Origin of the sequence: Mesorhizobium sp. M0800 (genome assembly GCF_040320095.1) — a bacterium.
Taxonomy (GTDB): domain Bacteria; phylum Pseudomonadota; class Alphaproteobacteria; order Rhizobiales; family Rhizobiaceae; genus Mesorhizobium.
The window spans coordinates 339,696-397,366 of the sequence record NZ_JAMYOZ010000001.1; the positions used below are offsets into that span (position 1 = coordinate 339,696).

The 57,671-nt window shown below is 62.9% G+C and carries 49 protein-coding genes and 1 pseudogene (2 of these 50 cut by a window edge); 27 read left to right on the top strand and 23 right to left on the bottom strand.

From position 1 onward, the window contains the following. Positions 1-2,320, bottom strand: partial view of a GcvT family protein gene (locus NKI18_RS01635; RefSeq protein ID WP_352614454.1) — the 5' portion only. Its footprint begins 134 nt before the window's first position; the window shows 2,320 of its 2,454 coding nt (coding positions 1-2,320); it begins with the start codon at positions 2,318-2,320; its stop codon lies beyond the left edge, outside the window. Continuing rightward, positions 2,317-3,201 (bottom strand): phosphotransferase, encoded by an 885-nt coding sequence (locus tag NKI18_RS01640; protein ID WP_352614760.1) that lies wholly within the window; start codon positions 3,199-3,201, stop codon positions 2,317-2,319. Before NKI18_RS01640 ends, NKI18_RS01635 begins: the two co-directional genes overlap by 4 nt. Positions 3,202-3,636: 435 nt before the next feature. Here NKI18_RS01640 and NKI18_RS01645 point away from each other — a divergent pair, with 435 nt between their 5' ends. The 7 genes from NKI18_RS01645 to NKI18_RS01675 all read left to right on the top strand — a co-directional run bounded on the left by NKI18_RS01645 (position 3,637) and on the right by NKI18_RS01675 (position 11,285). Then, the gene (locus NKI18_RS01645) at positions 3,637-4,413 is read left to right on the top strand and encodes a DeoR/GlpR family DNA-binding transcription regulator (RefSeq protein ID WP_352448483.1); all 777 of its coding nucleotides are present in this window, start codon (positions 3,637-3,639) and stop codon (positions 4,411-4,413) included. 78 nt (positions 4,414-4,491) lie between these two features. Then, entirely contained in the window at positions 4,492-5,418 is a 927-nt protein-coding gene (locus NKI18_RS01650; RefSeq protein WP_352614453.1) for a LysR family transcriptional regulator, read from the top strand. A 304-nt stretch (positions 5,419-5,722) separates the two neighbouring features. After that, positions 5,723-6,877, top strand: coding sequence for an ABC transporter substrate-binding protein (locus NKI18_RS01655; protein WP_352614451.1), 1,155 nt, complete (start codon positions 5,723-5,725; stop codon positions 6,875-6,877). Positions 6,878-7,066: 189 nt separating this feature from the next. Then, positions 7,067-8,062 carry an ABC transporter ATP-binding protein gene (locus tag NKI18_RS01660; RefSeq protein ID WP_352614450.1) on the top strand — a complete coding sequence of 332 codons (996 nt, stop codon included), beginning with the start codon at positions 7,067-7,069 and terminating at the stop codon, positions 8,060-8,062. Positions 8,063-8,076: 14 nt separating this feature from the next. Beyond that, positions 8,077-9,027, top strand: a complete 951-nt coding sequence (locus NKI18_RS01665; RefSeq protein WP_352454675.1) for an ABC transporter permease — start codon at positions 8,077-8,079, stop codon at positions 9,025-9,027. Next, complete coding sequence (locus NKI18_RS01670; protein ID WP_352479858.1) at positions 9,017-9,832, top strand: ABC transporter permease; 816 nt, start codon at positions 9,017-9,019, stop codon at positions 9,830-9,832. The genes NKI18_RS01665 and NKI18_RS01670 overlap by 11 nt, the downstream gene beginning before the upstream one ends. A 25-nt stretch (positions 9,833-9,857) precedes the next feature. Then, positions 9,858-11,285 (top strand): gamma-aminobutyraldehyde dehydrogenase, encoded by a 1,428-nt coding sequence (locus tag NKI18_RS01675; protein WP_352614448.1) that lies wholly within the window; start codon positions 9,858-9,860, stop codon positions 11,283-11,285. Between the two features lie 17 nt (positions 11,286-11,302). Here the strand turns inward: NKI18_RS01675 and nhaA are convergent, their stop codons facing one another. The 5 genes from nhaA to NKI18_RS01700 form a co-directional block, all read right to left on the bottom strand. Continuing rightward, complete coding sequence (gene nhaA, locus NKI18_RS01680; RefSeq protein WP_352614447.1) at positions 11,303-12,496, bottom strand: Na+/H+ antiporter NhaA; 1,194 nt, start codon at positions 12,494-12,496, stop codon at positions 11,303-11,305. A 91-nt stretch (positions 12,497-12,587) separates the two neighbouring features. After that, entirely contained in the window at positions 12,588-13,151 is a 564-nt protein-coding gene (locus NKI18_RS01685) for an ActR/PrrA/RegA family redox response regulator transcription factor (RefSeq protein WP_023676342.1), read from the bottom strand. 63 nt (positions 13,152-13,214) lie between these two features. Then, on the bottom strand, positions 13,215-14,540 hold the full coding sequence (locus tag NKI18_RS01690) for an ActS/PrrB/RegB family redox-sensitive histidine kinase (protein ID WP_352448476.1): 1,326 nt from the start codon (positions 14,538-14,540) through the stop codon (positions 13,215-13,217). A gap of 89 nt (positions 14,541-14,629) precedes the next feature. Next, positions 14,630-17,248, bottom strand: a complete 2,619-nt coding sequence (gene hrpB, locus NKI18_RS01695; protein ID WP_352614445.1) for an ATP-dependent helicase HrpB — start codon at positions 17,246-17,248, stop codon at positions 14,630-14,632. Positions 17,249-17,323: 75 nt separating this feature from the next. Continuing rightward, entirely contained in the window at positions 17,324-18,214 is an 891-nt protein-coding gene (locus NKI18_RS01700) for a DMT family transporter (RefSeq protein ID WP_352591135.1), read from the bottom strand. Between the two features lie 27 nt (positions 18,215-18,241). Here NKI18_RS01700 and NKI18_RS01705 point away from each other — a divergent pair, with 27 nt between their 5' ends. The 14 genes from NKI18_RS01705 to dhaK all read left to right on the top strand — a co-directional run bounded on the left by NKI18_RS01705 (position 18,242) and on the right by dhaK (position 30,949). After that, positions 18,242-18,931 carry a PIG-L deacetylase family protein gene (locus tag NKI18_RS01705; RefSeq protein ID WP_352591132.1) on the top strand — a complete coding sequence of 230 codons (690 nt, stop codon included), beginning with the start codon at positions 18,242-18,244 and terminating at the stop codon, positions 18,929-18,931. Between the two features lie 212 nt (positions 18,932-19,143). After that, positions 19,144-20,475 (top strand): ABC transporter substrate-binding protein, encoded by a 1,332-nt coding sequence (locus NKI18_RS01710; protein WP_352454682.1) that lies wholly within the window; start codon positions 19,144-19,146, stop codon positions 20,473-20,475. A gap of 110 nt (positions 20,476-20,585) precedes the next feature. Further along, positions 20,586-21,533, top strand: coding sequence for a carbohydrate ABC transporter permease (locus tag NKI18_RS01715; protein WP_031211681.1), 948 nt, complete (start codon positions 20,586-20,588; stop codon positions 21,531-21,533). Next, positions 21,530-22,480 carry a carbohydrate ABC transporter permease gene (locus NKI18_RS01720; RefSeq protein ID WP_023676335.1) on the top strand — a complete coding sequence of 317 codons (951 nt, stop codon included), beginning with the start codon at positions 21,530-21,532 and terminating at the stop codon, positions 22,478-22,480. The genes NKI18_RS01715 and NKI18_RS01720 overlap by 4 nt, the downstream gene beginning before the upstream one ends. After that, positions 22,477-22,677, top strand: coding sequence for a hypothetical protein (locus tag NKI18_RS01725; protein WP_352614443.1), 201 nt, complete (start codon positions 22,477-22,479; stop codon positions 22,675-22,677). The genes NKI18_RS01720 and NKI18_RS01725 overlap by 4 nt, the downstream gene beginning before the upstream one ends. A 3-nt stretch (positions 22,678-22,680) precedes the next feature. After that, positions 22,681-23,793: an ABC transporter ATP-binding protein gene (locus NKI18_RS01730; RefSeq protein ID WP_023676333.1), complete on the top strand. Its 1,113-nt coding sequence runs from the start codon at positions 22,681-22,683 to the stop codon at positions 23,791-23,793. Further along, positions 23,786-24,799 carry an ABC transporter ATP-binding protein gene (locus NKI18_RS01735; protein WP_023676332.1) on the top strand — a complete coding sequence of 338 codons (1,014 nt, stop codon included), beginning with the start codon at positions 23,786-23,788 and terminating at the stop codon, positions 24,797-24,799. The genes NKI18_RS01730 and NKI18_RS01735 overlap by 8 nt, the downstream gene beginning before the upstream one ends. A 67-nt stretch (positions 24,800-24,866) precedes the next feature. Continuing rightward, on the top strand, positions 24,867-26,510 hold the full coding sequence (locus NKI18_RS01740; RefSeq protein ID WP_353018689.1) for a dihydroxyacetone kinase subunit DhaK: 1,644 nt from the start codon (positions 24,867-24,869) through the stop codon (positions 26,508-26,510). A gap of 81 nt (positions 26,511-26,591) precedes the next feature. Next, a complete protein-coding gene (gene dhaL, locus NKI18_RS01745; RefSeq protein WP_352577804.1) occupies positions 26,592-27,194 on the top strand; it encodes a dihydroxyacetone kinase subunit DhaL in 603 nt (200 codons plus the stop codon). Next, positions 27,191-27,580: a dihydroxyacetone kinase phosphoryl donor subunit DhaM gene (gene dhaM, locus NKI18_RS01750; protein WP_352448466.1), complete on the top strand. Its 390-nt coding sequence runs from the start codon at positions 27,191-27,193 to the stop codon at positions 27,578-27,580. The genes dhaL and dhaM overlap by 4 nt, the downstream gene beginning before the upstream one ends. Positions 27,581-27,602: 22 nt before the next feature. Continuing rightward, on the top strand, positions 27,603-27,905 hold the full coding sequence (locus NKI18_RS01755; RefSeq protein ID WP_023676329.1) for an HPr family phosphocarrier protein: 303 nt from the start codon (positions 27,603-27,605) through the stop codon (positions 27,903-27,905). Continuing rightward, a complete protein-coding gene (gene ptsP / locus NKI18_RS01760) occupies positions 27,889-29,505 on the top strand; it encodes a phosphoenolpyruvate--protein phosphotransferase (protein ID WP_352614441.1) in 1,617 nt (538 codons plus the stop codon). The genes NKI18_RS01755 and ptsP overlap by 17 nt, the downstream gene beginning before the upstream one ends. A gap of 8 nt (positions 29,506-29,513) precedes the next feature. Beyond that, positions 29,514-29,936 carry a hypothetical protein gene (locus NKI18_RS01765; RefSeq protein ID WP_023676327.1) on the top strand — a complete coding sequence of 141 codons (423 nt, stop codon included), beginning with the start codon at positions 29,514-29,516 and terminating at the stop codon, positions 29,934-29,936. A gap of 26 nt (positions 29,937-29,962) precedes the next feature. Then, on the top strand, positions 29,963-30,949 hold the full coding sequence (gene dhaK / locus NKI18_RS01770) for a dihydroxyacetone kinase subunit DhaK (protein WP_352454687.1): 987 nt from the start codon (positions 29,963-29,965) through the stop codon (positions 30,947-30,949). A gap of 284 nt (positions 30,950-31,233) precedes the next feature. On the opposite strand, the gene NKI18_RS01775 is transcribed toward dhaK, so the two are convergent. Next, positions 31,234-32,025, bottom strand: coding sequence for a DUF2259 domain-containing protein (locus tag NKI18_RS01775; protein WP_352614439.1), 792 nt, complete (start codon positions 32,023-32,025; stop codon positions 31,234-31,236). 170 nt (positions 32,026-32,195) lie between these two features. Here NKI18_RS01775 and NKI18_RS01780 point away from each other — a divergent pair, with 170 nt between their 5' ends. Continuing rightward, a complete protein-coding gene (locus tag NKI18_RS01780; protein WP_352614438.1) occupies positions 32,196-34,103 on the top strand; it encodes a propionyl-CoA synthetase in 1,908 nt (635 codons plus the stop codon). Positions 34,104-34,280: 177 nt separating this feature from the next. Further along, positions 34,281-34,982, top strand: coding sequence for a metallophosphoesterase family protein (locus NKI18_RS01785; protein ID WP_352614436.1), 702 nt, complete (start codon positions 34,281-34,283; stop codon positions 34,980-34,982). Between the two features lie 15 nt (positions 34,983-34,997). Here the strand turns inward: NKI18_RS01785 and NKI18_RS01790 are convergent, their stop codons facing one another. The 6 genes from NKI18_RS01790 to NKI18_RS01815 form a co-directional block, all read right to left on the bottom strand. Continuing rightward, complete coding sequence (locus NKI18_RS01790) at positions 34,998-37,418, bottom strand: polysaccharide biosynthesis tyrosine autokinase (RefSeq protein ID WP_352614435.1); 2,421 nt, start codon at positions 37,416-37,418, stop codon at positions 34,998-35,000. A 149-nt stretch (positions 37,419-37,567) separates the two neighbouring features. Continuing rightward, the gene (locus NKI18_RS01795; RefSeq protein WP_023676320.1) at positions 37,568-38,464 is read right to left on the bottom strand and encodes a UTP--glucose-1-phosphate uridylyltransferase; all 897 of its coding nucleotides are present in this window, start codon (positions 38,462-38,464) and stop codon (positions 37,568-37,570) included. 75 nt (positions 38,465-38,539) lie between these two features. Beyond that, positions 38,540-39,490, bottom strand: coding sequence for a glycosyltransferase family 2 protein (locus NKI18_RS01800; protein WP_352614434.1), 951 nt, complete (start codon positions 39,488-39,490; stop codon positions 38,540-38,542). After that, positions 39,480-40,430: a glycosyltransferase family 2 protein gene (locus NKI18_RS01805; RefSeq protein WP_352577813.1), complete on the bottom strand. Its 951-nt coding sequence runs from the start codon at positions 40,428-40,430 to the stop codon at positions 39,480-39,482. Before NKI18_RS01805 ends, NKI18_RS01800 begins: the two co-directional genes overlap by 11 nt. Further along, the gene (locus tag NKI18_RS01810) at positions 40,430-41,422 is read right to left on the bottom strand and encodes a glycosyltransferase family 2 protein (RefSeq protein ID WP_352614433.1); all 993 of its coding nucleotides are present in this window, start codon (positions 41,420-41,422) and stop codon (positions 40,430-40,432) included. The genes NKI18_RS01805 and NKI18_RS01810 overlap by 1 nt, the downstream gene beginning before the upstream one ends. Before the next feature lie 11 nt (positions 41,423-41,433). Then, positions 41,434-42,606: a glycosyltransferase family protein gene (locus tag NKI18_RS01815; protein WP_352614431.1), complete on the bottom strand. Its 1,173-nt coding sequence runs from the start codon at positions 42,604-42,606 to the stop codon at positions 41,434-41,436. A 301-nt stretch (positions 42,607-42,907) separates the two neighbouring features. Here NKI18_RS01815 and NKI18_RS01820 point away from each other — a divergent pair. Continuing rightward, a pseudogene (locus NKI18_RS01820) lies at positions 42,908-43,960 on the top strand (polysaccharide pyruvyl transferase family protein); the annotation flags it as partial. A gap of 222 nt (positions 43,961-44,182) precedes the next feature. On the opposite strand, the gene NKI18_RS01825 reads toward NKI18_RS01820, so the two are convergent. The 8 genes from NKI18_RS01825 to NKI18_RS01860 all read right to left on the bottom strand — a co-directional run bounded on the left by NKI18_RS01825 (position 44,183) and on the right by NKI18_RS01860 (position 52,993). Beyond that, positions 44,183-45,646, bottom strand: coding sequence for a lipopolysaccharide biosynthesis protein (locus tag NKI18_RS01825; protein ID WP_352614430.1), 1,464 nt, complete (start codon positions 45,644-45,646; stop codon positions 44,183-44,185). Continuing rightward, positions 45,643-46,812 carry a glycosyltransferase gene (locus NKI18_RS01830; RefSeq protein WP_352614429.1) on the bottom strand — a complete coding sequence of 390 codons (1,170 nt, stop codon included), beginning with the start codon at positions 46,810-46,812 and terminating at the stop codon, positions 45,643-45,645. The genes NKI18_RS01825 and NKI18_RS01830 overlap by 4 nt, the downstream gene beginning before the upstream one ends. Before the next feature lie 187 nt (positions 46,813-46,999). Further along, positions 47,000-48,079, bottom strand: a complete 1,080-nt coding sequence (locus tag NKI18_RS01835) for a glycosyltransferase (protein WP_352614428.1) — start codon at positions 48,077-48,079, stop codon at positions 47,000-47,002. Between the two features lie 31 nt (positions 48,080-48,110). Continuing rightward, the gene (locus NKI18_RS01840) at positions 48,111-49,442 is read right to left on the bottom strand and encodes a UDP-glucose dehydrogenase family protein (protein WP_023676312.1); all 1,332 of its coding nucleotides are present in this window, start codon (positions 49,440-49,442) and stop codon (positions 48,111-48,113) included. 85 nt (positions 49,443-49,527) lie between these two features. After that, complete coding sequence (exoK, locus tag NKI18_RS01845) at positions 49,528-50,394, bottom strand: endo-1,3-1,4-beta-glycanase ExoK (RefSeq protein WP_502900640.1); 867 nt, start codon at positions 50,392-50,394, stop codon at positions 49,528-49,530. 128 nt (positions 50,395-50,522) lie between these two features. Then, the gene (locus tag NKI18_RS01850; RefSeq protein ID WP_352614427.1) at positions 50,523-50,924 is read right to left on the bottom strand and encodes a hypothetical protein; all 402 of its coding nucleotides are present in this window, start codon (positions 50,922-50,924) and stop codon (positions 50,523-50,525) included. 270 nt (positions 50,925-51,194) lie between these two features. Next, positions 51,195-52,217: a glycosyltransferase family 2 protein gene (locus tag NKI18_RS01855; protein ID WP_352614426.1), complete on the bottom strand. Its 1,023-nt coding sequence runs from the start codon at positions 52,215-52,217 to the stop codon at positions 51,195-51,197. Positions 52,218-52,672: 455 nt separating this feature from the next. After that, complete coding sequence (locus NKI18_RS01860) at positions 52,673-52,993, bottom strand: exopolysaccharide production repressor protein (RefSeq protein ID WP_352454700.1); 321 nt, start codon at positions 52,991-52,993, stop codon at positions 52,673-52,675. A 558-nt stretch (positions 52,994-53,551) separates the two neighbouring features. Here NKI18_RS01860 and NKI18_RS01865 point away from each other — a divergent pair. Both NKI18_RS01865 and NKI18_RS01870 read left to right on the top strand, forming a co-directional pair. Continuing rightward, positions 53,552-54,229, top strand: a complete 678-nt coding sequence (locus NKI18_RS01865) for a sugar transferase (protein WP_023676307.1) — start codon at positions 53,552-53,554, stop codon at positions 54,227-54,229. A 171-nt stretch (positions 54,230-54,400) separates the two neighbouring features. Then, positions 54,401-55,648 (top strand): polysaccharide biosynthesis/export family protein, encoded by a 1,248-nt coding sequence (locus NKI18_RS01870; protein ID WP_502900646.1) that lies wholly within the window; start codon positions 54,401-54,403, stop codon positions 55,646-55,648. A 125-nt stretch (positions 55,649-55,773) separates the two neighbouring features. Here the strand turns inward: NKI18_RS01870 and NKI18_RS01875 are convergent, their stop codons facing one another. Then, the gene (locus NKI18_RS01875) at positions 55,774-57,045 is read right to left on the bottom strand and encodes an O-antigen ligase family protein (RefSeq protein ID WP_352614425.1); all 1,272 of its coding nucleotides are present in this window, start codon (positions 57,043-57,045) and stop codon (positions 55,774-55,776) included. Positions 57,046-57,373: 328 nt separating this feature from the next. On the opposite strand from NKI18_RS01875, the gene NKI18_RS01880 reads away from it, so the two are divergent. Then, a protein-coding gene (locus NKI18_RS01880; protein WP_352614424.1) for an SDR family NAD(P)-dependent oxidoreductase crosses the window boundary here: on the top strand, positions 57,374-57,671 show its start. The gene runs 455 nt beyond the window's last position; only the first 298 of its 753 coding nucleotides appear in the window; its start codon is at positions 57,374-57,376; its stop codon lies off the right edge, out of view.

A 57,671-nucleotide genomic window follows, 5' to 3' on the forward strand; every position in this document is an offset into this window, starting at 1 on the left:
GCACATAGCCGTAGCCGATGTTCTTGCCGATGGTGTAGCCATAGCCGCCGCTGGTGAGATAACCGACCGCCTCGCCGTTGCGCAGGATGGTCTCGCGCCCGAGCAGCACGACGTCCGGATCATCGACAGTGAAGCCGGCAAAGCGTTTCCCGAGCGTCGAGCCGTCGAGCTTTTCAAGCGCCCGCCGGCCGAGGAAATCGGTGTTCTTCCTGAGCTTCACCGCCCAGCCGAGGCCGGCCTCCTGCGGCGTGTCGTTGGGCGTGATGTCGACGCCCCAGGCGCGGTAGCCCTTTTCCAGCCGCAGCGATTCCAGCGCCCGATAGCCGACCGGCCGAATGTCGAATATTTCGCCCGCCGCCATCAGCGCATCGAAGACCTCGCCGGTCGCCGCGATCGGCACATGCAGTTCCCAGCCGAGTTCGCCGACATAGGTGACGCGCAGTGCCCGGATGGCGTGGCCGGCAATGGCGATCTCGCGAACATGGCCGAATGGAAAGGCGGCATTCGAGACGTCGGCATCGGTCACCGCTGACAGCACGTCACGGGCGCGCGGCCCCATCAGCGACAATGTGCCGAAATCCTCCGTGACGTCGGTCAGCATCACGTCGAACTCCCTGCCGATATGATCGGCAATCCAGGAGAAATCATGCGTGCGGAAACCGGTGCCGGTGACCACGTAGAATTTTTCCTCACCGAGCCTCGCCACGGTCAAATCGGCCTCGATGCCGCCGCGCGTATTGAGGAGCTGCGTGTAGGTCAGCCGGCCGACCGGCTTGGCGACGTCGTTGGCGCAGATCCAGTCCAGCGCCTTCAGCGCGTCGGCTCCGGTCATTTCGTATTTGGCGAAAGACGACTGGTCGAAAATACCGATCTTTTCGCGCACGTGGCGGTGCTCGTCGCCAACCGCGGGGAACCAGTTCTGCCGGCCCATCGAATAGACGTCCTTCGGCTCGATGCCTTCCGGCGCGAACCAGTTCGGCCGCTCCCAGCCAAGTTTCGAGCCGAACACGGCGCGATGTTTTTGCAGCCGCTCGTACAAAGGCGAGACGATGCGCGGCCGGCCGCTGACATATTCCTCATGCGGGAAGCCGATCGTGTAGTGCTTGCCATAGGCTTCCAGCGTGCGGTCGCGGACCCATTGCCGGTCGCGGTGGAGATCGGAGAAGCGGCGGATGTCGACCACCCACAGATCGAGCGGCGCCTCGCCGTCGACGACCCATTGCGCCAGCACCCAGCCGGCGCCGCCGCCGGACGCGATGCCAAAGGCATTGAAGCCGGCGCCGACGAACATATTGGCGCATTCCGGCGCCACACCGAGGATGAAATTGCCATCCGGCGTAAAGCTCTCCGGCCCGTTGATCATCTGCCTGACGCCGGCATTGGCGAGCGCCGGGACACGCTCGATCGCCTGGCTCATATGCTGCTCGAAATGATCGTAATCATCGTCGAACAGCCGGAACTCCCAATCGTCCGGCACATCGCCGCCCTGCAGACCGGTCGTCCACGCCTGCGGATTCGGCTCGTAGCCGCCCATCACCAACCCGCCGACCTCCTCCTTGAAATAGGTGCGGCGATCGGGGTCGCGAATTGTCGGCGCGTCGGTCGCCAAGCCGACGATCCTCTCGGTGATGATGTACTGGTGCTTCACCGGCTGCAGCGGCACGTTGATGCCGGCCAGCGCACCCACCTGCCGCGCCCATTGCCCGGCGCAGTTCACCACCTTGTCGCAGGCGATATCGCCCCTGTTCGTCCTAACCTTGACGATCCGGCCGTTGGTCATTTCAAAGCCGGTGACCCGCACCTCCTCGAACAATTTTGCGCCATGCATGCGCGCGCCCTTGGCCAGCGACTGGGTGATGTCGGAAGGGCTTGCCTGACCGTCGGTCGGCAGCCAGGACGCGCCGACGAGGTCGCCGGTTTCCAGCAGCGGCCACATTTCCTTGACCTCGGCCGGCGACAGCAGATGCATGTCCATGCCGAAGCTCTTGGCCGTGGTTGCCAGCCGCTTATACTCGGTCCAGCGGTCGGCATTGGTGGCGAGGCGCAGGCAGCCAGTCATCTTCCAGCCGGTGGCGAGGCCGGTTTCGGCTTCCAGCCCCTTGTAGAGATCGACCGAATATTTGAGCACGCGCGTGATCGACGCCGACGAGCGCAGCTGGCCGACCAGCCCGGCAGCATGCCAGGTCGAACCCGAGGTCAGTTTGCCCTGTTCGAGCAGCACGATTTCGGCCTTGTGGTCGCGCGCCAGATGATAGGCCGTCGAACAGCCGATGATGCCACCGCCGATGACGACGATCCCGGCCTGGGCGGGCAAGGTCATGTCCGCGTCCCGTATTTTGTCCTGTAGTTTTCCAGGGCGGCTTCGAGCCGCGCCAGGTTTTCGTCGGCGTAGGCGGCGTAGTCGACACCGGGTGCGTCGAGGTAAAGCTCGGAAACCATGCCCCACATCGCCTCACGCAGCAGCGACGCGCATTGCATGGCGGCGTGCGAGCGCCGTATCGCCGGGTCCGGCTCCTTCATGAAATAGGCGGTCAGGAAGGCGAAGGACTCCTCGTCGCTCATGCCTGCATTCGACGCCGCGCCGGCAAGGTCGAACATCGCGGTGTTGAAGCCTGCATATTCGAAATCGATGAGCCACAGCCTGTGACCGTCGTCGATTATGTTAGCCGGCAAGAGGTCATTATGGCCGAAGACGATCGGCAGCAGCTTTTGCGCGCGCTCGAGCTCGTCCGCCAGCGTCAGCAGGCGCGGCAGTTCGCCCAGCTTGCGGCTGCGGCCTTCCTCCAGCGTGCGCGCATAGTCGCGAATGACATGGAATACCCAGAACATGAAGCCGGCGCCGGAGACATGACCGGGCATCTCCCGGTGGAAACCGCGCAGCAACGCGGCAACGCGGCCGAGATCGGCGCGCACGTCCTGCGCGACATAGGCCTTGGCGCCGAGATACTCCGTCACCATGACGCCGGGTCCAGTGTAGTGGACGGCCGGAGCGAAGCCTGCCGCGTGCGCTGCCCGCGCCGTCATCATCTCGCGCTCGCGAAAGACATGGTGGAACGGATAGTCCTGGCCGAGCCGCACGACGTGCCGCTCGGCCGCGTCCTTGACCAGATAATTGGCATTGCTCAGCCCGCCCGGCAGCGGCGCGATGTCGATGCTGCCGGTCCAGCAAGGCAGCGCACGGATGCGGTCTTCGACAGTCACGATCTCGTCCAACATTGGGTCAATTTTCCACGCATGTCACGGCTGGCCAGCGATGACAATCGGACGGAGGAATGGAGGCAACGCGAAGATCTCGTCGGTGCAGATCTCGGGATCGGTATCCCGCACCGCACCGACGAGCCCCTTTGTGCCGGGTTCTTCGACGCCGGCATCCGCCCCCGCGGATCCTGAATTTCGGTACCCTTGCACCCGACGATCTCCCGGGCGTTCGGGCAAGCGATTTTTCGTGCGGCTCAGCCGTCGTCCTCCGTTCCGAGCCTGTCACAGCGATAATGTCGCGCCACGCTGGAGGCGTTGTCAACGCGAAATTGTGGTATTTTCTGGTTTTTTGCCCGAATTTTGCTAAATTCCTTGGAATTAGTGGCATTTATGCCGTAGAAGCGGTCAGCGGTGCAACAATCCGACCGGATGGAACCGATGGTCCACTCGAAGCGGCATGGCGAAATCCTGCGCCTCCTCAAGGAGGAAGGCACCGTGACCATTGCGAGCCTGGCCGACCGGCTGGGCGTCTCGCTGGAGACAGTACGCCGCGACGTCAAGCCACTAACCAGCGACGGTTCCATCCTCAAGATGCACGGCGCCGTCGGCCTGCCGTCGATTGCCGGCGAAGCGCCGTTCGAGCGGCGCATGCGCGAGAACGCCGATGCCAAGCGGGCAATAGCGCGCATGGTCGCCGCCACCATCCGCGACGGCGAATCGATCATGCTCGACACCGGCACCACCACCTCTTTCCTGGCCCGGGAACTGCTCGGCCACCGGCGCCTGACGGTCGTCACCAACTCCTCCGACATCGCCCGCACACTGGCCACCGTCAACGGCAATAAGGTCTACATGGCCGGCGGCGAGCTGCGCAGCGATTCCGGTGCTGCCTTCGGCGTCTCGGCCATCGAATTCGTCAGCCGCTTTTCCGTCAGCCATGCAGTGATATCGACCGGTGCGGTCGATGCCGTCACCGGCGTCATGGACTATGATCTGGAAGAGGCCGAATTCGCCCGCATGGTGCTGTCGCGCGGCCAGCGTTCGCTTGTCGTCACCGACCATAGCAAATTCGGCCGCCAGGGCCTTGTTCAGGTCTGCGGCTTCGGCGGCTTTTCCGAACTCGCGACCGACCGTCCGCCGCCGCACGACATCGCCGCCGCCCTTGCCCAGGCCGGCGCACGGCTCAGCATTGCCGATGGCGGAAGCGAGGGCTGAGCTCTATCGTGAGCTCTATCGGGAGATCTGCGCCAGCACCCACTTCCCAGCGCCGCCTCTGCCGTGTTTAGTCCGGCCATGGCTTTCACGATCCGCCAATTGCAGTTCTTCATCGCCGTCGCCGAGCAGGGCACAGTGTCGGGCGCCGCCCAGAACCTGTCGATCTCGCAATCCTCGGTCACCGAGGCGATCAAGGAGCTGGAGCACGATCTCGGCGTCGAGCTGTTCGAGCGCCATCCGCGCGGCTTGAACATCACCCACAAAGGCCACCAGTTCCTGCGCCATGCGAGAAAGATCCTGGCCGACGTTTCCGATGCGCGCCGCGCCTTCTTCGGCGAACAGGCCGCGGCAAGCGGGCGGCTGCAACTTGGCGTCACCTCGCTGGTCGCCGGCTATGTGCTTTCCGATCTTCTTGCCCGCTACCGCCGCGCCTATCCGGGTGTCGAGGTCTCGGCGATCGAGGACAATGGCGACTATCTCGAGCACCTGTTAATTGGCGGCAAGCTCGACATTGCCGTCATGGTCACCTCGAACCTGCGCGACCGCACGGCACTGCAGTCCGAAATCCTCGAAGTCTCGGCCTACCGGCTGTGGCTGCCGCTCGGCCATCCCTTGGCCGGTGCCGACATCATCGGCATCGGCGACATCGCCTCGGAATCGCTGATCATGCTGACCGTCGACGAGATCGAGGAGAATACCGGAAAGCTGCTGACCGCAATCGGCGCCAAGCCGCATGTCGCCTTCCGCACCCGCTCGGTCGAAGCGGTGCGCAGCCTCGTCGCTACCGGCGCCGGCGTGGCGCTGCTGCCCGACCTCGTCTACCGGCCATGGTCGCTGGAAGGCGACCGCATCGAATCGCGCGATATTTCGGGGTCGTTACCAGTCGTCCAGGTCGGCATGGTCTGGCGGCGCGGCTCCGGCCTGCCGCAGGCGGCTCGCGACTTCATCGGACTTGCCCAGTCGCAGCGCATGGTGCGCCAACGGCCCGAGAAGATCGGCCGCTGATGTATCGGAAAAACCGATATCGGCTTTCTGATAAATGAATTTGCGAAACCGGAAATTTCGCAGCACTTTTCGGTCAGGGAACAAAGCTGCCGTTAGAGCGACGTGCGTCCAATTGGACGCACATAGTACGCTCTAAGACTTTTAGTTTTCGCATCGGGCTTTCCGAAAATCGATTCCGATTTTCGGGCCAATGCGAGGGGCACGGCCCTTCAGAGCCGCGCATCCAACGTTTTTGAACGGGCGCGTGATCTTCTTCCGAAACCCGAAACTGGTTTCAAGGTCATGCAAAAATGGGAGATCGACGATGAATTCATTGCTGAAATCATGCACTGCCTTGACGGTCGCGCTGAGCTTCTCCGGCCAGGCCATCGCCCAGGTCAAGGACCTCGGCAAAGGCGAAGGAGAGGTCAATATCGTCGCCTGGCCGGGCTATATCGAGCGCGGCGAAACCGACAAGGGCTATGATTGGGTCACGTCCTTCGAGAAGGAAACCGGCTGCAAGGTCAACGTCAAGACCGCTAACACCTCCGACGAGATGGTCTCGCTGATGAACGAGGGCGGTTTCGACCTGGTCACCGCCTCGGGCGATGCCTCGCTGCGTCTCGTCGCCGGCAAGCGCGTCCAGCCGATCAACACCGACCTCATCCCGAGCTGGAAGACGGTCGACGACCGGCTGAAGGATGCGCCCTGGTTCAGCGTCGGCGGAGTCCATTACGGCGTTCCCTATCAGTGGGGGCCGAACGTGCTGATGTACAACACCGAAGTGTTCAAGAAGGCGCCGAAGAGCTGGAACGTGGTCTTCGAGGAAATGAAGCTTCCCGACGGCAAGTCGAACAAGGGCCGCGTCCAGGCCTATGACGGGCCGATCCACATCGCCGACGCCGCCAATTACCTGATGGCTCACAAGCCGGAGCTCGGCATCAAGGATCCGTACGAACTGACCGAGGATCAGTACAAGGCGGCGCTCGACCTGCTGCGGGTCCAGCGTACGCTGGTCGGACGCTATTGGCACGACGCCGCCATCCAGGTCGACGATTTCCAGAACGAAGGCGTCGTCGCCTCCGGTTCTTGGCCCTACCAGGTCAACACGCTGATCGCGGCCAAGAAGCCGGTCGCCTCAACTATCCCCGAGGAGGGCGTCACCGGCTGGGCCGATACCACGATGATGGAGGCCGATGCTGCCCACCCGAACTGCGCCTACATGTGGATGGAGCATTCGCTGTCGCCAAAAGTGCAGGGCGACGTCTCCGCCTGGTTCGGCTCGCTGCCGGTGGTGCCCGCCGCCTGCAAGGGCAACGAACTGCTCGGCGAAGAAGGCTGCAAGACCAACGGGTACGACAATTTCGACAAGATCAAGTTCTGGAAGACGCCGGTCTCGAAATGCGCCACCCAGAACGACCAGTGCGTGCCCTATTACCGCTGGGTGTCGGACTATATCGGCGTCATCGGCGGGCGGTGAGTTCGCCTGACCTACGAAGCTCGGCGCTGCCCCTCACCCTTACCCTCTCCCCGTGAAGAACGGGGGGTCGCCAGCGTTGGAGCGCCTCCCTTCTCCCCGTCCACTATACGAGGAGAAGGTGCCGGCAGGCGGATGAGAGGCAGCGCTACCGCCTGAAATTTGATGAGCCTGACAGATCAGGACAGCCCCATGACCTCCGCCGTTTCCTTCCAAAACGTGTCTCGCCATTTCGGCAGCGTGCGTGCCGTCGACGCGGTCGATCTCGACATCGTGCCGGGCGAGTTCTTCGCCATGCTCGGGCCTTCCGGCTCGGGCAAGACGACGTGCCTGCGCCTTATCGCCGGTTTCGAGCAGCCGACGGCGGGCTCGATCTCGATCTTCGGCGAACGCGCCGAGGGCGTGCCGCCCTATCGCCGCAACGTCAACACCGTGTTCCAGGATTATGCGCTGTTCCCGCATCTCAACGTGCTCGACAACGTCGCCTATGGGCTGATGGTCAAGGGCGTCGGCAGACCGGAGCGGCAAAAGGCGGCGGAAGAAGCGCTGGCGCTGGTGCGGCTTCCCGGCTACGGCGCCCGTCGCCCTGGCCAGCTTTCCGGCGGCCAGCGCCAGCGCGTCGCGCTCGCCCGTGCGCTGGTCAACCAGCCCAAGGTGCTGTTGCTCGACGAGCCGCTCGGCGCCCTCGACCTCAAGCTTCGCGAAAACATGCAGGAGGAGTTGAAATCGCTGCAGAAGGCGCTCGGCATCACCTTCGTGTTCGTCACCCACGACCAGGGCGAAGCGCTGTCGATGGCCGACCGCGTGGCCGTCTTCAATGACGGCAAGATCATGCAGATCGGCACGCCGGAAGACATCTACCAGCGCCCCAAGACCCGCTTCGTCGCCGATTTCGTCGGCTCGTCCAACGTGCTGCCGCCGGATTTCGTCCAGCGCTATGCCGGCCATTATCGCTGGGGCAGCCTGCGGCCCGAATCCATCCGTATTGGCCGGGCCAACGGCGAAGGGGTTGCCGCCCGCCTGGTCTCGACCAACTATCTCGGCGCCACGACAAGACTGGCGCTCGATGCAGAGGGCTTGCGGCTGCATGCCATCGTGCCGGCGGGTGCTGCCTTGCCCCGCGAAGGCGAGGCGGTGGTGCTCACCTTCAACCGCGAGCATTTGCATCTGATGGACGAGCTAGGATGAGCCTGGACGCTGCCATGCCGCGGGCCACGGCCCCCGCCATCCTGCCGGGTAGTGGCGGCGTACGCGGCGGGCTCTCCGATCTCTTCTGGCGCCGGCCGCAATTCTTGCTGCTCCTGATGCTGCTACCCCCGGTTCTTTGGCTCGGCATCGTCTATATCGGCTCGCTGTTTGCGCTGCTTTTGCAGAGCTTCTTTTCGATCGATGAGTTCTCCGGCCTCATCAACCGCGAGTTCACGCTGAAGACTTATGGCGACCTGCTGCAGGCCGCCAATCTCGACATCATCCTGCGCACGGTAACGATGGCGGCGCTGGTGACGCTGGCTGCGGCGGTCATCGCCTTTCCCATCGCCTATTACGCGGCGCGCTATGCGCGCGGCCGTTGGAAGGCGCTGTTTTATCTCGGCGTCATGCTGCCGCTGTGGTCGAGCTACCTGGTCAAGATCTATGCCTGGAAGCTGATCCTGGCCAAGGAAGGCATCCTGACATGGCTGCTGGCCAAATTGCATCTTCTCTGGCTGCTTGATGCCTGGCTATCGCTGCCGATCGTCGGCGGCAACTCATTGTCGGTCTCCTCAACCGGCACCTTCATCGTCTTCGTCTATGTCTGGCTGCCATTCATGATCCTGCCGGTGCAGGCCGCACTCGAGCGCGTGCCGGGCAATTTGGTCGAGGCTTCGTCCGATCTCGGCGCCTCGCCCGGCCAGACCTTCGGCAACGTGCTGTTCCCGCTGGCGCTGCCCGGCATCGTTGCCGGCTCGATCTTCACCTTCTCGCTGACGCTCGGCGACTACATCATTCCTCAGATCATCGGCACCTCGCGGCTGTTCATCGGCCAGGCCGTCTATTCGCAGCAAGGCACCGCCGGCAACATCCCGCTCGCCGCCGCCTTTACCGTGGTGCCCATCGTCATCATGGGCTTCTACCTCTGGGGCGCCAAGCGCATGGGGGCTTTCGATGCGCTCTGACCGTGGCCCATCCGCGCCGATCGGCCTGAAGCTCGCTGCCACCGGCGGCCTGCTCTTTCTGCACCTGCCGATCCTGCTGATCTTCGTCTATGCCTTCACCACCGAGGAGAAGAGCTTCGTCTGGCCGCCGCCGGGCCTGACCACGCAATGGTTCGCCGTCACCTGGAACCGCCCCGACGTCTGGCAGGCGCTGTCATTGTCTGTGCGGGTCGCGGCGATCTCGACTGCCATCGCGCTGGTCCTCGGCACGCTGTGCGCCGCCGCCGTGTCCCGCACAAAATTCTTCGGCCGCGAAACCATCTCGCTGCTGGTCATCCTGCCGATCGCGCTGCCCGGCATCATCACCGGCATCGCGCTGCGCTCGGCCTTCGCGCTGGCCGAAATCCCGTTCTCGTTCTGGACGATCGTGCTCGGCCACGCCACTTTCTGCGTGGTCGTCGTCTACAACAATGCGGTCGCCCGTTTCCGCCGCACGTCCGGCTCGATGATCGAGGCGTCGATGGATCTCGGCGCCGATGGTTTCCAGACCTTTCGGCATGTCGTGCTGCCCAACATCGCAACCGCGCTGCTGGCCGGCGGCATGCTTGCCTTTGCGCTGTCCTTCGACGAGGTCATCGTCACCACTTTCACCGCCGGTCAGCAGCAGACGGTGCCGATCTGGATGCTCGAAGAATTGATCCGTCCGCGCCAGCGTCCGGTCACCAATGTCGTGGCGATGGTGGTAGTGCTGGTGACGCTGCTTCCCATCCTCGCTGCCTATTACCTGACCCGCGACGGCGACCAGATCGCCGGTTCGGGCAAATGATCTCGTTCATAAGGGAGAGACTTCCATGGACACGCAGATGCTGATCGGCTCGAAATTCGAAAAAGGCACCGAGACCGAGGAGCCGATCCTCAACCCGAAGACCGGGGCGACCATCCTCAATCTGCCTGAGGCCAGCCCAGCGCAGATCGAGGCGGCCGTACTTGCCGCCGAAAAAGCCTTCGTCACCTGGTCCCGCACAACACCGGCGCAGCGCGCCGGCTATCTCCTGAAGATCGCCGATCGCATCGAGGCTGCTGCACAGAATTTCGCGGCGCTCGAGGCGCTGAACTGTGGCAAGCCGATCAATGCCGTGCTCAATGACGAGATCCCGGCGATCGTCGACTGCTACCGCTTCTTTGCCGGCGCGGTCCGCTCGATGCCCGGCCAGGTCGCCGGCGAATACATTCCCGGCCACACCTCGATGGTCCGCCGCGACGCCATCGGCGTTGTCGCGTCGATCGCGCCGTGGAACTATCCGCTGATGATGATGGCCTGGAAGCTGGCGCCGGCGATTGCCGGCGGCAACACCGTCGTCTTCAAGCCGTCGGAACAGACGCCGCTGACCGCGCTGAAGCTGGCGAAAATCCTTGCCGAGATCCTGCCGGAAGGCGTCGTCAACGTCGTGCTCGGTCGCGGCGACAGCGTCGGCAACACGCTGATCAACCACCCGAAGGTCAACATGATCTCGATCACCGGCGACGTCGCCACCGGCAAGAAGGTGCTGCAGGCTGCCGCCAAATCGGTCAAGCGCACGCATCTCGAGCTCGGCGGCAAGGCGCCGGTCATCGTCTTCGACGACGCCGATCTCGGCGCGGTGGTCAACGGCCTGCGCGCCTTCGGCTATTACAATGCCGGCCAGGACTGCACCGCCGCCTGCCGCATCTACGCCGGCAAGAAGATCTACGACAAGCTCGTCGCCGACCTCTCCGCTGCCGTCTCGACCATCAAGTATGATCGTCCTGACGATACCGAAAACGAGATCGGCCCGCTGATCTCGCGTCGCCAGCGCGACCGCGTCTCGAGCTTCGTCGAGCGCGCCTCTGAGCTCAAGCACATCGAGATCACCACGGGCGGCAAGCCGGGCGAGGGCTCCGGCTTCTTCTACCAGCCGACCGTCGTCGCCGGCGCGCTGCAGGAGGACGAGATCGTGCGCCGCGAAGTGTTCGGTCCGGTGGTCTCGGTCACCCGCTTTTCCGAAGTCGACGAAGCGGTGGACTGGGCCAATGACTCTGACTATGGCCTGGCGTCGTCGGTGTGGACCAAGGATGTTTCGCGCGCCATGGCGACGGCGGCCCGGCTGCAATATGGCTGCACCTGGATCAATACCCATTTCATGCTGACCAACGAGATGCCGCATGGCGGGTTGAAACAATCCGGCTACGGCAAGGACATGTCGCTCTACGCGCTGGAGGACTATACCGCCGTCCGCCACGTCATGGTCGCTCACGGGTAGCGCCCGCGAGGAGACGCCTATTCTTCCGCCTCCTCCGCCTCGCCTGCGGCCGGCGCCACCAGCAGCACAGCGGCGCCGAGGAGCGCGGCAATGAAGGAGCCGGCGAGGATGCCGACCTTGACCGCGTCCTGCAGGGCGGCGTCGCTGGCGAAGGCGAGCAGGCCGATGAACAGGCTCATGGTGAAGCCGATGCCGCAGAGCAGCGAAATGCCGACCATGTGCAGCCAGCCGGCATTGACCGGCAGATCGGCGAAGCCAAGCCGGATGGCAAGCGCGGAAGACCCGAACACGCCGACCAGCTTGCCGGCGACGAGCCCGGCGGCGACGCCGAGCGTCAGCGGCTCGGCCAGGGCGGCAGCGCTGAGACCGGCGAGCGAGACGCCGGCGTTGGCAAAGCCGAAAATCGGGATGACGAAAAAGGCGACGACTTTGTGCAGGCCGTGTTCGAGCCGGTGCAGCGGCGAATGGTCGAGATCATGGCCGCTGCCCGGCGATATCTTCAGCGGTATGGTGAGGGCCAGCGCGACGCCGGCGAGCGTCGCATGGACGCCCGATTTGAGCACCAAAACCCACAGAACGATGCCGAGCAAGATGTACGGCAGCAGCGTCAGCACCCGCATGCGGTTGAGCACCACCAGCAGCGCGATCACGGCGAAGGCGGCGCCGAGATAGGCGAGCGAGAGGCCGCTGGTATAGAACACCGCGATGATGAGCACCGCGCCGAGATCGTCGATGATGGCGAGCGCGGTGAGGAATATCTTCAGCGAGCCCGGGACGCGCCTGCCGAGCAGCGACAGCACGCCGAGCGCAAAGGCGATATCGGTGGCGGTTGGGATCGCCCAGCCGGACAGAGCGGCTGGATTGTTGTGGTTGATGGCGACGTAGACCAGTGCCGGCGCTGCCATGCCGCCGGCGGCGGCGATGCCGGGCAGCACGCGGCGCGGCCAGGTCGACAGCTGGCCGTCAAGCATTTCGCGCTTGATCTCGAGGCCGACCAGCAGGAAGAACACCGCCATCAGGCCGTCATTGATCCAGTGCGAGACGCTGAGCGGTCCGAGATAGGCATGGAGGGCGGAGAAATAAGCCTCGCCCAGCGGCGAATTGGCGACGATCAGGGCCAAGGCCGCCGCAGCCATCAGGATGAGGCCGCCGGCCGCCTCGCTGTCGAGGAATTCGCGCAGCATGGAGACCAGCCGCTTTTCGTCCTGCATCTCGCCTCCGTCGTATCAGCGGCAAGGTCCGACACCGCCAAGCGATGATGCGCAAACAGCGCTGGCCGGGCAAGCCTGTAATGAGAGCCCTTTAGCGCGGCGCGCGCTTGGCGAGGATGCGTTGCAGCGTGCGGCGATGCATGTTCAGGCGGCGTGCGGTTTCCGAGACGTTGCGGTCGCACATTTCGTAGACGCGCTGGATGTGTTCCCAGCGCACGCGATCGGCCGACATTGGATTTTCTGGCGGCGCTGCGCGTTCGCCCGCGGTGCGGGTCAGGGCGGCAAAAATATCGTCGGCATCGGCCGGCTTCGACAGATAGTCGATGGCGCCGAGTTTTACCGCCGTCACCGCAGTGGCGATGTTGCCGTAGCCGGTGAGGATGATGGCGCGGGCATCGTCGCGCTTCTCGCGAATCGCGGCGACGACGTCGAGGCCGTTGCCGTCGGCCAGCCGCATGTCGACCACCGCATAGGCCGGCGGATTGGCGCGCGCTTTGGCAACCGCCTCCTCGACGCTCTCCGCCGTCTCGACCACGAAACCCCTGGTTTCCATGGCGCGGGCAAGCCGCGTCAGGAACGGCTTGTCGTCGTCTACGATCAGCAGCGAGGTATCCTCGCCTTCGACCATTGCGCCAATCGTTTCGTCAGTACTCATCGTGCTGAAAATCCTGCTGCCTGATTTTTACGCAAATATAGTTTCGCAACGCTATTGTCCAATTTAGGCCGTGTCGAACATGGTGGCCGAAGCCTGCTCGGGATTGAGGAAGACGCTGCGCGGCCACGATATCTGCACGATAGCGCCCTCGCCGGGCTCGCTTGAATTGCGGAAATCGAGCGTCGCGCCGGAGCGTTCGAGCAAGGTCTTGGCGATGAATAGGCCGAGGCCGAGGCCGCCGCCGGCTTCGGTGCCTTGTCGTGTCGACATATAGGGTTCGCCGATACGGTCGATGATCTCCGGTGGAAAGCCCGGCCCGTCGTCGATGATCGAGAAGCTGACGGCGGCTTCATTCCAGTTCCAGCGCACTGTCACGCTGTTGCGGGCGAAGTCGACCGCGTTCTCGACCAGATTGCCGAGGCCGTAAATGACGCCGGGATTGCGCCGGCCCACCGGTTCCGGGCCGATGCGCTCGCCCGGCCGAAGCTTGATCGAAATGCCGAAATCGCGGTGCGGCGCCGTCACCTCCTCAACCAGCGAGGTCAGCGGCAGGCGCGAGAGGTGCACCTCGCTCTCGGAGGACAAGCTGGTCAGGCGCTTCAGGATTTCGCGGCAGCGCTCGCTCTGCGAACGCAGCAGCTTCACGTCCTCGCCGTATTTCGGATCTTCGCCAAGCGCCTTCTCCATTTCCTTGGCGACAAGTGTGATGGTGGCGAGCGGTGTGCCGAGCTCGTGCGCGGCGGCCGCGGCGAGGCCGTCGAGGGCAGAGAGATGCTGCTCTCGCTGCAACACCAATTCCGTGGCGGCAAGCGCGTTGGCAAGCAGCCGCGCCTCCTCGGCCACCCGGAAGGCATAGATCGCGGTAAAGGCGATGGAGCAGAACACCGCCATCCACATGCCTGCGACATAGATGAACGGCATCGCCAATGGCGCGCCCTCATGCCATGGCAGCGGCAGGTGGTAAAAGACCAGCAGCGTCGCCGCCACGATCACCAGCGCGCCGAGCATGGCGGTCAGCCGCAGCGGCAGCGACGTCGCCGAGACGACGACGGGCACGGTCATCAGCAGCGAAAACGGATTGGTGAGTCCGCCGGTCATGTAGAGCAGGCCGGCAAGCTGCAGGCTGTCGAAGGTCAGGATGGCGAAGGCCGAGAACGGGGTAAGCCGATGCGCCGCCGGATAGCGGAAGGTCAGCAAAAGGTTCATCCAGGCCGAACAGGCGATCAGCGCAAAACACATGCTGACCGGCAGCGGAAATTTCAGCCCGTAAGCGACGACAAGCACGGTCAGGCTCTGGCCGACGATGGCAAGCCAGCGCAACCTGATCAGCGTGTTGAGGCGCAGCCGCTGGCTTTGCTGGAAGTCGGGTGCGTGCAGGATGTTTATCATGGCCAGTGATTATAGAGGGGAAACAGCCGGAGGTCTTTTCCGAAAACCGCCGAAGCCGGCCCTCGGTTCGGGATGACAGTCTGGAAGCATCAGGTACCGCGCGGCTTGGCGCGGCTGGTGGCGGCGGCGAGAAGCGGGTTCTCCGGCCAGACATGCCTGGGATATCGGCCGCGCATCTCTGCCCGCACATCGGCCCAGGAGCCGCGCCAGAAGCCGGGCAGGTCGCGCGTCGTCTGGATCGGCCGGTGAGCCGGCGACAGCAATTCGAGCGTCAGCGGCACAGTGCCGTTGGCGATCGCCGGATGCCGGTCGAAGCCGAACAGTTCCTGCACGCGGATCGCCAGCACCGGCCATTCGCCGTCATAGCGGATCGGCAGCCGGCTGCCCGACGGCGCGTCGAAATGGGTCGGCGCCAATGTGTCGATCTTGCGCTGCAATTCGTGCGGCACCAGCGTCATCAGGCCTTGCCAAAGCACGCTGGGATCGATTGCCGCAAAGGATGCCGCGCCGGAAAGGAACGGGAGCAGCCAGTCGTCGAGGCGCTCGACGAGCGCGGCATCGGAGACATCGGGCCATGGCGCGCCGAGGCCGCGATGCAGCCAGCCGAGCCGCTGCCGCAACGTCTCCGCCTCCCTGTTCCACGGCAACAGGGACAGGCCGTGTTCGCGCAAGGCGTCGAGGATGGCGCGATCCGCGTCGGCACCGGTCGGCGCCGGCAGCATGCGTTCGGACAGCGTGATGGCGCCGAGGCGAACCGTTTCGCGCACCCGCACCGCGCGCCTGTCGCGGTCGAAGCTCACCTCGCGGCGGGTCTCGATCTTTTCCGCCAGCGCAGTGCGGATGTCGGCCTCATCGATGGCTGCCGCTGCGGTGATGCGGGCGTTCTGCGCCTTGCCCTGCAGGTCGGCGACGACGAGCCAGGTCTCGCCGGCCAGCGGATCGGAGGCGTCGAGCATGGCGCCCGAGCCGTTGGCAAGCACGAAGCGGCCACGCTCGCCGCGCGCTTTGGCGACCCGATCCGGCCAGGCATGGATGAGGAGAGCGCCGGCTGTGCTGCCCTCCCCCTTGAGGGGGTCGGAAGGACGGGCGAGACCCGTGGCTCGCCCCGGCGCGTCGATCCGCGTAGCGGATCGGGGTGGGGTCGGTTCGGGCACGCCATCGACGACCCCGCCCCGTCTCCCTCGTCTCGCTGCGCTCGGCTCGCTCGCCGACCCTCCCCTCGAGGGGGAGGGTGAAGCCTGCTTTGCCAGCCTCTCAGCCAGGTGCCGGGCGGCGGTGGCGCGCGGCGATCTTTCGGCGCGAAAGCGCAGCAGCCGCCGTTCGAGATCGGCACCATCGCCGCCAAGGCCACGCTCGGTCAACAATACGGCGAGCATCGCCGCCTCGAGCGCCTCTCCGGTTCTTGCCGCCTCGGCGACCATGTGGGCGAGCCGCACCGGTAGCGCCAGCCTGCGCATCGCGGCACCGGCATCCGTCAGGCGTCCTGCCGCATCGACAGCATCGAGCGCACGTAGCAGTACCCTCGCCTCGGTGAGCGCCGGAGCCGGCGGGGGGTCGAGGAAGGACAGGCTGGTCGGATCGGCGACGCCGAACGCCGCGCTATCGAGCAACAGGCCGGAAAGATCGGCCTCGAGGATTTCCGGCGGCGTGAAGGCCGGCAGGGCCGCTGTCTGCTCGGCCCGCCACAACCGGATGGCGACGCCCGGCTGCGTGCGCCCGGCACGGCCGGCGCGCTGGTCGGCAGAAGCGCGGGAAGCACGTACCGTCTCCAGCCGCGTCAGGCCGCTCGCCGGCTCATAGCGCGGCAGCCGCGACAGGCCGGAATCGATGACGACGCGCACGCCGTCGATGGTGATGGAGGTTTCGGCGATCGACGTCGCCAGCACGACCTTGCGGCGGCCGAGCGGCGCCGGCTTGATCGCCGCGTCCTGCGCCCTGTTGTCGAGCATACCATAGAGCGGCACGATGTCGGTATCGGCGCCGACCTTGCCCGCCAGCCGCTCGGCGGTGCGCTCGATCTCGCGCTGGCCGGGCAGGAAAGCGAGCACGCTGCCCTCCTCCCCGGCAAGCGCCGAGCGAATCGCCTTGGCCATGGCGTCCTCGATGGTGACGCCGGCCGGCCGCTCGTCATAGCGGATGTCGACCGGGAAGGCGCGGCCTGCGCTCTCGATCACCGGCGCGCCGGACAGCAATTTTGCGACACGCGCGCCGTCGAGCGTTGCCGACATCACCAGCAATCTGAGTTCGGGCCTCAGCGCACCCTGCACGTCGAGCGCCAGCGCCAACCCGAAATCGCCGTCGAGCGAGCGTTCGTGGAACTCGTCGAATAGCACCGCCGCGACACCAGGCAGTTCCGGGTCGTCGAGGATCATGCGGGACAGCACGCCTTCGGTGACGACGAGAACCCTGGTCTTTGCGGAACTGCGGTTTTCCATGCGCATGGCATAGCCGACGGTTTCCCCGGGCTCTTGGCCGAGCAATTCGGCCATGCGGCGGGCGGCAGCGCGGGCGGCGAGGCGGCGCGGCTCGAGCAGGATGATCTTTCCGGCGCCGAGCCATTCAGCGTCGAGCAGCGCCAGTGGAACCAGCGTCGTCTTGCCGGCACCGGGCGGCGCCACCAGCACGGCGCTGTTACCATGGCTCAGCGTTTCATTGAGCGCCGGCAAGACAACGGAGACCGGCAGGTCCGGCAAGGGTTTTGTCGTCATTGTGCTATGCTGTGCAGCCAGTTGGCAGCGACCGCATATCAGCGGTGGCGGTCGCGGCGCAACCTCGGCGCCGACTCAAAGCCTGGTCCGCAAAAACGGGTTCCAGCGCACCGTGCCGAGCCGCACCTCCTCGCGCACCATCGTTAGCAGGCCGGAACCGCCGACCACGGCCAAGCCGACCAGCGACAGAAAATCCGGATATTCCCTGAAGAACAGCGCACCTAGAACCACCGCCCAGACGATCTGCGAGTAATGCGTCGGCGCGATGCGGTTGGCCGGCGCGTATTTGACCGCCAGCAGATGCAGCAGCTGGCCGCCGGCGGTAAAGGCGCCGGCCAGCACCAGCCAGGCCCATTGCCTGCCATCCGGCAGCGAGAACGAGGTAGCCGCCGCACCGACGCCGTTGAAGAGCAGGCCGTAGCCGATCAGCACGCCGAGCATCGTTGTGCGCTTTTCCTGCGCGGCGAGCGAACGCATCAGGATGACATTGGTGGCGGCCAGGAAGGCGATGATGAACGCCGCCAGATGGCCAAGCTGCAACTCGCGAAAACCAGGCCTGACGACCAGCATGACTCCGGCAAAGCCGGCGACGACCGCCAGCCACCGCCATGGGCCGACCTTTTCCTTGAGGACCAGCGTGGCCAGGATAGTGACGAACAGCGGCGCCAGAAAGATGAGCGCATAGACTTCCGCCAGCGGGATGGTGGTGAAGGCATAGACGCTGAGCACGCCCGAGGCGATGCCGGCCCAGGCCCGGGCCTGTACCGCCCAGGGCCGGTTGGTGCGCCAGAAATCGAGCCAGCGCTCGCCTGCCGGCCTGGTAAAGAGCAGAAAGCAGCCGGCAAACAACGTCGAGAAGAAGCCGATCTCGAAGACGTTGAACTGCCCGCCCAGGCTTTTGACAACAGCGTCGCTGCACGAATAGCTTGCATAGGCGATGAGCGCGAGCAGAATTCCGTTGGGCACGTTTTTCCATTTCCGGGAGAGATGAGAGTGAAGATATTGGCGCTTGGCGCGCATTCGGACGACATCGAGATCTTCATGTTCGGTACGATGGCGGCCTATGCCGCGCAAGGCGCAGAACTCTTTTTTGCCATAGCCACGGATGGCACCAGGGGCGGCTATGGCGATCCGGCCGCACTTGCCCGCACGCGCCGCAAGGAGGCGACGGCGGCGGCCGGCCTGCTTGGCGTGACGCCGCGCTTCCTCGACTTTCCCGATGGCGGGCTGGTCGCGGATGCCGCGCTGATCGGGGCGCTCAAAGCACTGATCGGCGAGATAGGGCCGGATCTGGTGATAACGCATGCGCCGAACGACTATCATGGCGACCACCGCGCGCTGTCGGATGGCGTGCGCATCGCAGCGTCATTCTCGGTGCCGGTGCTACATGCCGACACGTTCGGCGGCACCGGGTTTTCGCCAACGCACTACGTCGATACCTCCAGGCATTTCGATCTCAAGGCGGAGGCGATCCGGGCGCACCAGTCGCAGGATCCCGAGCGTTTCGTCGACGCGGCGCGCACGCAGAACGCCTTTCGCGCCGGCCAGTGCAACGGCCCAGCCGGATCGTTCGCCGAGGCCTTCCGCTTCGAGCCAGTCTTCCCCTTCGCCGATATCCGCGCGCTGCTGCCGCCGGCCCCAGTGATCCGTCCGGTGGCCGTCAGCAACAAGACGGTGACCTAGCCAGGTCGCCGCAACTTCTCACGTTGCTTTCCTATCCAGCATGCTGCGATGCAGCAACGAATTCGCTTGCCTTGTTTAGTAAAAATTGCATCACTAAACAAATTACTAAACATCCGGTGCGCCGCCGCGTCGTTGTGTTTGGGCCCCCGAGGAGGGGTTTAGCGGGCTCTTGAAACCGTCATCCGGACGCGTTTCGCAAATGGGAGGAAGGCATGAAATCGACCTTGAAATTGGCGTTGGGACTGGCATCGACACTCTTTGCGTCGACAGCCGTTTCGAATGTCGCGCAGGCAGAAGATCTGACGCTTTGCTGGGCAGCCTGGGACCCGGCCAACGCGCTTGTGGAATTGTCCAAGGACTTCACCAAGGAAACCGGCATCGGCATGAAATTCGAATTCGTGCCGTGGACCAACTATGCCGATCGCTTTCTCAACGAGCTGAATTCGCACGGCAAGCTGTGCGACCTCATCATCGGCGACAGCCAGTGGATCGGCGGTGCCGCCGAGAACGGCCATTACGTCAAGCTGAACGACTTCTTCGACAAGGAGAAGATCAGCATGGACGATTTCGTGCCGGCGACCGTCGTCGGCTATTCGGAATGGCCGAAGAACTCGCCGAATTACTGGGCGCTGCCGGCCATGGGTGACGTCGTCGGTTGGACTTACCGCAAGGACTGGTTCTCCAAGCCGGAGCTGCAGAAGGAATTCAAGGAAAAGTACGGCTGGGATCTCGGCCCGCCGACGACCTTCGACCAATTGAAGCAGATCGCCGAATTCTTCCAGAAGCGCGACATCGACGGCAAGACCGTCTATGGCGCGTCGATCTACACCGAGCGCGGCTCGGAAGGCATCACCATGGGCGCCATGGACGTGCTCTACAGCTTCGGCTTCCAGTACGAAAACCCGAAAAAGCCCTACGAGATGGAAGGCTTCGTCAACTCCGATAAATCGGTGAAGGGCCTGGAGTTCTACAAAGCCCTCTACGATTGCTGCACCCCTCCCGGCGCCTCGAACAGCTACATGGGCGAAGGCGTCGATGCGTTCAAATCCGGCCAGGTGGCGATGCACATGAACTTCGCCTTCACCTGGCCAGGCCTGCAGAAGGACGAGAATGTCGGCGGCGACAAGATCGGCTATTTCGTCAATCCCAAAGGTCCGGACGGGGACCAGTTCGCCCAGCTCGGCGGCCAGGGCATCTCGGTGGTCTCCTATTCCGACAAGCAGGAAGCCGCGCTCAAATACATCAAATGGTTCGCCAACAAGGACGTGCAGTCCAAATGGTGGTCGCTCGGCGGCTATTCCTGCCTCAACGCGGTCGTCAAGGACCCGGCCTTCCCGGCCAGCCAGCCCTACGCGCAGACCTTCCTCGACTCGATGGCCATCGTGAAGGACTTCTGGGCCGAGCCGAGCTATGCCCCGCTGTTGCAGGCATCGCAGAAGCGCTTCCACGACTATGTCGTTGCCGGGCAAGGCTCGGCCAAGGATGCGCTCGACGGCCTCGTCAAGGACTGGACCGAGGTCTTCCAGGACGATGGCAAGATGTAAACGGCTCCTCCCGAGCCCATGACCGAACCGTCCCGTGCCACTTGGCACGGGACACAGTTCAGATAAATTCCATTGTCGAGACGAGCCAAGTGACCGAAGCAGGACTGACCATGCTCAATCGGACGGCGGACAGCGTTGCCCGGGCTACGCCCGAGCCGTTGGCCCGCAAGGTCCGGGGCATCAGCGACAAGGGCCTCGCCTGGCTGTTCATCTCGCCGACGATCCTGTTGCTTTTAGCTATCAACATCTTTCCGCTGTTCTGGGCAATCTATCTGTCCTTCACCAATTTTCGCGCCAATCGGCCCAACGAGGTTGTGAAGAACCTTGGGCTGGCAAACTACAAGCGCATCCTCGCCGACCAGGACATCTGGATCGCCATGCAGACGACGGCGCATTTCGTGTTCTGGACCATCCTGCTGCAGACGCTGATCGGCTTCACGCTGGCTTGGCTGATCGACCGCAAGTTTCGCGGCCACGCCTTCTGGACGACAATCATCCTGGTGCCGATGATGCTGTCGCCGGCGGTGGTCGGTAATTTCTGGCGCTTCCTCTACGAGCCGCAGATCGGGCTGTTCGCCTACGCCGTTTCGTTCGTCACCGGCATTCCGGCAACCGAAATCAGCATGCTCTCCAACGTGTCACTGGCGCCATGGTCGATCATCATCGTCGACACCTGGATGTGGACGCCTTACGTGATGCTGATCTGCCTCGCCGGCCTGCGCTCGATCCCCGAATACATCTACGAAGCGGCCGAGGTCGACCGCGCCTCCAACTGGCGGCAGTTCTGGTCGATCACGCTGCCGATGGCGCTGCCCTTCATCATGCTGGCGGTGCTGTTTCGCGGCATCGAGAACTTCAAGATGTTCGACATGGTCAATTTGCTCACCGGCGGCGGGCCGGGATCGACCACCGAAGTGGCCTCGATCACGCTGAAGCGGCAGGCCTTCGAAAGCTGGCGGACGGGCTATTCCTCGGCCTTCGCCATCATCCTGTTCGTCGCAGTGTTTGGCCTCGCAAACATCTACGTCAAGGCGCTCAACAAGGTGAAGCAGAGATGAGCCTGACGTCAGCCCATTCCGTTGTCGCGCCGTCGGCCACGTCGAAGCGCGTCGCCGGCACGATCATCGTCGCCTACGCGCTGATCTCGATCGTGCCGCTGCTGTGGATCTTCGCCACAAGCTTCAAGACGCCGCCGGATTCGATCGCCTATCCGCCGAAGATCCTGTTCCAGCCCAGCCTCGAGGGCTACTGCAACCTGTTCTCGACCCGGACTCGGCAAACACCGGAATACATCAACTCGCTGGGACCGGCGACGGGCCTGTGCGACGAGACGGTGCGCAAGCGCAACATGGTGATCGCCGGCCCGTCCAACTTCATGCCGCGCTTCGTCAATTCGCTGATCATCGCGTTCGGCTCGACGTTTTGCGCGGTGTTCCTCGGCACGCTGTCGGCCTATGGTTTTTCGCGCTTCAAGGTGCCGCTCGCCGACGACCTTCTGTTCTTCATCCTGTCGACGCGGATGATGCCGCCGATCGCCGTCGCCATCCCGATCTACCTGATGTACCGGGAGCTTGGCCTGTCGGACACGGCTCTCGGCATGATCCTGCTTTATACGGCGGTCAACGTGTCCTTGGCGGTGTGGCTGCTGAAAGGCTTCATCGACGAGATCCCGCGCGAATATGAAGAAGCGGCGATGATCGACGGCTACACCAGGCTGCAGGCGTTCTGGCGCACGGTACTGCCGCAGGCGACCACCGGTATTGCCGCAACCGCCATCTTCTGCCTGATCTTTGCCTGGAACGAATATGCCTTCGCTGCGCTACTGACCTCGGGCACGGCGCAGACCGCGCCGCCCTTCATCCCGACCATCATCGGCGAAGGCGGTCAGGACTGGCCGGCAGTCGCGGCCGGCACGACGATCTTCCTGGTGCCGATCCTGGTCTTCACCATCCTGCTTCGCAAGCAATTGCTGCGCGGCATCACCTTTGGCGCGGTGCGTAAATGAGCATGACCGCAAAACGCAAATCGCGCTGGCCCGCCTGGGCCAGGCGCGGGCTGATGGAAAACGTCGCCACCGCGATCATCGCCATCGGCTTCCTGATGCTGTTCCAGCCCTTCGCACTGGTGCTCTACACCTATTCCTTCATCACCATGCTTGCGGGCACGGCGATGTTCATCATCGTCTCGAAATTTCCGGAGTAGACGATGGCCGAGATCAGGGTCGAACATCTGAGGAAGGCATTCGGCGATTTCGTCGCCGTGCAGGATTCCAACTTCGTCGTCGAGGACGGCGAATTCTTCGTCATGCTGGGGCCGTCCGGCTGTGGCAAGACGACGACGTTGCGCATGATCGCCGGGCTCGAACTGCCGACCGGCGGCAAGATCCTGCTTGGCGGCGAGGACGTCACCATGCGGCGTGCCCGCGAGCGCGACATCGCCTTCGTCTTCCAGCTGTTCGCGCTCTATCCGCACATGAATGTGCGGAAGAACATCGGCTTTCCACTGCTGGCGCAAGGCATGCCAGGCGCTGAAATCCGGAGCCGAGTGGAGGAGACGGCGAAGCTTTTGCGGATCGACCATCTGCTCAACAAATCGGTCTCCGGGCTTGCCGGCGGCGATCGCCAGCGCGTGGCGCTCGGCCGCGCCATCGTACGGCGGCCAAAATGTTTCCTGATGGATGAGCCGCTCGGCACGCTCGACACCGAATTCCGCGACCTGATGGTCCATGAATTGCGAGAACTGCACAACCGCATCCACGCCACCACCGTCTATGTCACGCATGACCAGATGGAAGCGATGTCGATGGCCGACAAGATCGCGGTGATGAACCACGGCGTCATCGAGCAGTTCGGCACGCCGCGCGAGATCTACGACCGGCCGGCGACGATGTTCGTCGCCGACTTCATCGGCTCGCCGCCGATGAATTTCCTCGGCTTCGGCGGCGGGCTTTCAAAGGGCGCCAGGGAAATTGTTGTGCAAGGCGCGAAGGTGGCCGTGCCGGAGATCCGCGAGGACGTCGCGCCGGCCGAGATGGCGCTTGGCATCCGACCGGAGCACATCCGCTTCGACGACGCTTCGAAGCTGCGCGGTGCTATTTACGGCACGGAATATCTCGGCACCACTCAGATCGTGGCGGTGGAGACAGCAGACGGCATCATCAAGGCCAGGGTGCCGGCCGAAATCCGGCTCAATCCGGGCGATCATGTGGGCCTGGCGCTGAGCAGCGCGCGGCTGTCGCTGTTCGCAAAAGGATCCGGCCGTGCGGTGCGCACCGAAATCCATGACTCGGCCTCCCAGGGGAGAGCACATCATGGCTGACGTTCACATCAAAAGCGTGACCAAGGCTTTTGGCGAGCATGTCGCCGTCGACAATCTCGACCTGCATATCGCCGACGGGGAATTCGTCGTGCTGCTCGGGCCGACCGGCGCCGGCAAGACGACGACGCTCAGGCTGATCGCCGGGCTGGAGCGTCCGGAAGCGGGCTCGATCCATATTGCCGGCCACGACACGACGACGCTGTCGCCGGCCGAGCGCGACACCGCTTTCGTGTTCCAGCAATATTCGCTCTATCCGCATCTGTCGGTTTACGACAACCTCGCCTTTCCGCTGCGCTCGCCAGCACGGAAAATGCCGGAGGATCAGATCCGCCGCCGCGTCGAGGACGTGGCCAAGATGGTGCGCATCCACCACAAGCTGAATAATCGCTCGACCAAACTCTCTGGCGGCGAGATGCAGCGCGTCGCCATCGGCCGCGCTTTGGTGCGCAAGCCGTCGATCTACCTGATGGACGAGCCGCTGTCGTCGCTCGACGCCAAGCTGCGCGCCGATCTCAGGCTCGAGCTGAAGCGCATCCAGGCGGAACTCGGCGCCACAATGCTCTACGTCACGCACGACCAGATCGAAGCGATGACCATGGCCGACCGCATCGGCATTCTCGCCGACGGCGTGCTGGTGCAGATCGGTTCCCCGCGCACGATCTATTCTGAGCCGGCAAACCTTCACGTCGCCGCAAGGCTCGGCCAACCGGCAATCAATTTGTTGCCGGTCGGACTGCTGCCGGATGGCGGCGCGCCGGCGGGAACAAAGACGATCGGTGCTCGTACCGAACATCTTTCGATCGAGAAGGCGGCGAACGGCCATGCCGACGGCGTCGTCGATTGGGTCGAGCATCTCGGCGACCAGAACCATCTGCATGTGACGGTGGGGACCAGGAAGCTGGTAACGCTAACCGACCCCGACACCGACCTGGCGCAGGGCGACAAGATCATGATCCGCTATCGCTCGCCGCTGTATTTCGGCCCCGATGGGCGACGGCTGATGTGAGCGCTGCGCGAGTGTTTTCCTGGCACCTTTCAACCGGCAATTTCGGGCACCGGACTGGACCAATTCGATGAAGCATTTTTTCAATCGCAGGGATAATATCGTAACTGAGGCCCTGGACGGCTTCCTCGGTACGACCGGCGCCGGCGATCTCGCTCGCCTCGACGGCTATCCCGAGATCAAGGTCATTCTCCGCGCGGACTGGGATAAGACCAAGGTCGCGGTCATTTCCGGCGGCGGGGCCGGGCACGAACCTGCCCATGCCGGCTTTGTCGGCATTGGCATGCTGACGGCGGCGGTTTCGGGCGAGATCTTTGCTTCGCCGAGCGTGGAAGCGGTATTGGCCGCCATCCGCGCGGTGACCGGTCCCGCCGGGTGCCTGCTGATCGTCAAGAACTATACCGGCGATCGCCTCAACTTCGGCTTGGCCGCCGAGAAGGCGCGCGCCGAAGGCTTCCCCGTCGAGATGGTGACCGTCGCGGACGACATTGCCCTGCCTGATATTGCCCAGCCGCGTGGCGTTGCCGGCACCTTGTTCGTGCACAAGATCGCCGGCCACCTGTCGGAAGCCGGCAACGATCTGGCGACGGTTGCCGCTGCGGCGCGGGCCGCGGTGGCGGATATCGTTTCACTCGGCATATCGCTGTCATCGTGCTCGATCCCCGGCCAGAGCCATGACGAAAGATTTGGCGCCAACGACGCTGAACTCGGCCTCGGCATCCATGGCGAACCGGGCGTTGAGCGGATTGCGGTGCAAAGTGCCGAAAGGCTGGTTGCGATCATGTCGGAGCGCCTTGCCGCGCGGCTCGATCCGGTCAGCGACTACGCCTTGCTGATCAATAATCTCGGTTCGGTGCCACCGCTGGAAATGTTGCTTGTCGCCAATGCGGTATTGGCTTCACCGCTGGCACAAAAGGTGACGCTGACAATCGGGCCCGGGCAGCTTATGACCGCGCTCAACATGAACGGCTTTTCCCTGTCGTTGATCCGGCTCAATGCGTCGCGCGAAGCGGCGTTGCGGGCGCCGGTAGGCCCTCACGTCTGGCTGCCGGCAAGAGCCGTTCGCCAAGCCAGCGTCGTGCCGATGGCCAAAGCCGCCGGCCCGAACAACGCGTCGAAAGCCAGCAAGGACGCACGCACCGACCGGTTGGTTATCGCGGTCTGCGAACGGCTGATCTCGCTTGAAGGCGCGTTGAACGGACTGGATGCCAAGGCGGGAGACGGTGACACCGGATCGACTGTGGCGGCCGGTGCGCGCAGCGTGCTTGGCCGCATTGCGACACTGCCGCTCGCTGACCCTGCCGCAACGCTCGCCGCCGTCGGCGACATCCTGAGCGCCAGCATGGGCGGCTCTAGCGGCGTGCTGTTGTCGATCTTCTTCACCGCCGCCGCGCAGGCGCTGGAGTCTGGCGAAACGCTTCCCAAGGCGCTTCTCGCCGGCCTCGATCGGATGTCCTTCTATGGTGGAGCGAGGGTCGGCGATCGCACGATGATCGATGCCCTGGAACCCGCCTTGAGGGCGCTGGATAGGGGGAGTCTGGAAGATGCGGCGGTCGCGGCGCAACGCGGAGCCGAGGCCACCGCTGCCATGCGCAAGGCCAAGGCCGGACGGTCCGCCTATATTGGCAGCCAGCTCGACGGCGTGGTCGACCCCGGCGCCTTTGCCGTCGCCGAGGTCTTCACTGCCCTCGCTGCGTTGCTCGAACCCGCTTGACTGGGGAAAAGAATGCTTCAATTGCCGGATATGCAATTTTCTCGTACTGCCGGCAGCACAGGGGCCAGGAGCATGGGTGATATGGCGGCAGCGGATATTTCCAGGCTGATCGAGGCGGCGGCAAACGCGATCGCCGCACATGCCGAAGAGCTGACCAGTCTCGACCAGGCCATCGGCGACGGCGACCATGGGCTCAACATGAAACGCGGCTTCGAGGCAGTGCGGGCCGAGGCCGGCGCGTTTGCGGCAAAGCCGTTGCCCGAGGCGCTGAAGGCGATCGGCACCAAACTGGTGATGACCGTCGGCGGAGCCTCCGGTCCCTTGTTCGGCACGCTGTTCATGGCGCTCGGCAAGGAGATTTCCGCCGCGCCGGGTCGCGCCGACCTGGCGGCGGCCTTCGGCAAGGCGATCGAAGCGGTTGCAGCCAGAGGCAAGTCGCAGGCCGGGCAAAAAACCATGCTAGACGTGCTGCAGCCGGTGCATGAGGCCCTGCTGCAGGGAAAGACGGCAGCGGACATCGTCGAGATCGCCGACAACGCGGCCGACGCGACCGTGCCGATGAAGGCGCTGCGTGGGCGCGCCTCATTCCTTGGCGAGCGTTCGATCGGTCATATGGATGCCGGCGCACGCTCGACTGCGCTTCTGGTGCGGGCCGTAGCCGAGGCAATCGAGAGGCGCGCATGAGCAATGTCGGCATCGTCATCGTATCGCATTCGCCGCTGGTCGCCGAAGGCACCGCCGACATGGTGCGGCAGATGGTCGGCAACGAAGTGCCGCTTGCATGGTGCGGCGGAAACGGCCATGGCGGGCTGGGAACCAATGTCGAGGCGATCATGGGCGCCATCGACAAGGCCTGGTCGGAGGCGGGGGTCGCGATCCTCGTCGATCTCGGCGGTGCCGAGACCAATAGCGAGATGGCGGTCGAGATGATCGGCGAACCACGCGCCCAGAAGATCATCGTCTGCAATGCGCCGATCGTCGAAGGCGCGGTGATGGCGGCGACCGAGGCTTCCGGCGGCGCCTCGCTCAGGGAAGTGGTGGCGACGGCGCACGAATTGTCGCCGTCGTGAACGAACGGGAATTTTGACAAGCATGTCCGCAGCAGCCGAAGCCAGCGTCCTGATCACCCATGAGGTGGGACTGCATGCGCGTCCTTCGGTGAAGTTCACCAAGCTTGCCAAGACGTTTTCGGCCGACGTCGAGATTGCGCTCGCCGCCAACGGGCCATGGTTCGACGCCAAGAGCATCGTCAAGGTGATGGCGGCGAAAGCGCCGAAAGGCACTGTCCTGCATATCAGAGCCAAAGGGGACGGCGCCGGCGAGGCGGTCGGCGCACTGGTCGAGCTGGTGCGGCGCGATTTCGACGAAGGCAAGGACCATGCCCGAACCGCTTAGGCTGCAGGGCATTTCGGCATCGGCCGGCTATGCCGAGGGGCCGCTGTTCGATCTGGACCAGGCTGCTGTGCGTTATGTCCGCAAGGCGACTGCCGCGGACGAGAAGGCGGCGCTTGAGGTCGCCATCTCCATTGCCGCAGGCCGGCTCGCGACATTGATCGAAACCAGCGACAGCGAGGCGGCCGGGATCCTCGAATTCCAGCTCGCCATGCTGGAGGACGACGCGCTGACCGGCCCGGCCTTTGCGCGAATTGCCGAGGGCATGGCTGCTGATGTGGCTTGGCGAAAAGCGCTCGACGCCGAGATAGCCGGCTATGAAACATCCGAGCAGGACTATTTCCGGGCGCGCGCGGCCGACATGCGCGACATACGCGACCAGGTGCAACGCGCGCTTGCCGGGGGCGGCGACATTGCCGCGCCGGCAGGTGCGATCTTCTACGGCGAGGATATCGCACCGACGCGCTTCCTCGAAACCGACTGGAGTGCCGGCGGCGGCATAGCACTTACGGCCGGAAGTGCCGCAAGTCATGTCGCAATGCTGGCACGCTCACGCGGCGTGCCAATGGTGGTGGGGTTGGGGCTCGTAGCGCGTGGGGTAGCCGGGCCCGGTGCTTCGCCGGCTCACCTTGCCGGAATCGCACTGCTCGATGCCGAACATGGCGGCATCGTGTTGGCGCCTTCGAAAGCGGAGATCGACGCATTCCGGCGATCGTCATCGTCTTTCGCGGCGCATCGCGACAAAGCGGCAGCCTATTTGACAAGGCCGGCAGCAACGAAGACCGGCATAGCGGTCCACGTGCAGGTGAATATTGCCGATCCGTCCGATGTCGACCGCATCGATGCTGCGGCGTGCGACGGTGTCGGGCTGATGCGGACCGAATTCCTGTTCGGCAAGACGCTGCCGGACGAGGAGACGCAATATCGCGCCTACCGTAGAGTGCTGGAATGGGCAGGCGACAGGCCGGTGACGATCCGTACTGTCGATGCGGGCGGCGATAAACCTGTGCCGGGCCTGACCGTCGAGGAAGGTAATCCATTCCTTGGCCTGCGCGGGATCAGGCTGTCGCTGATGCGTCCGGAGGTCTTTCGTGTGCAGATCCGCGCCTTGCTACGTGCCGCCATGCACGGCAATCTGAAGGTGATGTTCCCGATGATCGCCGTTCCGGAAGAGTATGAACACGCCACCGCGCTGTTCGCTGAGGAGCAGGCTGATCTTTTGGCGCGCGGCATCGCGCACAAAATGCCGCCGCTTGGCATTATGGTCGAGGTGCCGTCGGTGGCCATCGCACCGGAGGCATTCGCCAAGGCCGCCTTCTTCTCGATCGGTTCGAATGATTTGACCCAATACGTGATGGCCGCCGCGCGCGACAATGCGTCGGTCGCACATCTGAATTCCGTCAGGCACCCGGCCGTGCTCCGGCTGATCGCCTCGGTTGCCGCCTTCGCCTGCGAGCATAATATCCCGGTCAGCCTGTGTGGCGATGCCGGCGGCGACCCCGCCTCGATCCCGGCGCTGCTCGAAACCGGCCTGCGTGGCCTCTCCGTCGCTCCCGCCCAACTCGCGATGGCCAAGGCGGCCATCGCGGACGTTTCGATCTAGGCCCCGGTATGGCAGACAAGGCGTCGCAGTCCGGCCCCGAAGAGGCGATCCGCGCCTACAAGACGATCCTGTCGCAGGTGATCGACCAGCGCCCGTCCGGCATGCGCCAGCGCCTCGCTGATGCGCTGGGCAAGCATCGCAGCTTCGTCACGCAGATTTCCAGCCCGGCCTATTCGACGCCGATTCCGTCGAAGCATTTGCCGGCTATCTTCTCCGTCTGCCATTTCAGCCCGGCCGAACGCGATCATTTCCTTGAGGCCTACCATCGGGCGCATCCGGGAAAGATGTCGCTGGCCGCAGGCTTGCGCAAGACACGCCATGTCTCGCTGATCGTTCCCGATTTCGGCGACGACAAGCAGAACGCGGCGCTCGACCGGGCGGTCAACGATTTCATCCAGAAGATCACCAGCATCGCCGGCAAGGGCAGCTGACGCTGGGCTATTTCGGGAGGACGGCCATGAAGAAATTTTTGAATTCGGTCGATACGGTGCTGACCGAGAGCCTCGACGGCTTCGTTGCCGCGCATGCCGATATCCTGGCGCTTGGCGAGGAACACAAATTTGTCCGCCGCAAGCTGCTCACACCGGGCAAGGTGGCGCTGATCTCCGGCGGCGGCTCGGGTCACGAGCCGCTACATGGCGGGTTCGTCGGGCACGGCATGCTGGATGCGGCCTGCCCCGGCCAGGTATTCACCTCGCCAACGCCTGACCAGATGATGGCGGCGGCCGAAGTCGTCAATACGGGCGCCGGCTGCCTGTTCATCGTCAAGAACTACGAGGGCGACGTGATGAATTTCGACATGGCCGCTGAAATGTCGGAAGGCGTGATGCAAATCGTGACCAATGACGACGTTGCGGTCGAAAACTCGTCCTACACCACCGGCCGGCGCGGCGTCGCCGGCACGCTGGTGGTCGAGAAAATCGTCGGCGCGGCGGCCGAACAAGGCATGGCACTGGAGCCGTTGAAGGCGCTCGGCGAGCGCGTCAACGGCGCGACGCGCTCGATGGGCGTGGCGCTGACCAGTTGCACCGTGCCGGCGGCGGGCAAGCCGACCTTCGATATCGGCGACGGCGAGATGGAGTTCGGGGTCGGCATCCACGGCGAGCCTGGGAGGCGGCGCGACACATTGAAAAGCGCCGATGCTATCGCCGAGGAGATCTGTACCGCAATCCTGGGTGACCTGGGCGACGGTGCCAGAGGCCAGGCGCTACTCTTCGTCAACGGCTTTGGCGGCACACCGTTGATGGAGCTTTATCTGATGTACAACAGCGCCCGCAAAATCTTCGAGAAGCACGGCGTGACGGTGATCCGGTCGCTGGTCGGGTCCTATGTGACCTCGCTCGACATGGCCGGCTGTTCGATCACGCTGAGCATGCTCGACGACGAGGCGGCTGTTTGGTGGGATGCACCGGTACATACGGCCGCGCTGCGCTGGGGCATGTAGCGGCGGAGAATGCCCCAGAAATAGTCGGTGACAAGACCGGTATCGGCAACGCCGCGCATCGCCAGACAGTTGCCCTCCTCACCCTGCGTAAGATAGAGAATCTGCGGGTTTGGGGAGTTCGAGCATGCGTTACAATTGGGATCGGGCGCCGACGGGTTTCGAGCGCCATGGAAAGGTGCTGGCAGCCGCCTTGCTGATCGTCGGCGGGGTCGGACTTATGCTCGCTGCCCTCCCGCTTTAGGGACAACAAACTCGGGTAGCGGACTACGTCTCAGCGCGTTGCCTCAATGCGCCTGGCCAGTCACGGCGATGAAACGGCGGTCGGGCCCTTCAAATCCTTGGCTGAAGCGCTGCACGAGCACCGCAAGCACGCCCGGTTTTCCATCCGGGGTGAATGCGTAAGATTCCGACAGGCTGTAGGAAGTCGGGCAATTCCTCGAACCGGGCACCGCCTTGTCCTCATGCAGCAGCTTGATCGGCTTGCCGTCCTGACCCTGCAGCGTCAGGCGAAAGCCGAGCGCCTTGCCGGTCGTTTCGCCTTGCTGCGTCGCGTCGAAACTCGCTGAACAATCCGCCGTGCTGTCGGCACGGATCTGCTCGAGCTGGATGGTGCCAAGCTCGTCATAGGCCGGCGAAAGCCATTTTTGCGAAACCTGCTCGAGGCGCGCAATGTCATTGTAGGCGACCATGTCGTCGGGAAAGGTGAACCTGTCCAAGGCAGTCCGCTCGCCGCGCGGCGCGATGGCACATTTGGCCAGCAAGGGCGCCGCCAGTTCGGCGGCCTGTGCCCTCGCCTGCGCAAGCGTCAATGTCGAATCCTCCGTCTCGTCGGCGATGACGATCGGCTTGCCGCCGACGAACTCATCGGTCCGCGTGTCGATGATGTCGATCTCCGACCAGCCCGAATCCGAAGCACCGGCATCGAGCGTGCCGTACTGCTCGAAGGGGAAATAGTTGCCGTCGGGCGAAAAGCCGATGATGCGCCTTGCCGCCGCATCGCCGGCCTGCGCAGCTGAAGCGAGCACCACCGCCAGCGTCGCAACCGCGGCAAACCCAAGGTCATATCGCAATTTCATCGCGCCCTGCCCCTAATGCCGAAAATTCGAACGATACCGGCCCCCAGACCACCATGACCCGCACTTGCGGCCAAGTTAGAACGACAGCAAACGAAACGCACAAATACATGGTTACACAAACCAGCATACGCTATTTCAAGGACAGCAAACATTCCTGGGGAGGAAGCTGGATGGCGTCACGCTACCACGAGGTCTATGACGGCTGGAAACGCGACCCGGAAAAATTCTGGGCCGATGCCGCCGGCGCAATCGACTGGTTCTCGCCCTTCGAGACGGTGTTCGACGCCAATGCCGGCGTCTATGGCAGGTGGTTCGTTGGCGCCTCGTGCAACACCTGCTTCAATGCCGTCGATCGTCATGTGGCGGGCGGCCGTGCCGACCAGATCGCGTTGATCCATGACAGCGCGATTTCGGGCACAATCAGGAAATTCACGTATGCCGAGTTTAAGCGCGAGGTGGTCGCGCTGACCTCGGTGCTCAAGAATCGTGGCATCCAAAAAGGCGATCGCGTCATCATCTACATGCCGATGGTACCGGAAGCAGCCTTCGCCATGCTTGCCTGTGCGCGGATCGGCGCCGTGCATTCGGTGGTCTTCGGCGGCTTTGCCTCGCATGAGCTCGCCACCCGCATCGACGACGCCAAGCCGAAGCTGATCATCTCCGCTTCCTGCGGCCTGGAGCCAGGGCGCGTCGTTGCCTATAAGCCGTTGCTCGACAAGGCGATCGAGATGTCGCGGCACAAGCCGGAAAGCTGCCTTATCCTGCAGCGCGACCAACTGCGCTGCGAACTCAGGGAAAACCACGATATCGACTATGCCGACGCCGTGGCGCGGGAGCGGGCCGCGGGTGCCAATGTCGACTGTGTTCCGGTGCTTGCCACCGATCCGCTCTACATCATCTACACGTCGGGCACGACCGGCCAGCCGAAGGGAATCGTGCGTGACAATGGCGGCCATATGGTCGCGCTGAAATGGTCGATGGAAAACGAGTTCGGCGTCAAACCGGGCGAAGTGTTCTGGGCGGCTTCCGATGTCGGCTGGGTGGTCGGCCATTCCTATATCGTCTACGGCCCGCTGCTGCATGGCTGCACAACGATCCTGTTCGAGGGCAAGCCGGTCGGCACGCCCGATGCCGGCACCTATTGGCGTGTGATCGCCGAGCATGGCGTCGTCGCGCTGTTCACCGCGCCAACCGCCTTTCGCGCTATCAAAGGACAGGACCCGAAGGGCGAATTCGTCCCGAAATACGACCTGTCCAAATTCCGGACGCTGTTCCTCGCCGGCGAGCGCGCCGATCCGGAAACCATCAAATGGGCGGAGCAGAAATTGACCGTGCCGGTGATCGACCATTGGTGGCAGACCGAGACCGGCTCGCCGATGACCATCAACCCCGCCGGACTGGGCCTGCTGCCGGTCAAATACGGCTCGCCCGGCGTGCCGATGCCCGGTTATGACATCCGCGTGCTCGACGATGCCGGGCATGAGGTCAAGCGTGGTACGCTTGGCAATGTCGTGGTGAGATTGCCGTTGCCCCCCGGCTGCCTGCCGACGCTGTGGAATGCCGACGAGCGGTTTCGCCAAGCCTATCTCGACGAGTTCCCCGGCTTCTACAAAACCGCGGATGCCGGCATGATGGACGAGGACGGCTATCTCTATGTCATGGCTCGCACCGACGACATCATCAATGTCGCCGGCCACCGGCTATCGACCGGCGCCATGGAGGAGGTTCTGGCCGCGCATCCCGACGTCGCCGAATGCGCCGTCGTCGGTATTGCCGATGCTATGAAAGGCCAGGTTCCACTCGGCTTCGTCGTGCTGAATGCCGGCGTCGACCGCGACGCCGGCATCATCGAAAACGAGGTTGTCACCCTGGTGCGCGAACGGATCGGCCCGGTCGCTGCCTTCAAGACGGTGGTGACGATCAAGCGCCTGCCGAAGACGCGCTCCGGCAAGATCCTGCGCGGCACCATGCAGAAGATCGCCGACAAGGAGGAATGGGCCATGCCGGCAACGATCGACGACCCGGCCATCCTCGACGAGATCACCGCCGCGCTGAACCGCCGCGGCATCGGCCTGTAAGGGGCGTCCGAAGCTCCGGTATGGAACGACCGGCGCCGGACGTGGTATCCACGCGCGGTGTCGTCATGTTGTTTCGGAATCGAGACGCACCCACAGCCATGCGAGATGCCATACGTGACCCTGTTCCAGCGATCGAGAAAGCCCCAGGCCGCGGCACGCCAGCGGCTGGAGATCGATATGCGGGGCGCAGTCGTCTATGCGATCGGCGACGTGCATGGCTGCTACAAGGAACTCCGCGCCCTGGAGCAGAAGATCCTGCTCGATTCGGCGCCCTTCGAAGGGCGCAAGCTCATCATCATGCTTGGCGACTACGTCGATCGTGGACCCCAGTCGGCGCGTGTGCTCGATCATCTGCTGGCGCCACCGCTCCATGATTTCCAGCGCATCTGCCTTGCCGGCAACCACGAAGTCGTGATGCTGAACTACGTCGACGGGATCATTTCGAGAGAGTCGTGGCTGGCGATAGGCGGCCTGCAAACGCTGTTTTCCTACGGCGTCGACCCGTCGCGCATGGCCGATCTGTATGGGTCAAGCGAGGAGGTCGACAAGCGCATTCGGGAAGTCATTCCAGCCGACCACATTAGCTTCATGCGCGCGCTGCCGGTCATGGTCTGTTCGGCGAAATTCGTGTTCGTCCATGCCGGCATCAGGCCCGGCATCGAGCTGGCCGCGCAGGACGAGGACGACCTGCTGAATATCCGTTCGGACTTCTTCGACGCTGCGCATCTTCTCGACCGCTATGTCGTGCACGGACATACGCCGGTCGACACTCCGAAGCTCGAGGGACGCCGGCTTGGCATAGACACCGGCGCCTTCCAAACCGGCCAGCTGACCGCCCTCAGGATCGTCGACAACCGCGCCAGGTTGATATTTTCCTGAGCGCGATGTCGTCGCTCAGGCGGCTGCCTTGGTGCGCGCTTCCGATTTTTCCAGATAGTAGCTCGAATATTTGTCGAAGAATTTTTCCGAGCCGCCGATCGCGCCATATTTGGCCAGCTTCTTCAGTTCGACCTTGTTCAGCACCGCGCCAATGATCTTCTTGGCGATGTAGGGCTCCGAGCTGAGCATGGATTGCACCATCGCACGCGGCGTGCGTCCCCACTCGGTGACCAGCACGAAGCCGTCGACAAGCGGAGCGAAGGCCTTGGCGTCGACGACAGGCCCGAGCGGCGGCAGATCGACGATGATGTATTCGAAGGTTTCCTTGGCGTTATCGATGAAACGCCGCATGCCGGCTGAAGACAGAAGCTCGCTGGTATGCGAAAACTGGCCGCGCAGGACGGCCGGGATGATAGCCAGCTTGGTCTGCCGGTCGATCTTGCCGACCGACTGCCATGTCTGCCCGCTCACCACAGCTTCCATCAGGCCCTGCTCGGCCTCCATACCGAGGCTGCGGCTGAGGCCGGGATTGCGCAGGTCGCCGTCGATCAGCAGCGTTTTCGATCCGTTGACGGCAAGCAACCCGGCAAGATTGGCCGCCACCGTCGACTTGCCTTCGCCGGGAAGCACCGAGACCACGCCGATGACCCGGCTGCCCTGGCCCTCCATGACGACGTCGAAGGCGATCTTGGCGTTGCGCAGCGTCTCGGAGAACATCGATGCCGGTGCATCAACGGTTACCCGCATCCGCGCACGTTTTTCGGCTGCCGACAATGTTTTGGAGGGCTGGGATTTGGAGGACTTGGCGGTCTTGGATTCAACGACCTTGACGTCAGGCTGACCGCCATTGCGCTGGTCATCCTTGCCAGCCTTGCCGATGACCGGCAGGTAGCCGAGGAATTTGAGGCCGACCCGGTCGCGCACATCCTCGCCGGTCCTGAAGAAGCGTTCCCTGAATTCATTCAGGCCACCAACCCCTGCGCCCATCATTATGCCAAGCGCCAGCGAAAGCCCCAGCACGATGGCCGTGCGCGGGGTTGCGGCCGACTGCGGCATCGTCGCGTCCGAGATGACCCGGATCTTGCCGACCGGGAAGGATTGCTGCTGGGCGGCCTCCTCATAGCGGTTCAGGAACGTCTGGTAGAGTGTCGACAGCGCCGTCGCCTTTTGGTCCAGCTCACGCAGCTTGACCTGCGACTGGTTGTCGATGGAGCTCTTGCCAGCCGCCAAGGCGACATTTGCGCGGAGCGCGGTTTCTCGCGCCAGAGCGACCTCGTATTCGTTGCGGTAGCTTTCGGTCAGTTGCTTCAGCTCGCCGAAAATCTGCGCCGATATGTCGGCCTTCTCCTTGGCGAGCGCGACGGCCTGCGGATGTTGCGGGCCGAAATTGGCTTCGACGTCCTGCTGCCGCTTGGCGACGGCGAGATAGCGGTTCTTCAGCGTCGTGATGACGGAGCTGCTCGGCTGGTCGTTCGATATCGCGGCGTCCTTGAATGCATTGTCCGAGCCGCTTTCGACGATCGACTTGTACTGCTGATAGCGGGCGCCGGCACGTGCGGTATCGGCCTGCGCGACGATCAGCTGGGTGTTGAGATCGGACAATTGCTTGTCGCTGATCAGCTGGCCGTCATTGACGGCCAATCCGTGTTCGGCCCTGAACTTTTCGACCGCCAGTGCAGCCGCCTGGGAGCTCTCACGAAGCTCGGTCAGCCGGCCTTGCAGCCAGACCGCCGCCCGCTCGGTCGCGTCGAAGCTGGCATCGAGTTGATCGGCTAGATAGGCATCGGCATAGGCCTTGGTGATGGCGGTCGCAAGCGCCGGATCGGTCGCCTGAAAAGAGATGCTGATGACAAAGCTCCGGCCGATCCGCTCGGCATCGAGTTGGCTCTGCAGTTTGAAGATTGCGTAGTCACGGGGCGATGAGGATGCGGTGATCGCGTCACGCGTCGCAGCATCAAGCTGAGTGACATCGGTTGTGCTAGCGGCGCGCTTGGGGCGGACAGACTGGACGATACCGCGCACAAAGCCAGCAACCTTCGACAGGGCCGATGTCGGAGGGTTCATGAAAGCGTCGTTCTGATCGAGCTTCAGCTTGTCGACGACCACCCCAGCCAGCCTGGCCGACTGTAGTATTTCGATCTGGCTCAGAACGGCGGAGTCGGTCTGCATGCTGACCGACGCCGCCGAAATGTCGTCGACGACCTTGTTCAATCCTTCGTCGATCAGCACGCTGCTCGTCGCCACATAGGTAGGAGGCGTCGTCTGCAAATAGAGCACGCCGAGAAAGAGACCGATGACGGCGCAGGCGGCAACCACTTTCGCCTGCCGCGCGGCCATGCCAAGCAGGCGCTCGATGTCGATGAAGTCTTCGGCGTTTGCCGCATTAGAAGCCGGCAATGGCGTCCTCTTGTCGACAGGAAAATTGGCATAGTTCATCTTCGGTCCAATTCTAGTTTGCAGGCGCTACCGCCTCGAAGGTCGGGACATAGGGTGCAAACCTTGCGCCGGACAGTGCGCGTCGCGCGCGGCGCAACGGCCTGTCCTGCGTCATCAGCCGCACCCACAATGCCTCGAAAAAATGGACATTATGCGGCTTCTTCCCGACGCTGATGCGACCGGACGAATTCCTGCAGCATCTCGAAGATCGGGCCCTTCATGTCCTCCCGCGCCAGCGCGAAAGCGACATTGGCCTGAATGAAGCCCTCCTTCGAACCGCAGTCGAACATGCGGCCGTCGAAAGGCTGGGCGAAGAAGGCCTGGGTCTGTGCGAGACGCACCATTGCGTCGGTCAGTTGTATCTCGTTGCCGGCGCCGCGCTGCTGGCTGGCCAGCAACGAGAATATCTCGGGCTGCAGGATGTAGCGGCCGTTGATGTAGAAGTTCGATGGCGCGTTGGCAGGAGCCGGCTTTTCGACCATGGCCGTCACCTCGAAGCCCGTGCCGACATCAGCGCCGCGCCCGACAATGCCGTATTTGCTGGTCTCGGTCGGATCGCAACGCTCGACGGCGATAACGTTTGCGCCAGTCTGCGCATAAAGATCGGCGACCTCGGCGAGACACCCGCGCCCGCCGAAGGACACCATGTCCGGCAAAAGCAATGCGAAGGGCTCGTCACCGATGACTTCGCGCGCGCACCAGACGGCATGGCCGAGGCCTTGCGGCGACTGCTGGCGGATGAAGCTCGTCGCGCCGGCGACGGGAAGCAGGCTTTCAAGCGATTCGAGTTGCGCCTTCTTGCCGCTCTGCTCCAGGGTTCCGATCAGTTCAGGATGCAGGTCGAAATAGTCCTCGATCACCGCCTTGTTGCGGCCGGTGACGAATACGATGTGCTCGATGCCGGCCTCGAACGCCTCGTCAACCGCATATTGCACGACAGGCCTGTCGACCACCGGCAGCATTTCCTTCGGCATGGACTTGGTCGCCGGCAGGAACCGCGTTCCGAGCCCCGCCACCGGTATGACTGCCTTCCTGACTTTTTTCATTGCATGTTCCTTCTGAGGAGATCGATTTCAACCCTGTCGCAGGCGGCGAAACTGTCTTCATTCACCTGCAGCCCTTCACCTCCCCGCCACCACGGCAAACTGTGCCGCTACCCTTCGCAGCCGGACGGCGATCGGCATGCTCATATGCCGAACCGCCGCCGGATCGCTGAGCGCCGTCCATATCGCCTTGAGCGGGGACCGCGCCTTGATGTGCTGGACCAGCGACAGGAATGATGCCGCCCGGCGCAGGCTGCGAGCGCGCCTGGCGAACGCCGCCTCGGCCGCAGCATCCATGGAATGGGTCGCGGCGAAGGTGGCATCGGCCCTGCGCATCGCCTCGACGTGATGAAGTTCGAGCACCCGGGAGATGGAGCTGGTGCGAATGTGGTAGATATAGCCCGTCGTCGGCTCGACCACGCATTTGCCCCCCTTGGCCAGAGCACTGGCCAGGAGGATATAGTCTTCGCCAATGATCAGGCCTTCATCGTAACGAAGCCCGTTCTCGTTCAGGAACCGGCGCTGGAAGATCGGCTTGAGGTAGCCGAGATTGAACCTCGATTCGAAGAGGACATTGCCGCCGATGAAATCCGCCAGCGAGATTGAACCGAGCCCTTCCAGATAGTCGGCCGGGAACATCGTCTCTTCGGCAACGCCATCCTCGCGAACGACCTGCAGATTATCGACCGCGATCTCGGCGCCCGCTTTCTCCGCGCGTTCGATCATGGTGCAGATTCGCCCGGGATAGACCGCGTCGTCCGAATCGAGGACCGCGACCCACCTGCCGCGGGCAAGCTCAAGGCCGGCATTCCTGGCGCCGCCGGGGCCACGGTTTTGCTCAAGCGCGACAACGCGTACGATGTCTTCGGGGTAGGATCTCGCCAGGTCGAGCGTCCGGTCGCGCGACTTGTCGTCGACGACGATGACCTCGACGCTGATATTGCGCTGGGCGACGGCGCTGGCAATCGCCCGATCGATGGTCGCCTCGGCATTGTAGGCGGCAATCACGAAGCTCACGTCAGGCTGCACGCTTGCCCCCTTGCTGCGGCGAAGACAGGCCGTATTGGCGGATTTCACGAACCCCGACGAGGCCGCTGACGACGCCGACATGCATAATGCCGCGAAGCAGGCTGCGGTTCCGGCGTACGGGGTCGATGGCGACCGGAATTGCCGACAGGAAACTGTAGGCGGCCTTTGCCGCGGCAATGCCGACCTGCTTGAGCCGGGCAAGGCCGTGTGCGTTGCGCCCCAGAAGATGACCGTGCGTCTGCCCAACGCGGAACCGGCGGCGGCCGAGCCAGTCGAATGCCGCCCTGGCAGGTGGCACCGCTTCGTCGACCCAAGCCTCCGGCGAAAAGGCGATGCGGCCGCCGGCCTTGACCATCTGGTCGAAGAATTCCGTATCTTCGCCGCCGGTCTGGCCACGTGCCAGGCTGAAGCGCCGGCCGCGCAGGCTCTCAGCGCCAATCCTGAGCAGGACGTTGCAGGTGTAGCCGGTGCGGATTTCGCCGCTCACCCAGACCGGCAAGGTCGAGTGGAAATCGCCTTTGCGCATCCAGGCGGGCGCATCCGGCAGGTAACGGGCTTGCACCGGCCCAAGCACCGTCGCAGCACCTGTTGCTTCCGCCGTCGCCACCAGTTCGGCAAGCCAGCCAGCGGTGGCCGTCTCGTCGTCGTCGATAAAGGCGACGAAATCCGCCGCACTGGTATCGAGGCAAGCGTTGCGCGCGATCGAGATGTTGCGGGCCGGGGCGTGCCGGTAGGTCACCGGCAGCTTCAACTCCCCCGCCAGCTTGGCGACCAGCGTTTCGGCCGTCGGCGTATCGTCGTTGTCGGCGATGACGATACCGACGTCGAACCCCGCGGGCATGTCCATGGCCGCTATGGAGCGAAGCGTGTCGGCAAGCTCCGGCCGGCGGAATGTGCAGACGCAGATATCGATGCTTCGATTTTTCCTGACCGGGTCCATCACGCTACCCCGCGCTGCGGTCGCGGTGCGAGCAGTTGCAGCCAGAAACCAACCGACCAGCCGAAATGCATGACCATTGCCGAGACCCCGGCAAGCGCAATGTCGGCTTTGCGCTGGCTGACGGCGGTCCAAAAGCCGTAGCCGAGGCAGACCGACGCCCATAGCAAAAGCGGCACGGCCGCCAGCCAGTGGACGAAGGAAAAGGCGGCGAGAAGAACCACGGGGAACACCAGAAGCGGCACCATCTGCCGGATCTTCGGGATCATGCGGTGCTTGAGAACGTTCTTCGCCCGGCCACGGCCATAGCCGAGATATTGAAAATAGAGGCCCTTCAGCGAGGAGCGCGGGTAGTAGACCATTTGCGTCTTGCCGGTCATCCAGATGCGGTAGCCGGCCTGGCGGAGCCGATAGTCGAGTTCGGCATCCTCATTGTGGCTGAAGGTTTCGTCATAGCCGCCGACCGCGGTGAAGGCCGATATCCGTATCAGTGCGTGGTGGCCATGATCGACCCATTCCCCCGCCGAAAGATGCCGGTGCTTGGAGCCGCCGGTGCCGAGCCTGGAGTTCTGCGCCGCTGCCGCTGCTTTCTGAACCATGCCGCTGCCACTGGTCAGCATCGAGACGACGACCGAATCCGCACCGGTGGCCTGCGCTTCTTCGACCAGCCGGTCGCAATAATCCGCAGGATAACCGCCATGCGCGTCGATGCGAATGAGATAGTCGACGCCTTCCCCGAACCTGGCGACGGCGAGATTGATTGCCGCGCTCTGCAAGCGCTTTTCATTGTGCAGCAGGATCACCCGCTGATCTTTTGCGGCGATGTCCGCGACGATCGTCCTGGTGCCGTCCGTGCTGCCGCCATCGGCAACGATGATCACGGCGCCCAGCCTCTCGGCCGCAGGGCGGAGATCTCGAAGCAACGCGCCGATATGGGCCGCTTCGTTCAGGCACGGAACCACGATCATGCAGGATGGAATTTCGGTTTGCGTCATCGGCCGTCCTTCTATGCCAATGCTTCGGCAGCATATGGACCGGGAGCCGCAGTCAGCCCGCGGAGCTTTTCGACGAGCGCCCGGCAATCGGCGCGGTCGTAGCTCCAGGTGCGCGGATTTCGGGCGAAAACACGCTCCCTCAATGTCCCGAACCGATGCTGCTCCATCGTGCCGACGGCGGCTTCGAGCGCCTCGGGCGTGGCTTCTGGCAAAAGAACCCCTATGCCTTGCCGGTCGAGGAACCGGCCGGTTTCGGTGGCTCCCATTGAAATCGGCACGGCTCCGAAGCGGCAGCCCTCATAGAGCCGGTTGGGCAGCAGCCACTCGGAGTTCAGGCCCTGCTCAAAAAAGTCGATGGCCCAGGAAAAGTGAACCTCGCGGTAGATCCCCGCCATGTCCTCGGGATTGCGGTAGGGCCCGCCAAACGAGAGCCAGGGTTCCGATTCGACAAAACCGTGGAAATCGGGAAATTCGGACAGCGCCGGGCGGCCCCTGAGGACGATTTCAAAGCGGCCGTCGAGGCGGCGCGAAAATTCGGCCAGAAGCTCCAGGGAACGGCGGCAGCGGAGCGCCCCGAACCAGCCGATCCGCCAAGGCGGCGCTACGGGGTTCTCCGGCGCCGCGCGGTCATCCAGCGAGGCCGCGGCTGGCTCGAAATACTTGTTTTCGAGCAGTTCGACCGGGGCGGCAATCTGTCCGAACGGCTTGAAATAGTTGGCGATGAAGGCCGGAGAGCTGGTCACCAGAAGCTTCACATCCCTGGCCAGGAAGCGTTCTGCGCCGCGCATCGCCCAGCCCAGCGGATCGTCGCGAAGCAGCAGGCGATGGATATCCAGGCACTCGTAGACGATCGGCACCGTTGCCTGGAACGCCGACCTGGCGCGGCGGGCAAGCGCCAGCATTTCCAGATTGCGCGCGATAATGAGGTCGGGCCGTGGCATTGAGCCCAGCTTCGAGCCGGTCGAGACGACTGCCTTCATGATCGCGGCCAGACGTTGGGCGAATCGGCCATCACGAGTCGGGCCGAGATCGATCGGCTGCAAGCCCTCGACATCAGCAACTGCGCTTGCCGTACGACGAAAGCCCGCCAGCGTAACCTGGGCGCCGCCTGCCTTGAGCATTATGATCCGCCGGCGCACTGCCGGGTCGGAGACGTCGTGTACCAAGTACAAGACATGCAGCATGAAAACTCGACCGCTGTTGGCCCGCCCGCGACAATGCTAGTACAGCTCTTGCTGCATCGCAACATTTTTGGTTGCAGCGTAGCAAAGATCCCCGTTTTTTGTTGCACTGCAAAATCGATGGGTTAATCTCGCTCTGCTTGGGCCACATGGACCGCGCGTTGGCCTGCCATGGGCTGCGCGCCAATAATCACGACGCGAGGACCATCCTTGGCGTGCAGCATTTTCGGCCAACCCGCCTGCAATCCGCCCCTTCGCATCCGTCGATGGAAGCACGGGACTACTCACGAAATGAGGTCATTCCATGAAGATCGCGGTTGAAAACACCGTCTGCCTGAATACCGGGGATGCAGCGATTCTCCTGGCGATCCGCCATGTTTTCAAGACGATCGTGCAAGACGATATCCAGTTCTACGTCTTCGACAGCCAGCCGGAGGTGGCGGCGAGGCTCTACACGAAGAAAGAGTATCCTGATCTCGAATTCCACAAGCTGCTGTCGGAATCGCTGTTCCGCTACAAATACGGCAGCGGGCTGAAGAACCTGTTCAAGCCGATCTACAATCGGCTCGTCCTTAATGCCCTGCGGCGGTTCGGCATCCGCGGCGTTCTCGGGCGTTTGTTCAGCTCAAGCAATCGCCGTGGTCTCGAGATCTACAAAGACGCCGACCTCGTGGTCACGACAGGCGGAACCTATCTTGTCGAGACCTACAATCTGGAACGGCGACTCAATCAATTCCGGATCGACGCGATTCTGGGCAAGGACCCCGTCTTCTTCACGCAATCGCTCGGCCCGTTCAACAAAAGTTACAATCGCCAGGAGTTGAGCCCAAGCTTCGATCGGAGCCCGCTCATCCTGCTGCGCGACGAACGTTCGCGAGGCCACATTGTGGACATGGTGAAAGACCCCGGCAAATGCCACGTCGTGGCCGACGCCGTCTTTGCCCTGGCCGACACCGACAGGATCGGAAAAATTCTGGCCTCCGGCCAGTCGGCGACCGTCACCGGCCGCGTCGCCATTTCCGTCCGTCACTGGAACTATGTCAGCGACGGCGAGGGCGGCATGCGCCGCTACATCGACTCGATCCGCGCGATCGCGACCATCCTGGTCAGGGACCACGCCAAGGAGGTCACCTTCGTCTCCACCTGCCAGGGCGTGCCGGAATACGCCCATGACGATTCCAAGACGGCGCGGGCTATCGTTGCCGAACTCGATCCGGAGATCGCCAAGCATGTCAGCGTGGACGCTTCGTTCCACACGCCGGAGCAACTGATGGCACTGGTGAAAGGCTTCGACTTCGTTGTCGCAACGCGCATGCACATGATGATCATGTCGCTCTGCGTCGGCACGCCGGTGCTGCCGATCGCCTATGAATTCAAGACCAAGGAACTTGCCAAGCGGATCGGCGTCGCCGACCTGCTGCTCGACATCGACACGGTGACGCCCGAGGAAGCGAGCGAGAAGCTCGGCAGACTTACCGCCAATCTCGACCTCTATCGCAGGACGAGCCTTCAGGCAGTGCTTGAGGAGCATGCGTCGGCGATGTCGGCAGGTGAGCTTTTGAGGCCGGTGATTGCCGGCCTAGCGGGCGTTGCGCATGGCGCTGGAAAGCGTGGTGAACAGGGCGCTGCGCGACTGGCGAAGGGCAAGCATGAGGACCAGGCCGATCGAATAATTGAGGGCAACCGCCAGGACCACCGCGAGCAGGTCTGACTGGCCGGTCAGCGATGCCGGCAACTCGCGGTACACGGACCAGGCAAGCAGCGACGACGTGATGAAAAGTCCCTGCATGACCAGGAAGTCGGCTGCGGTCACCGGGCCGACCCGGTGGACAAGAACGGCAAGCACCGGGACGCGCAGCACATAGCCGCTGATCGCATAGGCCGCCGCGACACCGACGGCGCCCCAGTGCAGGCCGATGATGAAGGCGGCGACCGTCGTCAGCGACGAGTAGATGCCCCAGTGGAACATGGTCTTGGTCTTGCCCTGGCAGATGAAGATCCAGCCGGTGGTGCTCGAGACGGACTGGATCAGGCTGGCGATGCCCAGCCAGGCGAAGATCGGCGCCACCGCTGTCCAGCGCTCGCCGAAGAGAAGCCCGACGACCTGGTCCGACGTCAGCGTCAGCGCCGCGATGCCGGGCATAGTGATGGCCGCCAGCATCCAATTGGTTCGCACATAGATGTCGCGAAACCGCGCCTTGTCCTCATGGATGCGGCTCAGCAGCGGCACCATCACGCGTGTCAGCGGCTGGTTGATGTTCTGCAGCGGAAACAGCAGGAGCTTGTAGGCGCGGTCATAATAGCCGAGCTCGATCGCGCCCGAATATTTTCCGATCAGGATGTTGTCGAGATTGCGCGAGAAGAAGTTGGCCAGATTGAAGCCGGTCAGATTGGCGCCGAAGGACAATATGTCGGTATCGACCTTCAGGTCCGGCCGCGACGGCGTCCAGCGCGCCACCTGCCATGCCGCGGCCAGCGCGACAACAGCCGATACCGCAGGGCCGATGACCAGCGACCAGTAGCCCAGCCCCGCATAGGCGGCGATTGCGGTAGTCGCAAGTCCGGCAGCAGCGGTTATCACGTCGTTCAGCGCGAGCTGGCCAAAGCGCAAGTGACGGTTCATCAGCGCCAGCGGCACCGCGGCGAGGCTGCCAAGCAGCAGCGGCAAGGCAGAGCCGATGGTGATCCCCACCATGCGTTGATCGCCATAGAAGGCAGCGATGGCGGGCGCCAGGCATGCAACCACCACGGCACTGCCCATCCCCACCAGCGCACTGATCCAGAATACCTGGTTGAGCTGCTCGGTGCTGATATCCTTGCGCTGGACCACAGCCTGTTGCAGGCCAAGATTTTGAAGCAGCCCGACAAAGGCCACGATCGGCCCGACGGAAGCCACCAAGCCGAAATCCTCGGGCACGAGCAGACGGGCAAGCACGATGACCGAGAGAAACTGGATCGCCATCTTGAAGCCTTGCGCGCCGATCGTCACCATGCCGCCGCGCAGGGCGACGCGACCGAACTGGGGGGGCGGGTTGGCGTTCATGCCGGCTGCCTGGCTTCGGCCAGTTGAGCAACGATCTGCGCAAAACGTTCGTTGAGTACGTCCGCGTTGAAATCCTGCTCGATCTTGCGGCGCGCCGCACGTGCGATGCGCTCGCATTTGTCCGGGTTCTCGGCCACCCAGACAAGCTTGCGGGCCAACGCCGCAACGTCTCGCTCCGGTGCGAGGAAGCCTGTCTCCTGATCCTCGATCAGTTCGGGAATGCCCGAGTGATAGGTGCTGACGACGATCAGCCCGGCGGCCATAGCCTCCATCAGCGCCACCGGAATACCCTCGAGATCGCCGTCTCGCGCGGCAACGCTAGGCAGCAGGAATACGTGGGCATTGCGCAGGCGCTGCTTGACCTCGGCGTGCGGACGCGGCCCGAGGAAAGTCACCCGGTCGGCAACGCCGAGATTTGCGGCGAGCTTCTTCAACTCTTCCAGCAATTCGCCGCCGCCAATCACCGAATAGACCCAGTCGCGCCGCGGCAGGCTGGCGAGCGCGCGAAGGGCGAATTCGATGCCCTTCTTTTCGGTCAGCCGGCAGACCGAGATGAAGGACAGCGTGTCCCGGTCCCAGGAACGCCAATGGTAGCCGATCTCACCGGGCCGCACGCCCATATGGTGAACCATGACTTGCGCCGGGGGTGCTCCGACGCCGATCAGGGCATCGCGGAAAAACGCGTTCACCGGGAGCTGGAGAACGCCCTTGTCGAAGACAACCTTGTAGCGCGTGAGCGTGTTGTCATGCAGCGGTTCGCCGACATCGCGGCCGTGGAATATGGTCACCAAAGGAGCGGAAATCCGGCCTCGTTTCATGGCGCGGGCGACGCGCATGCCGTTATTGCCGAAATGCGCGACGATCACATCGGCGTTCTGCAATTTGCGCGCAAAAGCGATGTCGACAGCGGTCGAGAGCTTATCCCAGAACCTGCCCGACCATTTTCTGAGCGTCGGGCGAAAGCGCCCCAGCCCGCCCCACCAGCAGACGACCTTGCCAGGGAGAGCCTGCCAGCGGCGATCGTCGATGTTGCTGTCCTTGCCGAAGGACGTCTCGTTGCAGACGACGCCGACTTGCATGCCGCGCTCGAGGCACCCTTCTATCTGGTCGAGGACGAAGGTCTCCGACAAAGAGGGGAACTTATCAACTACGAAGCAAATCTTCATCGGATGGACGATCTTTCGAGGCCGGTCGGCGATCTGCTCGCGCGGATGAGGGCTGACGCCCGTCGCTACCGTGCGAGGCGCCTCAAGCGTCTGGTGTTGTGCGTGTCGTTGTCCCAGGGCAGTTCCCACCCCGGTCAGGCGCGAGAGCCGGCTTTTGGGCAACGTGCATGGTTTTGGACGAAATGCATCAGGCGGCACGCTCCAGCGCGCCTTGCCTGGCGTTGTCGAGAACGCGGAGGAAGGTCGCGAACTGGCTGTCGGGGTTCATTTGCGGCCGCTCCGAAAACAGCTGCGCCGCCGCCGACAGCCGATCGTACTCGGCCTTGTCGCTCCATAGTCGCCTGACCGCGGCGACCCAGTCGTCGAGCGGTGCGTCATAGTCGAGCACCACGCCGCCGGCGCCAATCGCTTCCGGCAGGCCGCCGCGACGGGACCCGACGACTGGAATGCCGCTGCAATGGGCCTCGGATGCCACCCGCCCCCAAGCTTCTTCCCATTTGCTGGGCGCCAGCAGGATCTTGGTGCGGCCATAGACGGTCTTCATGTCGCTGGTGCGGCTTTCCAGCCTGACGTTGCGCAGCGGCGCGATGATCCGTTCGATCTGCGCCCGGTGGTCGTCGTCGAGCTTCCAGCTTTCGACGAACAGGAACGGAATTTCGGGGCATTGGCCGGCGATGCGCACGGCGAGTTCGAACCCTTTTTCATTGTAAGGATTGATCAGCGTGACGAATTCACCGGTGGTCGGCGTGCTGTAGAGCCCGGGATTGATGGTCGGCGGGATCACGGTCGAATCGATGCCGAACCTTTCCTTATAGGTGCGCGCAGTGAATTCGGAGTTGGCGATATAAAGCGCCGAACGCAATTCGCGCAGGTCGCCGGCCAGTTCGTGGAATTCGACGTTCCGCAGATAGACCACCAGCGGCACGCCGAGCGCCTGCAGCGCCTTTCCGATCGGCACCGATTTGTGGCACTGCACGACGGCGACATCGGGATCGAGCCGTTCGACCGCGAAGCGCGCCGCCTCCCAGGGAAACCATGCCCGCACGACCGGATAGCCGGGATAGCTGTCGATGACCGCTCGCTGGCGAAGCAGCTTCATCTTGGCGCGCGCCTTGAAGCCGAACATGCCGTCACCGAACAGCGCCGCCAGAACCGAGGCGTCATGACCGTGCTCGCGCAGCTGCTCGACCAGATGATGCGTGCTCGACTGAACGCCACCGCTGAACTGCGGCGTGTAGCCGTTGCCGCCCGCAAACAGAATTTTCATGGACCTGGCTCCTTGCTGGACCGCCCTAGCGTCACGCCGCCATTCTGCCGATGCTGTGGTATTCGATGCCGTGGCGGGCGATGACCTTGGGGTCGTAAAGATTGCGTCCGTCGAAGATGACGGGCGTGGTCAGCGCGTTCTTCAGCGCATCGAAAGACGGCGCGCTGAAGCTTTTCCACTCGGTCACGATCAAGAGCGCATCGGCGCCTCGCAGCGCGGCCTCCTTGGTGCCGCACAGTTGCAGGTCGTCGCGCAGCCCGTAGATCGCCTGGCATTCCTGCATCGCCTCCGGATCATAGGCCTGCACATTGGCACCGGCGGCCCAGAGCGCTTCCATCAGCGTGCGGGCCGGGGCCTCGCGCATGTCGTCGGTATTGGGTTTGAAGGCCAAGCCCCACAGCGCAAATGTCTTGCCTTTGAGATTGCCCTTGAAATAGCGGTCCACCTTCTCGAACAGGACCGACTTCTGCTGGTTGTTGCGCTCCTCGACGGCACGCAGCAGCTTGGCGTCGAACTTGACGGCCTCGGCGGTCTTGATCAGGGCACGCACATCCTTCGGGAAGCACGAGCCGCCATAGCCGAGGCCCGGATAGATGAAGTGGTAGCCGATCCGCGGGTCGCTGCCGATGCCCTTGCGGACCTCCTCGATGTCGGCGCCCAGTTGCTCGGCCAGGTTGGCCATTTCATTCATGAAGCTGATCTTGGTCGCCAGCATGCAATTGGCCGCGTATTTGGTGAACTCGGCACTGCGCACATCCATCACGATCATCTTTTCGTGGTTGCGGTTGAACGGCGCGTAGAGCTCGCGCATCACCGCCTCGGTGTCCTCGTTGCTGGTGCCGACGATGATCCGGTCGGGCTTCATGCAGTCGCTCACAGCGGACCCTTCCTTGAGGAATTCCGGATTGGAGGCGACGTCGAAAGCCAGATCCTCGCGCCCGCGCGCCTTCAGCGTTGCGGCGATCCTGGCCTTTATCCTTTCGCAGGTGCCGACGGGCACGGTCGACTTGCCGACGACGATCTTGGGCTCGTCCATCTCACGACCGATGGCCTCGGCGACGGCCAGCACATATTTGAGGTCGGCCGAACCATCCTCGCCCGGCGGCGTGCCGACGGCGATCATCTGGATCTGGCCATGCTTGATCGCCGCGGCGGCGTCGGTGGTGAACTTGATGCGGCCGGCGGCATGGTTCTCCTTGACCATGCTTTCGAGCCCAGGCTCGAAGATCGGGACATGACCCTGGTTGAGCCGCTCGACCTTTTTTGCATCGATGTCGACGCAGACCACCTGATGGCCGACTTCGGCAAGCACCGCCGCCTGTACAAGACCGACATAGCCGATTCCAAAGACAGTCAAATTCATTCGGTTTCATTCCTGTTCAAGGTTTCGGGCCTGTTCAAGCTTCGGTTTTCCGACCACCTTCGGCCCGGCCGGTTCAGATGCGCTTCTAGTTTGTCTTGCATGCCAGCGATTCGGGGAATTGGCAGGGCTGGCCAAGTGCGGTGAATGCAACGCGATCCACCTGCATGGTGAGCTTGCGGCCCGGATCCGAGAACGGCCCCATCCAGCCCTTCATCGTATCGCTGCCCCACAGGCTGAAATAAATCCTTTGCGAATGGGTGGGCAGCTTCGCCGGATCGGTGATCTCGTGGACAAGCTTGCCGTTGACGTACCAGCGCAGCCGGTCCTTTTCCCAGACGAAGGCGTAATCGTTGAAGGCCTTGTCGGTGCCGCCAGCGACGTCGACCAGTTTCTCGTTCTTGCCTTTGCCGGCTATGTAGGCGTTGACCTGAACCTTGGACGTGTCCTTGGTCAGCACCTCGAAGTCGATTTCATCATGCGGCTGCTTGTCGGCATCGCCGACGAAGCTGAAGAATGCCGCGTTGACGCCGGAGCCCGTGTCGGTCTTCATCCGCGCCTCGTAAGTGCCGTAGCCGAAGCGCTGCTTGGTCTGGATCTCGGCGCAGGCGAATTCGCGATCCTTCAGCTTGCGCTTCTCGAAACCGAGCGTCAGCATGCCGTCGGAAAGCCCGATCAGGCTTTTGGACCAGGTGCAGTTCTGATGCTTGCCGTTCGTCCAGCCGTCGGAAATGTACCAGCGCGCGCGACTGAGGCTGGTGAAATCATCGACAAAGGACGGCGCGGTTGGGAGATCCTGGGCGCGCACGGGGACCAGGCCCGCAACCATGCTGCCGAGAACGACCAGCAGAAACGCGCCGTCTGAACGGAGCCGCTGCAGCTTGCCTGGGATCGGGCGCGTGAACGGGGTGCCGCGGGTTGCCGGGGCGGACGTGCTTTTAGGATCTGTATTCATATCAAACTCACCTTGTGCTGTGCGCCCCCAAAGCGATCGTTCGAACCGTGACGAAACAACCTGATCTTGACCTCTGTCGCTCCCAAGCTCCGTGTTGTGCCTAAAACCATTGCGCCGACCCGGGTCGCTCAGCCTGTGCCGGAATCGGCGGGCTTCACAAAATCGGTCCTTATGTCGGGACCGTTCTGCCGCTTCTCCTCGAAGATTTCATCCAGCGAATGACGGAGATCCTTCATCACCTGCATCTGGCGCGACAGCGCTGCGATGCGCCGCTCGCAATTCAGGATCGACCTGGTCAGTTCGCCGACTTCGGAAGACCTGCGAGAGGAGACCGCTCCGTTCTCCATGGCCTCGACCAGAAAGGCGGCATTGGTAGCCGTCGTCCTGTAGCGGTTCTCAAGGCCGCTCTTCTCCGCCTCGACTTCGGCCGAGATCTGGTCCAGCAGCTTTGCCAACCGATCGAGGCGCGAGGTGTCGGTCTGCGTGTCGCGCGCCGGATCTCTCGATCGGAAGCCAAAGATCGAGGCCATGCAGTCAGCGCCCCATCATCGTCGAGCTGGTGAACGGCCTTAGTGCCCGTCCACATTCAAAAGACATTTCTTGCATCGTCCAGCTCCTCCGACAGGGGGATGTCTTGGGCCAGTTCGGTTGGCCGTTCAAAATTGCTGCACCGCAACATAGATTGCCATTCCCTGCGCGGATAGGCAACCACCTAGATCGTAAACTCATGAATCTCGTTGAAACGGTGCGAGCCGACAGAAGGGTAAGGGAGTGGCTACCGCCGTCGCACGTTGACGGGCCTAGCTTTCGCCGGCCGTGCTGGTTCCGGCCATGAGGAAGCGCAGCGGCGGCACTTGTTGACGCTTCGCGGCGAGGCCAGCGCGACGAAACAGCGCATCCAGCTTGTCGGAGGCAACGCCGCGGACGACGGCTGTGAGGTTGGACGAGCCGGCCAAGGCGTAGGCCGCGGCCGGCGCCAGCCCACGCTCAGCCTTCACGTCTAAAAACTTCCGCAACCGGTATTTGTCGCGGATGTGCCGCTCGTGCCTTCTCAGCGCAGCCTTCGATGCCTCCGGCAAACTGTCGATCGCAAGCAGTGCCAGGTCGGCATCGGCCAGATGCTTCAGGTCCTGGGTCTTGTGCCGTCCGCTCAGCGAATCGGCGCGCACGATCGCGCCGTAGCCACAGGATTTGATGACCTTGAAGCGCGCGCCATGGGCAACCGCGCGCGCATAGAGTTCATAGTCTTCACCCAGGCGCAGCTTCTCGTCGTAGCGCAGCCCATGCCGATCGAGAAAGGCGCGGCTGATCACTGGCTTGAGGAAGCCCAGTTCCCCGCGTTGCACACGGCGCCTGGAGATGTTGGCGTCGATGAAACCCTCGAAATCGAGGAATTCCGGCTCGGGCGAGAACGGTGGAGCAACGATTTTCGAAACGTCGGTTGCCGCGTCATCCCTGACAAGCATGATGTTGTCCGCGGCGAAATCCCAATCGGTGCTGGCGAACAGTCTGTGAAACCTGCCTTCGAAAAAGAAATCATCAGCGTCCAGAATGCTGATGAACGGCGACCTGGAACCGGCTATCGCGGCGTTGCGTGCAAAGGATGGGCCGCGATTGACGTCGAAGCGGATGACGGAAAGGCGGCCCGTGCCGTCGCCGGCCGCGTGGGCGACTTTCGCGGTATCGTCGGTGGACGCGTCGTCGACGACGACAACTTCCGCAACCTCAGGCTCGCGTAATGCCGATGCAATGGCAGCCGGGATTGTCCGCGCCGCATTGCGGGCGGCGATGATCACGCAGACCTGGAATGATGTCATGAACATGCCTCTCGATTGCAGAAGTCGTTGCGGATTTCCTCGCCCCGTCCGCTCAATGCCCCACCGCCCATTCTGAAATGCATCGGCCCAAACGCCTATGCTGCAAGTGCGAAGCAAGCATCGCCAAAATCATCGGCGCCGTCCAGTTTTTCATTTTGCTGGGTGTCATGGCCCGGTTGGGCAGGCGGCGAGCCTCAATCGGGATGGCTCCAGAAATGCGCCACTTGGCAGAGCCGTTCCTACACGCTCCATCAGAGCGCTCGACTGGCAGAAACCAGTTGCTGATCCTCGCCGACCGGACGGCGGCGGGGCGGAGCGAGCGCGTCGAGGCCCGCAGTGTCAAGGAATTGAAAGAACAGGAATGCCGACTGCCGGTGTTGTTGAGGCGAGCAATTCGTCAGAGGACCGGCGAGCTTAACCACAGGTCACATGGACATCGCAGACCGCGGCCAGGCCCGAAATCAGTGAAGGCCTCTCCTGGCGCTGAGTTTCTCGCCTTCGGCCGCCTCGTTCGAACTCAGCTTTCGTTCAGCGTCACGGATTTTGTCGGCCGGGGTCGGGGCATTTCTGGCAACCATGGCAAAGACCAGCAGAAAATAACCCAGTTGGATGACTATAGCGCAGCCGATGACACGAAACAGCGTCGTACCGAGCGAGGCGCCGCCCAAATAGGACCAGACGATCACGATCGCCAGCGCAAAACACATTCCGATAATGAACTTTGGCAGTGACATACCCGATAGCCCATCAACCGGCTCGGGAAAAAATGTCGACAAGCCCACCCCGAGCACCTCCCTTAAACTCTGCGAGCTTATTTAGGTTGCCCGCTTCTGGCCGGTTGCTTCCGGCCTAGCCCAATCTGTCCATAGTCCGACAGAAACAATTTGCAACTCTATTGAGCCGCGCAATAGGCGGCAAGGGCAGCTGCGGAATAAATTTTAAACGAATCCTCGGGATCGACTCTGCCATGGTGCAACGCACACGTCGGCATCACCACTGATTGCCGGATATCGACTCGCTCCAGTAAGGTTTATAATATTGATTAGTATTTTATCATAACATCAGTCATTATCTTGAAATTCTAAATGACGGTAAAGCTCCACAGGAGGGTATAAATAGCGATTCGCCTAAAATCAGCCCAAAAATTGGACTAGCTTTTCCAAAATTGCCCATAATCTGTCTCTTTTGCGACATAAATGGGAAATTTTGTGCAGGACGAGTTTATTATTTAGTCAGTTCATGACGCGACTATTACAGCCGTCTGGGAAATTGTGTGTTGCGCTGCAACATTTTTTTGGTATCGTGCGGTAAACCATCCGTTCAACGTATGGAGTTTACGCATGAGGGACGTAGCCAAGCCGGCCGATGCGGATTTTTCGCAGGCCGGCGTCGATTTTCCGCCACCGATTGGCGGCCTGCTCAAACGCAGCTTCGATATTGTCGGTTCGCTGATCGGCCTGGTCGCTCTCAGCCCGCTGTTCGTAATGATAGCGCTGCTTGTCAGGTTTTCCGATGGCGGGCCGATTTTCTATGGTCACAGCCGAATCGGCCGCGGAGGACGGATTTTTCCGTGCCTCAAGTTCCGCACCATGGTTCCAGACGGCGAGCGGGTGCTTGCTGCCTATCTCGCCGCGAATCCGGAGGCCAACGCCGAATGGATAGCGACCCGCAAGTTGAAGAACGACCCGCGGATCACGCGCGTCGGAGCGGTGCTGAGGAAGCTCAGCCTCGATGAGTTGCCGCAGATCATCAACATCCTGCAGGGGGATATGAGCCTGGTCGGGCCTCGTCCCGTGGTGCGCGATGAGCTGGAGATATATGGCAATTCGGCCGTCTATTACCTGAAATCGCGCCCCGGCCTCACCGGGCTCTGGCAGGTCAGCGGACGCAACGATGTTTCGTATGACAGCCGCGTCGCATTCGACAGGCACTATGTCGAGAACTGGTCGATGTTCGAAGACATTCGCATCATCATCAAGACCGTACCTGCGGTCTGGATGTCGCGAGGCTGCTACTGACGGCCGCTTGCTGGCCGTGCATCGAGGAGCGACTGTCCAGAATTCGGGCCCGGAACTCAGGCCCCTAACTCAGGCATCGGCAGCTCATCGGGCGGGGCAAACCAGATCGGAAACGCTCAGTTGAAAGCAGATATAATCGATATCTTTTGCACCGGCATTCTCTCCAGACGCATGCGGCGAGTACGGCTTTTGACGACTTGCCTTACAATGGCGACCGGCCTGACCCTGTCGCTAGCCTTGCCACAGTTTGCCTTCGCCGACGACTATCGGCTTGGAGCACAGGACAAGCTGACCATCCGCGTGGCGGAATGGCAGACCGTCGAAGGCACGTTCCGTGACTGGTCGGCCATCAATGGAGAATACACGGTCGGCCCCGCTGGAACCTTGTCGGTTCCTTTCGTCGGCGAGATGCCCGCATCCGGCAAGACGACTTCGGAGATCGCGGCATCGCTCGGTGAGGCGCTGCAGCGCAAGCTCGCTCTGGCCGACAAGCCGGAGGCTTCCGTCGAAATGGCGCAGTACCGGCCATTCTACATCTCTGGCGAGGTGCAATCGCCCGGCCAGTATCCTTGTGTGCCTGGGTTGTCCGTGCTGAAAGCGATGAGCATTGCCGGCGGAGCCCGGCGGAACCCGGAGAGCGGACAGCGCTACGACCGCGACCTGATCAATGCCAAAGGCAATTTCGACGTACTACAAGACCAATTGGTCAGGCTGACCGTCAAGCGCGCCCGCATCGAAGCGGAACTAGCGGACAAGCCGACATTCGCGGTGCCGAAAGAGGTGGCCGACGATCCGAAGCTGCCCAGCATCGTTGCCGATGAGACGGCAATCCTGGCGGCCGACCAGAAGAAACTCAAGCTGCGCTTGCAAGCACTCGACGATTTGAAGGCACTGCTGCAAAGCGAGATCGATTCGCTGGAGAAAAAGATCGTCAACCAGCAGAAGCAGGTCGATCTGGCGAAAGAGCAGCTCAACGGCATCGGCTCGCTGGCGCAAAAGGGCCTGGTCGTCAACACGCGGGTTTTGAACTCGCAGCAAACGATCGCCGACCTTGAAGGCCAGATCCTGGATTACGAAACGGCGATTCTCACGGCCAAGCAGTCGATCAGCAAGGCCACCCAGGACGCCATCGATCTCGAGAACACCCAGAACTCCAGCCTCGCGACCGACCGGCAACAGACGGAAGCCGATCTCAACGAGGCGACGCTGAAGCTGAATATGGAAAAGGCCTTGATGTCCGAAGCCTTGTCGGGCAGCCCCATGCCGCAATTCTACGGCAACAACCAACCAGCGGCCTTGTCATTTTCCCTGGTGCGGGTGGTCGACGGCAAGACCAGCGAAATCACCGCCGATGAAGACACGCCGGTGCTGCCAGGGGACGTGATCAAGGTCAAACCGGCGCCCCTGGCCATCCAGTAGCTTCTTTCCACCGGAGCAAAGCACCAACCCCGCAGGCAGCGGTCTGCGGGGTTTTTGCGTTTGGGATCTTATGGGTCAGAAAACAAGGCGGCCTTCGGGCAACGAACCGCCTGGATCCGCCCGCTCTAGCCTCGCACGGCGTCCGGTTCCTCGAGATGGTTCACGGCGCTCCACCGGGAAGGAGCGACGGCCGGCACCCTCACCAGCTTGAAGTAGCTGTAGTACAGCAGGAACGATCCCATGATGTAGGGATTGAGGGTCTCGACCTCGACGAAGGACCGGATGAACAGAAGCACCATCACGCCGGCGAGAATCACCGACTCGGCTTGCCATGTCCTGAATATCAGCGCCGAGACGTGACCCCAGAGCGTGCGCAGGATGATCAGCGAAAGCAGTGTCGCGCCGACGAAGCCGAGTTCCACCAAGGTCTCGATGTAGGTGTTGTGGAAGTGGAAGCCGCTTCGCGCGGCGATATAGAATTCGTTCCACAGCCGCTCGGCCTCGGAGAAGCCCTGCACCCAATAAGCCGCGTAGCCGACGCCGAGGATGGGCGATTGCTGCGCGGCATTCCAACCCTGTTGCCAGAGGTAGGTTCGTCCGGTGAGCGTCGAATCCTTGCCGAAAAGGCCAAGGACAAAGTCCATCAGCCCGAGATTCAGCGCAATCACGGTGCAGGCGACCAGCCCGCCCGCACCGATTATGAAAATCACCCGGCGATGGCGGAGCGAAAGCAGCTTGCCCATGGAAAGCAGCGCGACCAGAGCGAGAACCGCCGGGGTCGACGCCATCGAAGTGGCCGAATGCGACACGACCAGCAGATAGCCCGACAGAAGGACGATCGGTACAATCAACAAAAAGCTTATGCGTCCGCGCCTGAGAAAGGCGAGGTAGACAACGCAGAAATAGATGCCAAGCGATGCGACAAAGCCGATCTGGTTCTTGGAGCTGAACGCGCCGACGAAATTATACGTCCCATCGAGAACGTCGTAGGAATAGCTCGCGACCTTGAGCGAGTAGAGCAGGACGACGAAAATCCCGATCAGGGCGCCTATGGTCAAGGTCCGGACGCTGACGGTGCGCGCAGCAATGTAGGCGCAGGCGATATGGGAGCAATATTGGACGGCCGTTCTTGCCGTGGTGCCGGGAGCCGCCGACCAGAACACCGAGAAGCAGACATAGGTTGCAAAGGCCAGCGGAAGCCAGGCGCTGGAAGCGTGCCTTAATATCTTGCGGTAGTCGACCAGGATGAGCGGCAGCCAGACTGCATAGTAGGCCAGGATCATGGCCTGGCCGAAAATGGTCGAGTAGGAGAACGCCCAGATCGAGACGGCAACGGCAAAGCTGCCATAGACCGTGTTCTTGTCCGGATCGATCAACAGAGATTTTGGAATCTTCATCTCGATAGCGGTTTTCCATCCTTGCAGCTCAATGCCGATTTCATGGGCCGCTCGTGGGCCGATTCGTCGGATCGATGGGAGCCTCGCCTGCAGGCGCTCGCATTGTGCAGTGCAATATAACCCATCCGGCGCCGCCTGTCACCCGGATGCCAACCGGGCGCGTCGTTCCAGCCGTTCTCTCCATACCGGGCGAGACGATTTGGCCAGAAGGCAGTGCCGTACTATTGACCGGTGCTGGCCCATCATAAGCTGTTCTGAGGTTGCAAGTCCGCGCTTGAACTTGTCCGCCGTTGACTTCACATTCGCCGCCCATTGGGAGGAAGACCACATGCCGATGAGTTTCGCGGGACGATTTGCCGGACGATCTGCTGTTATCACCGGCGGCGCCTCAGGCATCGGCCTGGCCGTCGCGCAAAGGATCACTGACGAAGGCGGGCGTGTTTCGGTCTGGGATCGCGATGCCGCCCAGATCGAGCACGCCAAGGCCATTGTTCCAGGCCTGCACGGCGTGACCATCGACGTCGCCGATCCCATAGCGGTCGAAGCCGCCACCGGAGAGACGATCGAGGCGCTTGGCGCGGTCGATATCCTTGTCACCAGCGCTGCCATCACCGGACCGAACATGA

Excerpts from the sequence above, each read along its gene's own strand:
- NKI18_RS01650 (WP_352614453.1), top strand. The coding sequence starts at position 4,492 with ATGGCTTTCACGATCCGCCAATTGCAGTTCTTCATCGCCGTCGCCGAG.
- NKI18_RS01655 (WP_352614451.1), top strand. The coding sequence starts at position 5,723 with ATGAATTCATTGCTGAAATCATGCACTGCCTTGACGGTCGCGCTGAGC.
- NKI18_RS01790 (WP_352614435.1), bottom strand. The coding sequence starts at position 37,418 with ATGAACTATGCCAATTTTCCTGTCGACAAGAGGACGCCATTGCCGGCT.
- NKI18_RS01665 (WP_352454675.1), top strand. The coding sequence starts at position 8,077 with ATGCCGCGGGCCACGGCCCCCGCCATCCTGCCGGGTAGTGGCGGCGTA.
- NKI18_RS01855 (WP_352614426.1), bottom strand. The coding sequence starts at position 52,217 with ATGTTCATGACATCATTCCAGGTCTGCGTGATCATCGCCGCCCGCAAT.
- NKI18_RS01865 (WP_023676307.1), top strand. The coding sequence starts at position 53,552 with ATGAGGGACGTAGCCAAGCCGGCCGATGCGGATTTTTCGCAGGCCGGC.
- NKI18_RS01795 (WP_023676320.1), bottom strand. The coding sequence starts at position 38,464 with ATGAAAAAAGTCAGGAAGGCAGTCATACCGGTGGCGGGGCTCGGAACG.
- NKI18_RS01780 (WP_352614438.1), top strand. The coding sequence starts at position 32,196 with ATGGCGTCACGCTACCACGAGGTCTATGACGGCTGGAAACGCGACCCG.
- NKI18_RS01740 (WP_353018689.1), top strand. The coding sequence starts at position 24,867 with ATGAAGCATTTTTTCAATCGCAGGGATAATATCGTAACTGAGGCCCTG.
- NKI18_RS01715 (WP_031211681.1), top strand. The coding sequence starts at position 20,586 with ATGCTCAATCGGACGGCGGACAGCGTTGCCCGGGCTACGCCCGAGCCG.
- NKI18_RS01835 (WP_352614428.1), bottom strand. The coding sequence starts at position 48,079 with ATGAAAATTCTGTTTGCGGGCGGCAACGGCTACACGCCGCAGTTCAGC.
- NKI18_RS01670 (WP_352479858.1), top strand. The coding sequence starts at position 9,017 with ATGCGCTCTGACCGTGGCCCATCCGCGCCGATCGGCCTGAAGCTCGCT.
- NKI18_RS01690 (WP_352448476.1), bottom strand. The coding sequence starts at position 14,540 with ATGATAAACATCCTGCACGCACCCGACTTCCAGCAAAGCCAGCGGCTG.
- NKI18_RS01725 (WP_352614443.1), top strand. The coding sequence starts at position 22,477 with ATGAGCATGACCGCAAAACGCAAATCGCGCTGGCCCGCCTGGGCCAGG.
- NKI18_RS01765 (WP_023676327.1), top strand. The coding sequence starts at position 29,514 with ATGGCAGACAAGGCGTCGCAGTCCGGCCCCGAAGAGGCGATCCGCGCC.
- NKI18_RS01735 (WP_023676332.1), top strand. The coding sequence starts at position 23,786 with ATGGCTGACGTTCACATCAAAAGCGTGACCAAGGCTTTTGGCGAGCAT.
- hrpB (WP_352614445.1), bottom strand. The coding sequence starts at position 17,248 with ATGACGACAAAACCCTTGCCGGACCTGCCGGTCTCCGTTGTCTTGCCG.
- dhaK (WP_352454687.1), top strand. The coding sequence starts at position 29,963 with ATGAAGAAATTTTTGAATTCGGTCGATACGGTGCTGACCGAGAGCCTC.
- exoK (WP_502900640.1), bottom strand. The coding sequence starts at position 50,394 with ATGAATACAGATCCTAAAAGCACGTCCGCCCCGGCAACCCGCGGCACC.
- NKI18_RS01805 (WP_352577813.1), bottom strand. The coding sequence starts at position 40,430 with ATGGACCCGGTCAGGAAAAATCGAAGCATCGATATCTGCGTCTGCACA.
- NKI18_RS01775 (WP_352614439.1), bottom strand. The coding sequence starts at position 32,025 with ATGAAATTGCGATATGACCTTGGGTTTGCCGCGGTTGCGACGCTGGCG.
- NKI18_RS01810 (WP_352614433.1), bottom strand. The coding sequence starts at position 41,422 with ATGACGCAAACCGAAATTCCATCCTGCATGATCGTGGTTCCGTGCCTG.
- NKI18_RS01870 (WP_502900646.1), top strand. The coding sequence starts at position 54,401 with ATGCGGCGAGTACGGCTTTTGACGACTTGCCTTACAATGGCGACCGGC.
- NKI18_RS01785 (WP_352614436.1), top strand. The coding sequence starts at position 34,281 with ATGCGGGGCGCAGTCGTCTATGCGATCGGCGACGTGCATGGCTGCTAC.
- NKI18_RS01850 (WP_352614427.1), bottom strand. The coding sequence starts at position 50,924 with ATGGCCTCGATCTTTGGCTTCCGATCGAGAGATCCGGCGCGCGACACG.
- NKI18_RS01675 (WP_352614448.1), top strand. The coding sequence starts at position 9,858 with ATGGACACGCAGATGCTGATCGGCTCGAAATTCGAAAAAGGCACCGAG.
- dhaM (WP_352448466.1), top strand. The coding sequence starts at position 27,191 with ATGAGCAATGTCGGCATCGTCATCGTATCGCATTCGCCGCTGGTCGCC.
- NKI18_RS01720 (WP_023676335.1), top strand. The coding sequence starts at position 21,530 with ATGAGCCTGACGTCAGCCCATTCCGTTGTCGCGCCGTCGGCCACGTCG.
- dhaL (WP_352577804.1), top strand. The coding sequence starts at position 26,592 with ATGGCGGCAGCGGATATTTCCAGGCTGATCGAGGCGGCGGCAAACGCG.
- NKI18_RS01815 (WP_352614431.1), bottom strand. The coding sequence starts at position 42,606 with ATGCTGCATGTCTTGTACTTGGTACACGACGTCTCCGACCCGGCAGTG.
- NKI18_RS01840 (WP_023676312.1), bottom strand. The coding sequence starts at position 49,442 with ATGAATTTGACTGTCTTTGGAATCGGCTATGTCGGTCTTGTACAGGCG.
- NKI18_RS01755 (WP_023676329.1), top strand. The coding sequence starts at position 27,603 with ATGTCCGCAGCAGCCGAAGCCAGCGTCCTGATCACCCATGAGGTGGGA.
- NKI18_RS01875 (WP_352614425.1), bottom strand. The coding sequence starts at position 57,045 with ATGAAGATTCCAAAATCTCTGTTGATCGATCCGGACAAGAACACGGTC.
- NKI18_RS01660 (WP_352614450.1), top strand. The coding sequence starts at position 7,067 with ATGACCTCCGCCGTTTCCTTCCAAAACGTGTCTCGCCATTTCGGCAGC.
- ptsP (WP_352614441.1), top strand. The coding sequence starts at position 27,889 with ATGCCCGAACCGCTTAGGCTGCAGGGCATTTCGGCATCGGCCGGCTAT.
- NKI18_RS01710 (WP_352454682.1), top strand. The coding sequence starts at position 19,144 with ATGAAATCGACCTTGAAATTGGCGTTGGGACTGGCATCGACACTCTTT.
- NKI18_RS01825 (WP_352614430.1), bottom strand. The coding sequence starts at position 45,646 with ATGAACGCCAACCCGCCCCCCCAGTTCGGTCGCGTCGCCCTGCGCGGC.
- nhaA (WP_352614447.1), bottom strand. The coding sequence starts at position 12,496 with ATGCAGGACGAAAAGCGGCTGGTCTCCATGCTGCGCGAATTCCTCGAC.
- NKI18_RS01830 (WP_352614429.1), bottom strand. The coding sequence starts at position 46,812 with ATGAAGATTTGCTTCGTAGTTGATAAGTTCCCCTCTTTGTCGGAGACC.
- NKI18_RS01645 (WP_352448483.1), top strand. The coding sequence starts at position 3,637 with ATGGTCCACTCGAAGCGGCATGGCGAAATCCTGCGCCTCCTCAAGGAG.
- NKI18_RS01685 (WP_023676342.1), bottom strand. The coding sequence starts at position 13,151 with ATGAGTACTGACGAAACGATTGGCGCAATGGTCGAAGGCGAGGATACC.
- NKI18_RS01730 (WP_023676333.1), top strand. The coding sequence starts at position 22,681 with ATGGCCGAGATCAGGGTCGAACATCTGAGGAAGGCATTCGGCGATTTC.